The 55,713-nt window shown below is 65.0% G+C and carries 51 protein-coding genes and 1 pseudogene (1 of these 52 only partly in view); 40 read left to right on the top strand and 12 right to left on the bottom strand.

Annotation, left to right across the window (positions count from 1 at the left end):
* Both gshA and B7Y64_RS09985 read right to left on the bottom strand, forming a co-directional pair.
* Positions 1 to 638, bottom strand: partial view of a glutamate--cysteine ligase gene (gene gshA, locus B7Y64_RS09990; protein WP_291328776.1) — the 5' portion only. The gene continues 886 nt to the left of window position 1, outside the view; only the first 638 of its 1,524 coding nucleotides appear in the window; its start codon is at positions 636 to 638; its stop codon lies off the left edge, out of view.
* A gap of 70 nt (positions 639 to 708) precedes the next feature.
* Positions 709 to 1,617 (bottom strand): SDR family NAD(P)-dependent oxidoreductase, encoded by a 909-nt coding sequence (locus B7Y64_RS09985; protein WP_291328774.1) that lies wholly within the window; start codon positions 1,615 to 1,617, stop codon positions 709 to 711.
* Positions 1,618 to 1,761: 144 nt separating this feature from the next.
* Here B7Y64_RS09985 and B7Y64_RS09980 point away from each other — a divergent pair, with 144 nt between their 5' ends.
* The 13 genes from B7Y64_RS09980 (at position 1,762) to yegQ (ending at position 12,097) form a co-directional block, all read left to right on the top strand.
* On the top strand, positions 1,762 to 2,646 hold the full coding sequence (locus tag B7Y64_RS09980; RefSeq protein WP_291328772.1) for an NUDIX hydrolase: 885 nt from the start codon (positions 1,762 to 1,764) through the stop codon (positions 2,644 to 2,646).
* 143 nt (positions 2,647 to 2,789) lie between these two features.
* The gene (locus B7Y64_RS09975; protein ID WP_024815787.1) at positions 2,790 to 3,071 is read left to right on the top strand and encodes a DUF427 domain-containing protein; all 282 of its coding nucleotides are present in this window, start codon (positions 2,790 to 2,792) and stop codon (positions 3,069 to 3,071) included.
* 384 nt (positions 3,072 to 3,455) lie between these two features.
* Positions 3,456 to 4,109, top strand: a complete 654-nt coding sequence (locus tag B7Y64_RS09970) for a DUF938 domain-containing protein (RefSeq protein WP_291328769.1) — start codon at positions 3,456 to 3,458, stop codon at positions 4,107 to 4,109.
* Complete coding sequence (locus tag B7Y64_RS09965) at positions 4,106 to 4,405, top strand: 2Fe-2S iron-sulfur cluster-binding protein (RefSeq protein ID WP_024815789.1); 300 nt, start codon at positions 4,106 to 4,108, stop codon at positions 4,403 to 4,405. The genes B7Y64_RS09970 and B7Y64_RS09965 overlap by 4 nt, the downstream gene beginning before the upstream one ends.
* Before the next feature lie 261 nt (positions 4,406 to 4,666).
* Positions 4,667 to 5,788: a bifunctional 3,4-dihydroxy-2-butanone-4-phosphate synthase/GTP cyclohydrolase II gene (gene ribBA, locus B7Y64_RS09960; protein ID WP_024815790.1), complete on the top strand. Its 1,122-nt coding sequence runs from the start codon at positions 4,667 to 4,669 to the stop codon at positions 5,786 to 5,788.
* 3 nt (positions 5,789 to 5,791) lie between these two features.
* Complete coding sequence (gene ribH / locus B7Y64_RS09955; RefSeq protein ID WP_291327133.1) at positions 5,792 to 6,256, top strand: 6,7-dimethyl-8-ribityllumazine synthase; 465 nt, start codon at positions 5,792 to 5,794, stop codon at positions 6,254 to 6,256.
* Positions 6,253 to 6,834, top strand: coding sequence for a transcription antitermination factor NusB (nusB, locus tag B7Y64_RS09950; RefSeq protein WP_291327135.1), 582 nt, complete (start codon positions 6,253 to 6,255; stop codon positions 6,832 to 6,834). Before ribH ends, nusB begins: the two co-directional genes overlap by 4 nt.
* A gap of 71 nt (positions 6,835 to 6,905) precedes the next feature.
* Positions 6,906 to 8,090 carry a pyridoxal phosphate-dependent aminotransferase gene (locus B7Y64_RS09945; RefSeq protein ID WP_291327136.1) on the top strand — a complete coding sequence of 395 codons (1,185 nt, stop codon included), beginning with the start codon at positions 6,906 to 6,908 and terminating at the stop codon, positions 8,088 to 8,090.
* A 7-nt stretch (positions 8,091 to 8,097) separates the two neighbouring features.
* Complete coding sequence (gene ybgC / locus B7Y64_RS09940; RefSeq protein ID WP_291327137.1) at positions 8,098 to 8,514, top strand: tol-pal system-associated acyl-CoA thioesterase; 417 nt, start codon at positions 8,098 to 8,100, stop codon at positions 8,512 to 8,514.
* Complete coding sequence (gene tolQ / locus B7Y64_RS09935) at positions 8,511 to 9,212, top strand: protein TolQ (RefSeq protein ID WP_291327139.1); 702 nt, start codon at positions 8,511 to 8,513, stop codon at positions 9,210 to 9,212. The genes ybgC and tolQ overlap by 4 nt, the downstream gene beginning before the upstream one ends.
* Before the next feature lie 14 nt (positions 9,213 to 9,226).
* On the top strand, positions 9,227 to 9,652 hold the full coding sequence (locus tag B7Y64_RS09930; RefSeq protein WP_024815796.1) for a biopolymer transporter ExbD: 426 nt from the start codon (positions 9,227 to 9,229) through the stop codon (positions 9,650 to 9,652).
* 26 nt (positions 9,653 to 9,678) lie between these two features.
* Entirely contained in the window at positions 9,679 to 10,656 is a 978-nt protein-coding gene (gene tolA / locus B7Y64_RS09925; protein ID WP_291328766.1) for a cell envelope integrity protein TolA, read from the top strand.
* A gap of 70 nt (positions 10,657 to 10,726) precedes the next feature.
* Positions 10,727 to 12,097 carry a tRNA 5-hydroxyuridine modification protein YegQ gene (gene yegQ / locus B7Y64_RS09920; protein WP_291327141.1) on the top strand — a complete coding sequence of 457 codons (1,371 nt, stop codon included), beginning with the start codon at positions 10,727 to 10,729 and terminating at the stop codon, positions 12,095 to 12,097.
* 522 nt (positions 12,098 to 12,619) lie between these two features.
* Here yegQ and acnB read toward each other — a convergent pair.
* From acnB to B7Y64_RS09900, 4 genes are all read right to left on the bottom strand, one after another.
* On the bottom strand, positions 12,620 to 15,217 hold the full coding sequence (acnB, locus tag B7Y64_RS09915) for a bifunctional aconitate hydratase 2/2-methylisocitrate dehydratase (RefSeq protein ID WP_111866725.1): 2,598 nt from the start codon (positions 15,215 to 15,217) through the stop codon (positions 12,620 to 12,622).
* Positions 15,218 to 15,283: 66 nt separating this feature from the next.
* Positions 15,284 to 15,871, bottom strand: a complete 588-nt coding sequence (locus tag B7Y64_RS09910) for a hypothetical protein (RefSeq protein ID WP_024815800.1) — start codon at positions 15,869 to 15,871, stop codon at positions 15,284 to 15,286.
* 22 nt (positions 15,872 to 15,893) lie between these two features.
* Positions 15,894 to 16,982, bottom strand: coding sequence for an aldolase/citrate lyase family protein (locus B7Y64_RS09905; RefSeq protein ID WP_291327145.1), 1,089 nt, complete (start codon positions 16,980 to 16,982; stop codon positions 15,894 to 15,896).
* Positions 16,983 to 16,986: 4 nt separating this feature from the next.
* Positions 16,987 to 17,973, bottom strand: coding sequence for a malate dehydrogenase (locus B7Y64_RS09900; protein ID WP_024815802.1), 987 nt, complete (start codon positions 17,971 to 17,973; stop codon positions 16,987 to 16,989).
* Positions 17,974 to 18,182: 209 nt separating this feature from the next.
* On the opposite strand from B7Y64_RS09900, the gene B7Y64_RS09895 reads away from it, so the two are divergent.
* The 10 genes from B7Y64_RS09895 to B7Y64_RS09850 all read left to right on the top strand — a co-directional run bounded on the left by B7Y64_RS09895 (position 18,183) and on the right by B7Y64_RS09850 (position 28,123).
* Positions 18,183 to 18,971, top strand: coding sequence for a GntR family transcriptional regulator (locus B7Y64_RS09895; RefSeq protein WP_024815803.1), 789 nt, complete (start codon positions 18,183 to 18,185; stop codon positions 18,969 to 18,971).
* 133 nt (positions 18,972 to 19,104) lie between these two features.
* Positions 19,105 to 19,539 (top strand): succinate dehydrogenase, cytochrome b556 subunit, encoded by a 435-nt coding sequence (gene sdhC, locus B7Y64_RS09890; protein ID WP_024815804.1) that lies wholly within the window; start codon positions 19,105 to 19,107, stop codon positions 19,537 to 19,539.
* A gap of 59 nt (positions 19,540 to 19,598) precedes the next feature.
* Complete coding sequence (sdhD, locus tag B7Y64_RS09885; RefSeq protein ID WP_024815805.1) at positions 19,599 to 19,964, top strand: succinate dehydrogenase, hydrophobic membrane anchor protein; 366 nt, start codon at positions 19,599 to 19,601, stop codon at positions 19,962 to 19,964.
* Between the two features lie 22 nt (positions 19,965 to 19,986).
* Positions 19,987 to 21,795: a succinate dehydrogenase flavoprotein subunit gene (sdhA, locus tag B7Y64_RS09880; protein ID WP_024815806.1), complete on the top strand. Its 1,809-nt coding sequence runs from the start codon at positions 19,987 to 19,989 to the stop codon at positions 21,793 to 21,795.
* A gap of 20 nt (positions 21,796 to 21,815) precedes the next feature.
* A complete protein-coding gene (locus tag B7Y64_RS09875; RefSeq protein WP_086911871.1) occupies positions 21,816 to 22,520 on the top strand; it encodes a succinate dehydrogenase iron-sulfur subunit in 705 nt (234 codons plus the stop codon).
* A gap of 15 nt (positions 22,521 to 22,535) precedes the next feature.
* Entirely contained in the window at positions 22,536 to 22,850 is a 315-nt protein-coding gene (locus tag B7Y64_RS09870) for a succinate dehydrogenase assembly factor 2 (RefSeq protein ID WP_291326591.1), read from the top strand.
* 61 nt (positions 22,851 to 22,911) lie between these two features.
* The gene (gltA, locus tag B7Y64_RS09865; protein ID WP_291326589.1) at positions 22,912 to 24,222 is read left to right on the top strand and encodes a citrate synthase; all 1,311 of its coding nucleotides are present in this window, start codon (positions 22,912 to 22,914) and stop codon (positions 24,220 to 24,222) included.
* A gap of 127 nt (positions 24,223 to 24,349) precedes the next feature.
* Positions 24,350 to 25,456, top strand: coding sequence for an S-(hydroxymethyl)glutathione dehydrogenase/class III alcohol dehydrogenase (locus B7Y64_RS09860; RefSeq protein WP_291326587.1), 1,107 nt, complete (start codon positions 24,350 to 24,352; stop codon positions 25,454 to 25,456).
* A 58-nt stretch (positions 25,457 to 25,514) separates the two neighbouring features.
* The gene (fghA, locus tag B7Y64_RS09855; RefSeq protein WP_291326585.1) at positions 25,515 to 26,375 is read left to right on the top strand and encodes an S-formylglutathione hydrolase; all 861 of its coding nucleotides are present in this window, start codon (positions 25,515 to 25,517) and stop codon (positions 26,373 to 26,375) included.
* A 41-nt stretch (positions 26,376 to 26,416) separates the two neighbouring features.
* Positions 26,417 to 28,123 (top strand): phosphoethanolamine--lipid A transferase, encoded by a 1,707-nt coding sequence (locus tag B7Y64_RS09850; RefSeq protein WP_291328758.1) that lies wholly within the window; start codon positions 26,417 to 26,419, stop codon positions 28,121 to 28,123.
* 16 nt (positions 28,124 to 28,139) lie between these two features.
* On the opposite strand, the gene B7Y64_RS09845 is transcribed toward B7Y64_RS09850, so the two are convergent.
* Positions 28,140 to 29,039 (bottom strand): LysR family transcriptional regulator, encoded by a 900-nt coding sequence (locus tag B7Y64_RS09845; RefSeq protein ID WP_291328756.1) that lies wholly within the window; start codon positions 29,037 to 29,039, stop codon positions 28,140 to 28,142.
* An 86-nt stretch (positions 29,040 to 29,125) separates the two neighbouring features.
* On the opposite strand from B7Y64_RS09845, the gene B7Y64_RS09840 reads away from it, so the two are divergent.
* The 4 genes and pseudogenes from B7Y64_RS09840 to B7Y64_RS09825 all read left to right on the top strand — a co-directional run bounded on the left by B7Y64_RS09840 (position 29,126) and on the right by B7Y64_RS09825 (position 33,133).
* The gene (locus B7Y64_RS09840; protein ID WP_291328754.1) at positions 29,126 to 30,160 is read left to right on the top strand and encodes a sodium-dependent bicarbonate transport family permease; all 1,035 of its coding nucleotides are present in this window, start codon (positions 29,126 to 29,128) and stop codon (positions 30,158 to 30,160) included.
* Between the two features lie 25 nt (positions 30,161 to 30,185).
* Positions 30,186 to 31,396 (top strand): annotated as a pseudogene (locus B7Y64_RS09835) (ISL3 family transposase).
* Between the two features lie 127 nt (positions 31,397 to 31,523).
* The gene (locus B7Y64_RS09830) at positions 31,524 to 32,408 is read left to right on the top strand and encodes a CaiB/BaiF CoA-transferase family protein (RefSeq protein WP_291326696.1); all 885 of its coding nucleotides are present in this window, start codon (positions 31,524 to 31,526) and stop codon (positions 32,406 to 32,408) included.
* A 17-nt stretch (positions 32,409 to 32,425) separates the two neighbouring features.
* Positions 32,426 to 33,133, top strand: coding sequence for a DUF1294 domain-containing protein (locus tag B7Y64_RS09825; RefSeq protein WP_291326694.1), 708 nt, complete (start codon positions 32,426 to 32,428; stop codon positions 33,131 to 33,133).
* Positions 33,134 to 33,182: 49 nt separating this feature from the next.
* Here B7Y64_RS09825 and B7Y64_RS09820 read toward each other — a convergent pair whose 3' ends face one another.
* On the bottom strand, positions 33,183 to 35,570 hold the full coding sequence (locus B7Y64_RS09820) for a YgiQ family radical SAM protein (RefSeq protein ID WP_291326692.1): 2,388 nt from the start codon (positions 35,568 to 35,570) through the stop codon (positions 33,183 to 33,185).
* Positions 35,571 to 35,729: 159 nt separating this feature from the next.
* Between B7Y64_RS09820 and B7Y64_RS09815 the strand changes: the two genes are divergently transcribed.
* The 8 genes from B7Y64_RS09815 (at position 35,730) to B7Y64_RS09780 (ending at position 48,308) form a co-directional block, all read left to right on the top strand.
* Entirely contained in the window at positions 35,730 to 36,332 is a 603-nt protein-coding gene (locus B7Y64_RS09815) for a YigZ family protein (protein WP_291328752.1), read from the top strand.
* Positions 36,333 to 36,432: 100 nt separating this feature from the next.
* The gene (locus B7Y64_RS09810) at positions 36,433 to 39,360 is read left to right on the top strand and encodes an EAL domain-containing protein (RefSeq protein WP_291328750.1); all 2,928 of its coding nucleotides are present in this window, start codon (positions 36,433 to 36,435) and stop codon (positions 39,358 to 39,360) included.
* 234 nt (positions 39,361 to 39,594) lie between these two features.
* Entirely contained in the window at positions 39,595 to 41,061 is a 1,467-nt protein-coding gene (locus B7Y64_RS09805; protein ID WP_291326890.1) for a dihydrolipoyl dehydrogenase, read from the top strand.
* A 346-nt stretch (positions 41,062 to 41,407) separates the two neighbouring features.
* Complete coding sequence (locus B7Y64_RS09800) at positions 41,408 to 41,611, top strand: YjfB family protein (protein ID WP_024815024.1); 204 nt, start codon at positions 41,408 to 41,410, stop codon at positions 41,609 to 41,611.
* Between the two features lie 131 nt (positions 41,612 to 41,742).
* Positions 41,743 to 42,051: a helix-turn-helix transcriptional regulator gene (locus B7Y64_RS09795; RefSeq protein ID WP_291326888.1), complete on the top strand. Its 309-nt coding sequence runs from the start codon at positions 41,743 to 41,745 to the stop codon at positions 42,049 to 42,051.
* Positions 42,052 to 42,081: 30 nt separating this feature from the next.
* The gene (locus B7Y64_RS09790) at positions 42,082 to 43,401 is read left to right on the top strand and encodes a HipA domain-containing protein (protein WP_291326886.1); all 1,320 of its coding nucleotides are present in this window, start codon (positions 42,082 to 42,084) and stop codon (positions 43,399 to 43,401) included.
* 22 nt (positions 43,402 to 43,423) lie between these two features.
* On the top strand, positions 43,424 to 46,969 hold the full coding sequence (locus B7Y64_RS09785) for a DNA methyltransferase (protein WP_291328748.1): 3,546 nt from the start codon (positions 43,424 to 43,426) through the stop codon (positions 46,967 to 46,969).
* Between the two features lie 250 nt (positions 46,970 to 47,219).
* Entirely contained in the window at positions 47,220 to 48,308 is a 1,089-nt protein-coding gene (locus B7Y64_RS09780; protein WP_291326882.1) for a sensor domain-containing diguanylate cyclase, read from the top strand.
* Positions 48,309 to 48,345: 37 nt separating this feature from the next.
* Here the strand turns inward: B7Y64_RS09780 and B7Y64_RS09775 are convergent, their stop codons facing one another.
* Positions 48,346 to 49,053, bottom strand: coding sequence for a VIT family protein (locus B7Y64_RS09775; RefSeq protein WP_291328746.1), 708 nt, complete (start codon positions 49,051 to 49,053; stop codon positions 48,346 to 48,348).
* 1,000 nt (positions 49,054 to 50,053) lie between these two features.
* On the opposite strand from B7Y64_RS09775, the gene B7Y64_RS09770 reads away from it, so the two are divergent.
* Positions 50,054 to 50,338: a DUF6150 family protein gene (locus tag B7Y64_RS09770; protein ID WP_024815017.1), complete on the top strand. Its 285-nt coding sequence runs from the start codon at positions 50,054 to 50,056 to the stop codon at positions 50,336 to 50,338.
* 108 nt (positions 50,339 to 50,446) lie between these two features.
* Here the strand turns inward: B7Y64_RS09770 and B7Y64_RS09765 are convergent, their stop codons facing one another.
* Positions 50,447 to 51,292 carry a fumarylacetoacetate hydrolase family protein gene (locus B7Y64_RS09765; RefSeq protein WP_291324831.1) on the bottom strand — a complete coding sequence of 282 codons (846 nt, stop codon included), beginning with the start codon at positions 51,290 to 51,292 and terminating at the stop codon, positions 50,447 to 50,449.
* Positions 51,293 to 51,626: 334 nt separating this feature from the next.
* Here B7Y64_RS09765 and B7Y64_RS09760 point away from each other — a divergent pair, with 334 nt between their 5' ends.
* Positions 51,627 to 52,217: a chromate transporter gene (locus B7Y64_RS09760; RefSeq protein ID WP_291324832.1), complete on the top strand. Its 591-nt coding sequence runs from the start codon at positions 51,627 to 51,629 to the stop codon at positions 52,215 to 52,217.
* The gene (locus B7Y64_RS09755; protein WP_291324833.1) at positions 52,214 to 52,807 is read left to right on the top strand and encodes a chromate transporter; all 594 of its coding nucleotides are present in this window, start codon (positions 52,214 to 52,216) and stop codon (positions 52,805 to 52,807) included. The genes B7Y64_RS09760 and B7Y64_RS09755 overlap by 4 nt, the downstream gene beginning before the upstream one ends.
* A 24-nt stretch (positions 52,808 to 52,831) precedes the next feature.
* On the opposite strand, the gene B7Y64_RS09750 is transcribed toward B7Y64_RS09755, so the two are convergent.
* Both B7Y64_RS09750 and B7Y64_RS09745 read right to left on the bottom strand, forming a co-directional pair.
* Complete coding sequence (locus B7Y64_RS09750; protein ID WP_291324834.1) at positions 52,832 to 53,581, bottom strand: NAD-dependent deacylase; 750 nt, start codon at positions 53,579 to 53,581, stop codon at positions 52,832 to 52,834.
* A 70-nt stretch (positions 53,582 to 53,651) separates the two neighbouring features.
* The gene (locus B7Y64_RS09745; RefSeq protein WP_291324835.1) at positions 53,652 to 54,314 is read right to left on the bottom strand and encodes a TetR/AcrR family transcriptional regulator; all 663 of its coding nucleotides are present in this window, start codon (positions 54,312 to 54,314) and stop codon (positions 53,652 to 53,654) included.
* Between the two features lie 251 nt (positions 54,315 to 54,565).
* Here B7Y64_RS09745 and B7Y64_RS09740 point away from each other — a divergent pair, with 251 nt between their 5' ends.
* Entirely contained in the window at positions 54,566 to 55,051 is a 486-nt protein-coding gene (locus tag B7Y64_RS09740) for a VOC family protein (protein WP_291324836.1), read from the top strand.
* A gap of 37 nt (positions 55,052 to 55,088) precedes the next feature.
* A complete protein-coding gene (locus tag B7Y64_RS09735) occupies positions 55,089 to 55,526 on the top strand; it encodes a VOC family protein (protein WP_291324837.1) in 438 nt (145 codons plus the stop codon).
* Positions 55,527 to 55,713 lie beyond the last annotated feature (187 nt).

Here is a 55,713-nt window from a genome sequence, read left to right as displayed (position 1 = left end):
GTGGCGTGCGGCAGGTAAAGCGCCTGGTCGCTCAGCCGCTGCAGGGCGTGCGGGCGCCCCTGCGCAAAGCAAGGGCACAACGCGGGCGAGGCGCCAAACAGGTACAGCAGCACGAAGGCATGGCGGCGAAAGTTGCGGATGAGGGCGAAATACTGTTCGCTCGTCACCCCCGGCATCGACCAGTTGTAGTGGATGCCGCAAATGGTCTGCATGCGCCGGCCGTAGCGGTGGCCCAGGCCCATGCGGTACACGCTTTTGGCGCGGCCGACGTTGGAGCTGCCGTAGCGCGCCAGTGGAATGGTTTCGTCGGTGGGCAGGCGGCACGGCATGCTCGACACCCACAGCATCTCGTCGCCCTGCTCGTGCAGCGTGCGCAACGCAAACTGGTGGATCTCGGTGAGCTCATCCAGGCACTGCTGCACGCCCCGGTGCGCACCGGTGACGAGCTCGATCTGCGACTCGCTGTAGTCGGTGGTGATGTGCGGGTGAGTGAGCGCCGAGCCCAGCGCCGCCGGGTGCGGCGTGAGGGCCAGATCGCCCGTGGGCAGCACGCGCAGGCCCTCTTTTTCGATGCCACGGCGGATGCCAGCCAGGGCATCGGGGGGGCAGGCGGTTATTTTTTGCTGCAAGGTGCTCATATCTTTGTTACCGATCTTCGGGGCCGGGCCGGAACTTAGCACGCCGCAGCAACGTCCGCCCGTCGTTGCATCAAACCCTTGCCGCCAGCGCCTTGCCCACTTCGTTGGTGCCCTGGGCTGCGCCGCTTTGTGGTATCTGCTCGCCGGCGCGGTCGGTCACCTCGGCCAGGCGCGCGGCCAGCTGCTCGGGCACATCAGCGCCCAGGCCTAGGTGAATGCCCTGCGTGAGCGTAATGTGCGCCGCCTCGAAGGTGCCCGCGCCCGCGCACAAAATGGTGCGCGTGGGCGCGCTCTCGTGCGCCAGCACCAGCATGGCGGGCACCACGGCCTCGGGTTTCAGGGCGTCCAACACCTCTTGGGGCATCAGGCCCTCGGTCATGCGCGTGGCGGCCGTGGGTGCCAGGGCGTTCACATGGATGTGGTGCTTGGCGCCCTCAATGCCCAGCGTCTGCATCAAGCCCACCTGGGCCAGCTTGGCCGCGCCGTAGTTGGACTGGCCAAAGTTGCCATACAGGCCCGTGGACGATGTGGTCATGACGATGCGGCCATAGTCCTGCGCCACCATGTGCGGCCACACGGCCTTGCAGCAGTTGGCGGCGCCCATCAGGTGCACGTCCACCACCAAGCGGAAATCGGCCATGTCCATCTTGGCAAAGCTCTTGTCACGCAGAATGCCGGCGTTGTTCACCAGAATGTCCACCCTGCCCCAGGCGTCGATGGCCTGTTGCACCATGGCTTCGACCGCCGCAAAGTCGGTGACCGAGGCGCCATTGGCCAGCGCCTCGCCACCGGCAGCGCGAATTTCATCCACCACCGCCTGCGCCGGGCTGACCGAGCCGCCCTCGCCGTGCACGCCGCTGCCCAGGTCATTGACCAGCACCTTGGCGCCGCGCGCCGCCAGTGCCAGCGCGTGCTGGCGGCCCAGGCCGCCACCGGCGCCCGTCACGATGGCCACGCGGCCGTTGAAATTGATCGCCATGCTGTTGCTCTCCTGTCGTCTGGGGGATAAAGAATGCGCGCAGGCTCTGCTACCGTGCACGCTGCGCCATTGCCCTGCACTTTAAGGCACGCCACGCCCGATTGCAGTAGCGGGTGCGACTGCCCAACGCTTTGAAGGATTTCCATGCAACCCGCAGCCCCAGGCCTTCCCGAAACTCCCCGCGCGGCCGCCACCGTGGTGCTGCTGCGCGACAGCACCGCTGGCCCCGAGGTGCTGCTGCTGCGCCGCAACGCCCAGGCATCCAACATGGCGGGGGTGTATGTGTTTCCCGGCGGCAAGCTCGATGCCGACGACGCCACCCTGGATGCTGACACCCACCTCGACCAGCCCCACGCCACCCTGCATGCAAACTTGAACGAACCCGACACCCACAGCGCCACCGCTGCCGGCCTGTATGTGGCCGCGCTGCGCGAAGCGCTGGAGGAATGCGGCCTGCTGCTGGCCGAGCCCCTGGGCGGCACCTCGGCGGTGAATGCCACCCGCGCACGCGCCATGCTGCGCGAAGGCCAGCCGTTTGCGCAGGTGCTGGGCGCACTACAGCTGCGCCTGCAAACCCGCCAGCTCGCGCCCTGGTCGCGCTGGGTGACGCCGCTGGCACCCACCATGGGCACCCGCCGCTTTGACACGCGCTTTTTTGTCGCCCAGGCGCCCGCCGACCAGACCGCGCTGCACGACAACGAAGAAACCACCGACAGCGTGTGGCTGGCGCCGCGCGCGGCACTAGAGCAATACCGCGATGGCCGCATCGACCTGGCGCCGCCGCAAATCATGAGCCTGGCCCATCTGGCGCGCCACGCCAGCGTGGCCAGCGTGCTGGATGCCGCGCGCCGCCAGCCTCCGCCCCTCATCCTGCCCGAGCCGTTTGACCACAACGGCGTGCGCGTGCTCTGCTACCCCGGCGACGCCATGCACCCGGTGCGCGAGCGCGCCCTGCCCGGCCCCACGCGGCTGCACTACCACGCGCGCCGCTTCACCCCCGAAGACGGGTTTGAGGCGCTGTTTCGCTGACCCGCGACAATTCATGGGCAGCGCCGCGGTGGCATGGCCGTGCTGCACACCGGTGGCGGCCCTTGGCCATTACTACTAAATTTATAGCTGCTCGCGCTTGTGCAGCAAGCGCTACAGCCCGTTTTTACTGTAAAAGGATTCCCATGAAAGCAACTTGGAACGGCGTGGTGGTTGCCGAGAGCGACGACACCGTGCTGATGGACGGCAACCACTACTTTCCCGAAAGTGCGCTCAAACGCGAGTTCGTTACCTTCAGCAACCACAAGACCATGTGCCCTCGCAAAGGCCAGGCCACCTATCTGTCGCTGCTGGTCCAGGGCGAGCTCAACCCCGATGCCGCCTGGACCTATGCCGACCCCAAGCCCGAGGCCGAAGAGATCCGTGGCCGCATTGCGTTCTGGAAAGGCGTCAAGGTAGCCGCCTGATGCACCCTGACGGCGCATGGAAGCCGCACCCAGCCCCCTCGGGTTATCCCTGCCCGCACTGGACAATCATGTGGATAACTTTTGACAAGCCCTGTATGGCAACGCCAAGTGCTTGATTTGTAAAGGAATCCCCTGCACCGCCTGTTTTTTAGGCAGCACAGGCCCCAGGGGCACCGGCTTATCCCAGCCCACACGGGACAATGCTGTGGATAACTTTTGACAAGCCCTGTATGGCCGCGCCAAGTCCTTGATTGGTAAAGGAATCCGTCGCATTGCCTACTTTTTAAGCATGCGCCCGGTGAAAAGCAGTTTGCGTAAAGCACTCATTTTTTAATAGCTATTAGCGCTTTACCCATAATCGCCAGAGCCACTTTTTATTCAAAAATGTCCTCCGAAGCCCGTGCACACAGCCCTGCCGCCGCGCGCAACAGTGGCCCCATCCTGGAAGTGCTGCAGACCTTGCTGCCCCAGCAGGGCGCCGCGCTGGAGATTGCCAGCGGCACGGGCCAGCATGCGGCCTGCTTTGCGGCGGCCTTGCCCGGCTGGACCTGGCAGCCCACGGATGCGCAGCCAGCGGGCTTCGCCTCGATCGCCGCGTGGAGCGCCGACGCAAGCGCCCGCAACGTGCACGCACCGCTGCTGCTGAACGTGCTGTCCGACCGCTGGCCCAGCACGGGCCCTGCGTTCGATGCACCCTTTGACCTCATTTATTGCGCCAACATGCTGCACATTGCGCCCTGGGCCTGCTGCGCCGGTCTGATGCAGGGCGCCGCCCGCCACCTGGCGCCCACGGGGCACCTGGTGACCTACGGCCCCTACCTCGAAATCAATGTGCCCACATCCCCCGGCAACCTGGCGTTTGATGCCAGCCTGCGCGCGCAGAACCCGGCCTGGGGCATTCGTGCACTCAGCGATGTGGCGCGGCAAGCGCAGCACGCCGGCCTGCGTCTGGCCGCGCGCCACGCGCTGCCCGCCAACAACCTGCTGCTGGTGTGGCAACACGCCGCCCCCAGCGCCCCACCCACCCTGAAACCATGAGCGACTCTTCCCTTTCCCCCATGACAGCGCCCTTTTTCATTGCCCGCGTTGCCCCCGACGGTGCGCAATGCGATGCCTGGCCCGACCAGCCCCTGCTGGTTTCGCTGGAGCAAGGCGGCATTGACTGGCCCAGCTCGTGCCGAAACGGCACCTGCCGCACCTGCCTGGGGCAGCTGCGCCAGGGCAGCGTGCGCTACGAGATCGAGTGGCCGGGCCTGTCCACCGAAGAAATGGCCGAGGGCTGCGTGCTGCCGTGCGTGGCCTATCCCGTGAGCGATGTCGAACTGCAAGCCTGAACCCCGTGGCACGTCGCATTGCGGCGGCAAGGCTGCACGGTATCGCCCTGAACTTGCCGGAGGCGGCGGCAGGGCACCCCGGTCTGAACTAAAATCATGGGCTTTGGAGCTCTGCGCACCGCGCTGATCTCTGCACCGTGCGGCCGCGCCGCATCGCATGTTCTTTGGGGCGGGCCTTTCGGGCCTGCACAGCCGTCTGGCCTCTCGGGAACCTGCGCTGCAGCCCGACCGCTCACTGCGGCCCCCAACGAAAGCCCTCCCATGAACACCCCCCTCACCCCCGCGCCCATCTCGCCGGTGCAAGAAATCGTGGCCGAGATGCGCGCCGGGCGCATGGTCATCCTGGTGGATGAAGAAGACCGCGAAAACGAAGGCGACCTGGTGCTGGCCGCCGACCATGTCACGCCCGAGGCCATCAACTTCATGGCACGCTTTGGCCGGGGCCTGATCTGCCTGACGCTCACGCGTGAACGCTGCGAGTTCCTGAAGCTCCCGCCCATGGCCACGCGCAACGGCACCGCCTACAGCACGGCGTTTACCGTGTCGATCGAAGCCGCCGAGGGCGTGACCACCGGCATCTCGGCCGGCGACCGTGCGCGCACCGTGCAGGTGGCCGTGTCCAGGAGCAGCCAGGCCAGCGACCTGGTGCAACCCGGCCACATCTTCCCGCTGCAGGCGGTGGACGGCGGCGTGCTCATGCGCGCAGGCCACACCGAGGCCGGTTGCGACCTGTCTGCCATGGCCGGCTGCAGCCCCGCCGCCGTGATCTGCGAGATCATGAAGGACGACGGCACCATGGCGCGCCTGCCCGACCTGCAGGTGTTTGCGGCCGAGCACGGCATCAAGATCGGCACCATCGCCGACCTGATCGAACACCGCAGCCGCACCGAGTCGCTGGTCGAAAAGGTGGGCACGCGCACGCTGCAAACGGCCTACGGCGAGTTCACCGCCCACGCGTACCGCGACAAACCCAGCGGCGCGGTGCACCTGGCACTGGTCAAGGGCCAGTGGGGCGCGGACGAAGTGGTGCCCGTGCGCGTGCACGAGCCACTGTCGGTGCTGGATGCGCTCGAAGTCAACCGCTCCATGCACTCGTGGGGGCTGGACACCAGCCTGCACTATCTGGATGCACAGGGCAAGGGCGTGGCCGTGCTGCTCAACTGCGGCGAAAGCGCCGCGCAGCTGCTGGCCCAGTTTGAAGGCACCGCCCGCGCGGCCCAGGCGCCCGAGCGCGGCCGCATGGACCTGCGCACCTACGGCGTGGGCGCGCAGATTTTGCGCGAATGCGGCGTGCAAAAGATGCAGCTCATGGGCCAGCCACGGCGCATGCCCAGCATGGCCGGTTATGGCCTCGAAATCACCGGCTACATCCCCAAGGAATAAACCATGTTGAACGCAGACAAGGGAGCCGCAAGCGGGCTCGACGGCAGCAAGCTGCACATCGGCATCGTGCAAGCGCGCTTCAACGAAGGCATCACCAACGCACTGGCCAAAGCCTGCCGCGAAGAACTGCAGGCCCTGGGCGTGCCAGACGATCACATCCAGTATGTGATGGTGCCGGGTGCCCTGGAGGTGCCCGTGGCGCTGCAGGCCATGGCCGAAAGCGACAATTTCGACGCGCTGATCGCGCTAGGCTGCATCATCCGCGGCGAAACCTACCACTTCGAACTGGTGGCCAACGAATCGGGCGCTGGCGTGACCCGGCTGGCGCTGGACTACCAGCTGCCCATTGCCAACGCCATCATCACCACCGAAAACCTGGAACAAGCCATTGCCCGCCAGACCGACAAGGGCCGCGACGCCGCCCGCGTGGCCGTGGAAATGGCGAACCTGCTGGAAGAACTGTCATGACCGATCCCACCACGCCCGCTGCGCCCCCTTCTGCATCCCCCGCTGCACGCCCACCCAAGCAGGCGCGCACAGGCGTCAAGAGCAACGGCGTGCGCAAGGCGGCGTCCAAGTCCAACCGCAGCCGCGCCCGCGAGTTTGTGCTGCAGGCGCTTTACCAGCACATCGTGGGGCGCAACGAAGCCACGGCCATTGACTCGTTCACGCGCGATCTGGCCGGTTTTCACAAGGCCGACGCCGCGCATTACAACGCCGTGCTGCACGGCTGCATCAACACGGCAGCCGAACTCGACGCCTTGATCACGCCGCTGCTCGACCGCAAGATGGCCGAGATCTCGCCCATCGAGCACGCCACCATGTGGATCGGCGTGTACGAGTTTCAGCATTGCCTGGATGTGCCCTGGCGCGTGGTGCTCAACGAGTGCATCGAGCTGGCCAAGGAATTTGGCGGCACCGACGGCCACAAATATGTGAATGCCGTGCTCAACGGCCTGGCGCCCCGCCTGCGCACGGCCGAAGTGGCCGCCGACAAGGGCGCAGCGCCTGCTGCCGCCCCCGCCAGCACCGACGCTGGCGCCTGAACCGGCCCCGGGCCGCACTGCGGCCCGCTTTTTCCCGCCACCCCCGCGCAGCGCGGGCAGGATCCCTCCCCATGAAGTTTTCCAGGCGCGCCGAGCGCATTGAACCGTTTTATGTGATGGAAGTGGCCAAGGCCGCCCAGGCCATGGCCCGCAAGGTGGCCGGCAGCAGCCAGCCCATGATTTTTCTGAACATTGGCGAGCCCGATTTCACGGCGCCCCCGCTGGTGCAGGAAGCCGCCGCACGCGCTGTGCACGACGGCGCCACGCAATACACCCAGTCGCTGGGCTACGAGCCCCTGCGCGAGCGCATCAGCGGCTGGTACCAGCAGCGCTTTGGCGTGAACGTGCCCGCGCGCCGCATCGTGGTGACGGCGGGCGCCTCGGCAGCGCTGCACCTGGCCTGCCTGGCATTGATCGAGGCCGGCGACGAAGTGCTGATGCCCGACCCAAGCTACCCCTGCAACCGGCATTTTGTGAGCGCCGCCGAAGGCAACGCCATACTGATCCCCACCACCTCCGCCGAGCGCTACCAGCTCAGCGCCGAGAAGGTGCAGGCCGCCTGGAACAGCAAGACACGGGGCGTGTTGCTGGCCTCGCCCTCCAACCCCACGGGCACCTCCATTGCGCAGGGCGAGCTGCGCCGCATCCACGGCGTGGTGCAGGACCGGGGCGGCGTGACGATGATCGACGAGATCTACCTCGGCCTTTCGTACGACGATGCCTTCGGCCAGACGGCCCTGGCCATTGACGATAACGTCATCAGCATCAACAGCTTCAGCAAATATTTCAACATGACGGGCTGGCGCCTGGGGTGGATGGTGGTGCCCGATGCCATGGTGCCCGTGGTCGAGCGCCTGGCGCAAAACCTGTTCATCTGCGCCAGCACCGTGTCGCAAATGGCAGCCATGGCCTGTTTTGAGACCGAGAGCATTGCCGAATACGAACGCCGGCGCGCCGAGTTCAAGGCCCGGCGCGACTACTTCATCCCTGAACTGCAGGCACTGGGCCTTGCCGTGCCCGTGATGCCCGACGGCGCTTTTTATGCCTGGGCCGACTGCACAGCCGCGTGCGAAAAACTCGGCGTGCAGGGAAGCTGGGACTTTGCCTACGAGGTGATGCGCCGCGCCCATTTGGCGGTGACGCCAGGGCGCGACTTCGGCACCTTTGATCCGCAGCGATTCGTGCGCTTCTCGACGGCCAACTCCATGGCACAGTTGCAGGAATCGGTGGCACGCCTGCGCGGGCTGCTGGGCTGAAAGAACCATGCCCTTCGAATTTCCCGTTCGCATTTATTGGGAAGACACCGATGCCGGCGGCATCGTGTTCTATGCCAACTACCTCAAGTTCTTTGAACGCGCCCGCACCGAGTGGCTGCGCTCGCTGGGCATTGGCCAGCAACAGCTGAGGGAACAAACGGGCGGGATCTTCGTCGTAACCGATGCCCGCTTGCGCTACCTGCGCCCGGCACGCCTGGACGATGAACTCATTGTTACCGCCCAATTGCAGGAAACCGGCCGCGCATCCTTGACAATCGTGCAGCAGGCGCTATTGAATAATGAGCAAGCACCCAATCATCCGCGCGTTTTGCTGAGCGAAGGCACCATCCGTATCGGCTGGGTGGATGCCGCCAGCATGCGCCCCGCAAGAATCCCGAGCACCCTTCTGGAACAACTTTCATGAATTCCCAAGACATGTCCATCCTCTCCCTGGTGCTGCAAGCCAGCTGGGTGGTGCAACTCGTCATGCTGCTGCTGCTGATCGTCTCCGTCTCCAGCTGGGCCGCCATCTTTCGCAAGCTGTTTGCCTTGAAACGCGTCAAGGCGCTCAATGAGGATTTCGAGCGCGATTTCTGGTCGGGCACCAGCCTCAACGACCTGTACGCCAGCGCCGCACAAAACGCCAAGAACGCCGGCCCCATGGAACGCATCTTTGCCAGCGGCATGCGCGAATACCAGAAACTGCGCGAGCGCCGCATCACCGACCCCGGCACGCTGCTCGACGGCGCCCGCCGCGCCATGCGTGCCAGCTTTCAGCGCGAGATGGATGTGGTCGAATCGAGTCTGTCGTTCCTGGGTTCGGTGGCCTCGGTGAGCCCCTATGTGGGCCTTTTTGGCACGGTGTGGGGCATCATGCACGCCTTTACGGGCTTTGCCGGCATGGAGCAAGTCACGCTGGCCACCGTGGCACCCGGCATTGCCGAGGCGCTGGTGGCCACCGCCCTGGGCCTGTTTGCCGCCATTCCGGCCGTGATTGCCTACAACCGTTTTGCGCGCGACATCGACCGCGTGGCCAACCACCAGGAGACCTTCATCGAAGAGTTCTCCAACATCCTGCAGCGCAACCTGGGTGCCCACCCCGGCTCGCCCTCAGGCCACTGAAGCGGGAGCCCACCATGCCCGCAATGGCCTCGCGCACCGGCAGCCGCCGCCGCTCCATGAACGAAATCAACATGGTGCCCTTCATCGATGTGATGCTGGTGCTGCTGATCATTTTCATGGTGACTGCGCCCATGCTGACGCCCAGCGCCATCAACGTTCCCTCGGTGGGCAAAGGCAGCAAGCCACCCAAGACGTTTGGCCAGGTGATTGTCAACAAGGACGGTAGCCTGAAACTCAAGACCGATGGCAACGAACGCCCCATGAGCTTGCAGGAGCTGGGCAGTGCCGCGAAAACCTGGCAGGCCAGCCAGCCCGCTGACACGCCCATCCTCATCAGCGCAGAAAAAACCGTAACCTACGAGACCGTGGTGAAAGCCATGGACGCACTGCAAAAGGCCGGCGTGCAGCGCGTGGCCCTCTCCGTCAAGCAGGGCGGCTGACCGCCAGCCCGCCCCATCATCACCGCATGCACGCCAACGACGACCGCGACCAGTTTGCCCCGCCCCGGCCACCGGCACGCCTGCGCGCCATTGCGCTGGCCGTGCTGGCGCATGCCATTCTGATTGCAGCCCTGACCTGGGGCGTGAACTGGAAAAGCAGCTCCGACATGCCCGCCGTACAGGCCGAACTGTGGTCGGCCGTGCCGCAGCAGGCGGCGCCCCGGGCCGTTGAACCCCCAGCGCCCCCGCCCCCGCCGCAGCCCGAGCCGCCCAAACCCACGCCGGACCCGCCCCCTCCGCCCCCACCACGGCAGGCAGAGCCAGACACCCGCGAAGCCGACATCGCCATCGAACGCGAGAAAAAGCGCCTGGAACAAGAAAAGAAAGAACGCCAGCAGCAACTCGAACGCGAAAAACACGAGCGTGAGCGCAAGGAAGACGAGCGCCGCGAACGGCTGGAGCAGGAGAAAAAAGAACGCCTGCAAAAGGAAAAGGCCGAGCAGCAAAAAGCCGAGCGCGAGAAAGAACGCCTGGAAAAACTGGACAAGCAAAAGCAGCTGGCTGACGACAAGAAGCGCCAGGCGCAGGAAGCCCAGCGCAAGCAGGAAGCCCTGGAAAAAGCCAGCGCCCAGGCCGCAGAGGCCCGCCGGCAGGAGAACATCCGCCGCATGCAAGGCCTGGCGGGTGCTACAGGCGGCGAAAACGCCACAGGCACCGCCCTGCGTAATTCCGGCCCCTCGGGCAACTACGGTGGCAAGGTGGCAGCCAAGGTTCGGCCCAATATCGTGTACCCGGATGCCATCGCAGGCAATCCGCGCGCGGTGGTGCAGGTGCGCGCTGCGCCCGATGGCACCATCGTGGGCAAAAAACTGATCCAGTCGAGCGGCAACAAGGCCTGGGACGATGCCGTGCTGCGCGCGCTGGACAAAACCGAGTCGCTGCCCCGCGATGTAGATGGACGTGTTCCGTCCACGCTGGAAATAGGCTTTCGCCCACAAGACTGAAGATCCTTGCGCCCGACTGCTTTGCTGAGCTAAGGCAGAGCGGTTTTCATGGCCTCGGCCACAATGCACCATGACCCTGAAAAGCCCTGAACTGCTGCTGCCCGCCGGCTCACTCGACAAGATGCGCGCCGCTTACGACTTTGGCGCCGACGCCATCTACGCCGGCCAGCCGCGCTACAGCCTGCGCGCACGCAACAACGAATTCCGCCAGGAGCAGATCGAGCAGGGCATCCTTGAAGCCCATGCACGCGGCAAAAAGTTCTTTCTGACCAGCAACCTGCTGCCGCACAACGACAAGGTGCGCACCTACCTGCGCGATATCGAACCCATCATCGCCATGCGGCCCGACGCCCTCATCATGGCCGACCCGGGCCTCATCATGATGGTGCGCGAAAAATGGCCCGAGGTGCCCATCCACCTCTCGGTGCAGGCCAACACCGTGAACTATGCGGCCGTGAAGTTCTGGCAAAAGGTGGGCGTGGCGCGCATCATCCTCTCGCGCGAGCTGAGCCTTCATGAAATCGCCCAGATCCGCCAGGAATGCCCCGACATGGAGCTCGAAGTGTTCGTGCACGGCGCACTGTGCATCGCCTACTCGGGCCGCTGCCTGCTCTCGGGCTACTTCAACCGGCGCGACCCCAACCAGGGCACCTGCACCAACGCCTGCCGCTGGAACTACGCCACCCAGCCCGCAGCGGTAGACCCCAACACCGGCGAAGCCATGGCCGTGCGCATGGAGGGCGACTTCAACTTCAACAAGGCGCAAGAGGACGACAACGCCGCCTTTGCCGCCTGCGGCGGGGGCGAGCGCCACCCGTTGGCCGACCAGGTCTACCTGCTCGAAGAGAAGGAGCGCCCCGGCCAGCTCATGCCCATCATGGAAGATGAGCACGGCACCTACATCATGAACAGCAAAGACCTGCGCGCCGTCGAGCATGTGCAGCGCCTGGTGGAAATCGGAGTCGATTCCCTCAAGATCGAGGGCCGCACCAAGAGCCAGTATTACGTCTCGCGCACGGCGCAGATCTACCGCCGCGCCATCGACGACGCCGTGGCGGGCCGCCCGTTCAACCCCGAGCTCATCACCGAACTCGAAGGCCTGTCCAACCGCGGCTACACCGCCGGCTTCCTGGAACGCCGCCCCGCCAACGACTACCAGAACTACGAAACCGGCAGCTCCGAGGCCCGGCGCAGCCAGTTTGTCGGCGAGGTCAAGGCCGTGCAGGATGGCTGGGCCGAGGTGGAAACAAAAAACCGCTTCGCGGTGGGCGACCTGCTGGAAATCATCCACCCCGGCGGCAACCGCACGGTGCGACTGGAACAGATGCGCGGTCTTGAAGGCGAAGAACTGCAAGTAGCCTCGGGCAGCCCGCTGCGCGTGCGCATCCCGCTGGCAGGTCCGGCCGAAGGCGCCTTGCTGGCGCGCGTGTTCGAAGCCTAGAAAATTTAAGTCAAATAAGCCTCTAGCGCTTATACAGCAAGCGCTACTAGCTATTAAGTTAATAGTAAAAAGCCCGGTGCTCTTACGAACTAGGCGTTACATAAAAGTGTTGATGCCTTTGGCATGATTTCTAAGAATCCCTCTGAGCGGTTTTGCTCAGAGGGATTTTTTTTCAAGGCAAAGCTCACGGCAGTGGGGTACAGGTCAACTTCTTCAAGAACGTCAGCTGCGAGGCATTCGGCGTTCCTGAAACGCTGCACCGCGTCAGTCGGTCCAAGGTCTCTCTCCCGGCCGCAGGGAGTTACATCCGAGTAGGTGGGCTTCGCGGGCCAAGCGCGAGATAGGTCGGCCAGGGCAGGCCCCCTGAACCACTGAAGAAATCTTCGGCAGAAAAACGCCCTCTGAAACATGATGTCTCAGAGGGCGAATCAAGTGCTCCCGACTAGAGCGTCAACACTTTTATGTAACGCCTAGCTCTTACGAACACCGGGCTTTTTTTCAGCCCCGAAGGGCGTGAATCGTTCAGGCGGATACGCCGTCTGCCACGTCCTTGTACTCGGCGATCTGATCGAAGTTCATGTACTTGTAGATCTTGTCGCCGTTGGCGCTGAGCACACCCATGTCAGCCAGGTACTCGGCCTTGGTCGGGATGCGGCCCAGCTTGGAAGCAATGGCCGACAGCTCGGCCGAACCCAGGTACACGTTGGTGTTCTTGCCCAGGCGGTTGGGGAAATTACGCGTGCTGGTGGACATCACGGTAGCGCCTTCCTTCACCTGGGCCTGGTTGCCCATGCAAAGCGAGCAACCCGGCATTTCCATGCGGGCACCAGCGGCGCCGAACACGCCGTAGTGGCCTTCTTCGGTGAGCTGGTGGGCGTCCATCTTGGTGGGCGGTGCCATCCACAGCTTGACGGGGATGTCCTTCTTGCCTTCGAGCAGCTTGGAAGCCGCACGGAAGTGGCCGATGTTGGTCATGCACGAGCCAATGAACACTTCGTCGATCTTGGCACCGGCCACGTCCGACAGCGTCTTGGCGTCATCGGGGTCGTTGGGGCAGCAGACGATGGGTTCGGTGATCTCGGCCAGGTCGATCTCGATCACGGCGGCGTATTCGGCGTCGGCATCGGGTGCCAGCAGCTCAGGCTTGGCCAGCCAGGCTTCCATGGCCTGGATGCGGCGGCCGATGGTGCGTGCATCAGCGTAGCCCTGGGCGATCATGTTCTTCAGCAGCACGATATTGCTGTTGATGTATTCGATGATCGGTTCTTTGTTCAGGCGCACGGTGCAACCGGCGGCAGAGCGCTCGGCCGAGGCATCGGACAGCTCGAACGCCTGCTCAACCTTCATGTCAGGCAAGCCTTCGATTTCGAGAATGCGGCCCGAGAAGATGTTCTTCTTGCCCTGCTTTTCCACCGTCAGCAGGCCCGCCTTGATGGCATACAGCGGAATCGCGTGCACCAGGTCGCGCAGCGTCACGCCGGGTTGCATCTGGCCCTTGAAGCGCACCAGAACCGATTCAGGCATATCAAGCGGCATCACGCCCGTGGCGGCAGCAAAGGCCACCAGGCCAGAGCCGGCGGGGAAGCTGATACCAATGGGGAAACGGGTGTGCGAATCGCCGCCGGTGCCCACGGTGTCGGGCAGCAGCATGCGGTTGAGCCAGCTGTGGATGATGCCGTCGCCAGGCTTGAGCGAGATGCCGCCACGGTTGCTGATGAACTCGGGCAGCTCGTGGTGCATCTTCACGTCCACGGGCTTGGGGTAAGCGGCCGTGTGACAGAACGACTGCATGACGAGGTCGGAGCTGAAGCCCAGGCAGGCCAGGTCCTTGAGTTCGTCGCGGGTCATGGGGCCGGTGGTGTCTTGCGAGCCCACCGAGGTCATGCGCGGCTCGCAATAGGTGCCGGGCAGCACGCCCATCTGGTTGCCATCCTTTGCAGGCAGGCCGCAGGCACGGCCAACCATCTTCTGCGCCAGCGTGAAACCCTTGCCGGTGGCGGCAGGCACTTGCGGCAGGCGGAACAGCGTGGAGGGCGCCAGGCCCAGGGCCTCGCGCGCCTTGGTGGTCAGGCCACGGCCGATGATCAGCGGAATGCGGCCACCGGCGCGCACTTCGTCAAACAGCACTTCGCTTTTCACTTCGAATTCAGCGATGACGTTGCCATCCTTCAAAGCCTTGCCAGCGTAGGGCAGCAGCTCGATCTCGTCGCCCATGTTCATCTGGCTTACGTCGAGCTCGATGGGCAGCGCGCCCGCGTCTTCCATGGTGTTGTAGAAGATGGGGGCAATCTTGCTGCCCAGGCACACGCCGCCAAAGCGCTTGTTGGGCACAAAGGGGATGTCTTCGCCGGTGAACCACAGCACGCTGTTGGTGGCCGACTTGCGGCTGGAACCGGTGCCCACCACGTCGCCCACATAGGCCACGAGGTTGCCCTTGGCGCGCAGGTCTTCGATGAACTTCACCGGGCCGCGTTTGCCGTCTTCTTCAGGGGTGATGCCGTCGCGCTTGTTCTTGAGCATGGCCAGCGCGTGCAGCGGGATGTCGGGGCGGCTCCAGGCATCGGGCGCGGGCGACAGGTCGTCGGTGTTGGTTTCGCCAGTGACCTTGAGCACGGTGAGCTTGATGCTCTGGGGCACTTCGGGGCGGCTGGTAAACCATTCGGCGTCGGCCCAGCTTTGCAGCACGGCCTTGGCGAAGGTGTTGCCCTTGTCGGCCTTTTCCTTGACGTCATGGAACTGGTCGAACATGAGCAGCGTCTTCTTGAGCGCTTCGGCAGCCACGGAAGCCACGGCAGCGTCGTCAAGCAGATCGATCAGCGGCGTGAGGTTGTAGCCGCCCAGCATGGTGCCCAGCAGTTGCGTGGCCTTCTCACGGCCGATGAGGCTGCACACTTCCGTGCCATGGGCCACGGCGGCCAGGTAGCTGGCCTTGACCTTGGCGGCATCGTCCACGCCCGCAGGCACACGGTGCGTGATCAGGTCGACCAGGGTTGCTTCCTCGCCAGCAGGCGGGTTTTTCAGCAGCTCGATCAGTTCGCTGGTCTGCTTGGCGCTCAAGGGCAGTGGCGGAATGCCCAATGCAGCACGTTCGGCCACATGGTCACGGTAGGCTTTCAACATCAATTTTCTCCGGTTGCGTTCTAAAGTGGGGTGGGTGCGGCCTGGGGGCCAGGCGCACGGGAATCGTTATTGTTTGGCGACGGGCAGAGGTTCCAGCACGCTGGGGATCGGGTTCTTCTTGATGGCCTCGGCAACCAGGTTCTGCTCGGGGCTCATGCATTCGTCTGCCAGGCGCTGGCCACGCTTTTGGTCCATGAGCATGGACTTGTTGGCGATCTGCAGCCACACAGCGCCGCCCCGCTGGTCTTCCAGACGCACAGCGCCGGTGGATGTGGCTACGGGGGTCATGCGGTACTTGAAGCCCTTGCCTTCCACATCGAAGCGGCCGGGCGAGGCTGGGTCGGCCTTGAGCGTGACGTGCGCGCCCAATTCGCAGGCGATGTGGCCCACATGCACGCGCTCGGCAATGGCCAGTTCGTCCGGCGAGAGGGCGGCCTCGGCAGCCATGATGCCTGCTGCCACCTGACCGGTGGCGGACTTGAGCTGGACGCGGCTGCTGGTGGGCTTGGCCTTGGCGGTTTTGGCGGCGGCGGCTTTGGCAGGGGCCTTGGCGGTTGCCTTGGTGGCAGGCTTGGCGGCAGACGGGGCGGGTGTCTGGGCCAGCACAAAGGCGGGCGCCAGCAGCATGAGGGCAGAAGCGATAAAGGTTTTCATCAGGGATCCTGCAGGTGAGGGTTCAGGGACAGAGAGAGACAGACGGAGTAAACCACGGGCACACGGCCGCGGGCAAGCTGCGCCCGGTGCTGTGCGCACGCTCCAGAACCTGCCAGTAATAGCGAAAACTGGCGCGGTCATGCAATGCGCCATCAAAACTGATGGGAGCCCAATCAGCGTCTGCGGCAGCAGCTATTATTTTTGAAGCAACTTCAATGTCATCCTGCGTGGGCCCAAAGGCCTCCAGGATGGGGCGAATCTGCGCGGGGTGGATGCTCCACATGCGCGTGTAGCCAAACTCGCGTGCAGCGCGGCTGGCTGCGGCCTGCATGGCCACCATATCGCTGAATTCGGTTACCACGCAGTGCGATGGCACCTTGCCATGGGCATGGCAGGCCGAGGCGATTTCGAGCTTGGCGCGCACCACCAGCGGGTGCGTGAACTGCCCGGCAGAGGCCATGGCCGATGCGGGAATGGCACCGCCGTGGGCCGACACAAAATCCATCAAGCCAAAGCTCAGGCTTTGCACGCGGGGATGCGCGGCAATCTCGAAAGCCCGGTGCACTGCGGCCGGGGATTCGATCAGCACCTGCAGGGGCAGATGGGCCGCCGATGTGCCCTGCAGGGCTTTTTCTGCCCGCAAAACATCGTCCACCGACTCCACCTTGGGCAGCATGATGTGGTTGAGCCGATGACCGGCCTCGCCGGCAATGGTGGCCATGTCGTTGGCAAATGCGGGGTGGTCCACGGGGTGAACGCGAACGCCCACGCGCGCTGCCGGGGCGGCATCGCGCGCCAGGGCGGCCACCACGACCGCATGCGCCGCTTCATCGCCCACCGGGGCTCCGTCTTCGCAGTCCAGCGTCACGTCAAAAACGCAAGCGCCGAATTCCTCGGTCATCTGTGCCTGCAATTGCAGGCTCTTGAGCATGCGCGCCGGCGCACCGCTGTAGTGATCGCAAACCGGCAAGGCGGCAGAAGCCGCCTGCGCACCCAGCAGCACATCGCGAGGATGGGCACGCACGACCCCGCCACTCACGGCGTGGGCTGCTTCGCCCCCCCCGGGAGGAACGGAGCCTGAGGATGGTTCTGCGCGGCGCACAACGCTCATGGGATCAGAGCAGGTGCTTGACGCCGTCTTGCTCGCCCTGCAGCTCGGCCAGCGTGATGTTGATGCGCTCTTGCGAGAACGCGTCAATTTCCAGGCCTTCGACGATCTTGTACTCGCCGTTTTCGCAGGTGACAGGAAAGCCGAACATGGTGTCCTTGGGAATGCCGTACTGGCCATCCGAAGGAATACCCATGGTGACCCACTTGCCGTTGGTGCCCAGGGCCCAGTCGCGCATGTGGTCGATGGCTGCGTTGGCAGCCGATGCCGCCGACGACAGGCCACGTGCCTCAATGATGGCTGCGCCGCGCTTGCCCACGGTGGGCAGGAAGGTGTTGGCGTTCCATTCCTGGTCGTTGATCATCTTGGCAACGCTCTCGCCGTTGATGGTGGCAAAGCGGTAGTCGGCGTACATCGTGGGCGAATGGTTGCCCCAGACGGTGAGTTTTTCGATGTCGGCCACGGCCTTGCCGGTCTTGGCAGCGATCTGGCTGGCAGCGCGGTTGTGGTCGAGGCGCAGCATGGCGGTGAAGTTCTTGCGTGGCAGGTCAGGCGCGCTCTTCATGGCGATGTAGGCGTTGGTGTTGGCGGGGTTGCCCACCACCAGCACCTTGACGTCGCGGCTGGCCACGGCATTCAGGGCCTTGCCTTGTGCGGTGAAGATGGCACCGTTGACGGCCAGCAGCTCGGCGCGCTCCATGCCGGGGCCGCGGGGGCGCGAACCCACCAGCAAGGCGTAATCGGCATCCTTGAAGGCGGTCATGGGGTCGCTGTGGGCGGTCATCTCCACGAGCAGCGGGAAAGCGCAGTCGTCGAGTTCCATCATCACGCCCTTGAGCGCTTTTTGTGGGCCTTCCACGGGAACTTCGAGCAATTGCAGGATGACCGGCTGGTCCTTGCCCAGCATTTCGCCCGAGGCGATACGGAACAGCAGGGCGTAACCGATTTGACCAGCAGCGCCGGTAACGGCAACACGGACGGGCTTCTTGCTCATGGTGAAAACTCCAGGAAGTGGAAAAAACAGATGTAGATGCAGCGCAAGCACCAGCCCTGTTACCAGCAACCCGTGCCCTGCAAAACAGCCTTGGAGTTTACCGCCGATTGCTGCGAAAGGTCAATTTGTCTTATGTCTTATATAAGATATGATCCAACCCGGTTACCAGCCAGAGAATACGCCTCGCATAACCACCCCAGCCATTTGCCATGTCCTCGCTTCCGTTCAATGTTGACGCGCCCTCGCCGCCTCCCGGCGGTGTTGGTGCATTGACGCCGGCATTCAGCCCGCTGTACCAGCAGATCAAGGCCTTGATCCTGCAAAGCCTGCAGCAGGGTGAATGGAAGCCCGGTGAAGCCATTCCCAGCGAGATGGATTTGGCGGCGCGGTTTCGGGTGAGTCAGGGCACGGTCCGCAAGGCCATTGACGAGCTGGCGGCCGACAATCTGGTGATGCGGCGACAGGGCAAGGGCACTTTTGTCGCCACCCATGCCGAGCAGCATGTGCAATACCGTTTTCTGAAGCTTTTGCCCGACACCGGCGATGCCAGTGTGGAGGGGCCGGCGCAACGCACCGTGCTGGATTGTCGGCGCGTGCGCGCCAGCGCCGACGTGGCGCGCGCCCTGGCCTTGCGCAGTGGCGACCCGGTGGTACAGGCGCGGCGCATTCTGTCGTTTGCCGGCGAACCCACCATTCTCGAAGACATCTGGCTCCCCGGCCAGGCCTTCAAGGGCCTGACAGCCGAGCAGATGGCGAACTACCAAGGTCCGACCTATGCCATGTTCGAGCTGGATTTCGGTGTGCGCATGGTGCGGGCCGAAGAAAAAATCCGAGCCGTGCTGGCCGACGGTGAGCAGGCGCAGCTTCTGCACACCCCCGCTGGCACGCCCTTGCTGAGCGTGGAGCGCACCGCCTACACCTACAACGATGTTCCCATGGAGTTACGGCGTGGTCTTTACCGCACCGACACACACCATTACCACAACGAATTGAGCTGAAACACGCCTGCACTTGAGAAGAATCGTCAAAATATTGCGCCAGTGGACAACCCTACTTGTTGCGTTGCAATAGAATTTTGCGTTGTTTGCATCTTCAAATTACAAAGCAGTTACATCCACGAAAGCACCCGCCATGACAGAGCTAGCCAAAAAACGGCCTGAATTCCGCAATATCAACGCCTTCAAGGACCTCACTACTTACCGCATGACGCCGGCTGCATGGGTTTCGATCCTGCACCGTGCCAGCGGTGCTGTGATGTTTCTGCTGCTGCCGTTCGTGCTGTGGATGTTCGACACCTCGGTGTCCTCCGAAATTTCCTTTGGCACCTTCAAAGCCGCCTTCAACTCTGGCCTGGGCTTCGCTCCCGGCTGGTTCATCAAGCTGGTGGCGCTGGGTCTTATCTGGGCCTATCTGCACCACCTGATCGCCGGTGTGCGCCACTTGTGCATGGACGTGAGCCATGACGCCGTCAGCAAGCAGTTCGGCAAGACCTCTGCCCTGGTGACACTGGTCATCAGCATTGGCCTGACGCTGGTGCTTGCAGCCAAGCTGTTCGGCCTGTATTGATTCACCCCGCGGCGGCGCCGGGTCCGGCGTGCCGCGCAATGACTAAGAGGAAACCCACCATGTCCGACAACTTCGGTTACAAACGCACCGTCGTAGGTGCCCACTATGGCCTGCGCGACTGGCTGAGCCAACGCGTGACTGCCGTTCTGATGGCACTGTTCACGCTGATCCTGCTCGTGCAACTGGTTCTGACCAAAGGCCCCATCGGCTATGACCGCTGGGCGTCCATTTTCTCCAGCCAATGGATGAAAGTGCTCACGTTCTGCGTGATCCTGGCACTCATCTGGCACGCCTGGGTAGGCATGCGCAACATCTGGATGGATTACATCAAGCCGGTGGGCCTGCGCCTTGTGCTGCAGATTTTCACCATCGTCTGGCTGGTCGGCTGTGCCGGCTGGGGTATCCAGGTTTTGTGGCGTCTCTGATTCCCGCGACTGAAGGCAAATAATGAGCTACACCAACGCTAACATCACCAAGCGCAAGTTCGACGTCGTCATCATTGGCGCCGGCGGCTCCGGCATGCGCGCCGCGCTTGAACTCTCCCGCGCAGGCCTTAATGTGGCCTCGCTGTCCAAGGTGTTTCCCACCCGCAGCCACACCGTGGCGGCACAAGGCGGCGTTTCGGCCTCGCTGGGCAACATGTCCGAGGACAACTGGCACTACCACTTCTACGACACCATCAAGGGCTCTGACTGGCTGGGCGACCAGGACGCCATCGAGTTCATGTGCCGTGAAGCACCCAAGGTGGTGTACGAGCTCGAACACTTCGGCATGCCGTTCGACCGCAACCCTGACGGCACGATCTACCAGCGCCCGTTTGGCGGCCACACCGCCAACTACGGCGAAAAACCCGTGCAGCGCGCCTGCGCCGCCGCCGACCGCACCGGCCACGCCATGCTGCACACGCTGTACCAGCAGAACGTCAAGGCCAAGACCAACTTCTTCGTGGAGTGGATGGCACTGGACCTGATCCGCGACGCCGATGGCGACGTGGTCGGCGTGACGGCCCTCGAAATGGAAACCGGCGACCTGTACATCCTGGAAGCCAAGACCGTGCTGCTGGCCACCGGCGGTGCCGGCCGCATCTTTGCCGCATCCACCAACGCCTTCATCAACACCGGTGACGGCCTGGGCATGGCGGCCCGCGCCGGCATTGCGCTGCAGGACATGGAGTTCTGGCAGTTCCACCCCACCGGCGTGGCCGGTGCTGGCGTGCTGCTGACCGAAGGCTGCCGTGGCGAAGGCGCCATCTTGCTCAACAGCAATGGTGAGCGCTTCATGGAGCGCTACGCGCCCACCCTGAAAGACTTGGCACCGCGCGATTTCGTCTCGCGTTCGATGGACCAGGAAATCAAGGAAGGCCGTGGCTGTGGTCCGAACAAGGACTACGTGATGCTCAAGCTCAGCCACCTGGGTGCAGACACCATCCACAAACGACTGCCTTCGGTGTATGAAATTGGCGTCAACTTCGCCAACGTGGACATCACCAAGGAAGACATTCCCGTGGTGCCCACCATCCACTACCAGATGGGCGGCGTGCCCACCAACATCAATGGCCAGGTGATCACCCAGGCCAATGGCATCAACAACGCCGTGGTGAACGGCCTGTATGCCGTGGGCGAATGCGCCTGCGTGAGCGTGCACGGCGCCAACCGCCTGGGCACCAACTCGCTGCTGGACCTGCTGGTGTTTGGCAAGGCCGCTGGCCGCCACATCGTCGAGTTCAACAACAAGAACAAGGAGCACAAGCCCCTGCCCAAGGATGCGGCCGACCGCACCCTCGAACGCCTGAACCAGCTCGACAAGTCCAGCGACGGCATCTACGCGCAGAACCTGGCCGGCGACATCCGCACCACCATGCAGCAGCATGCCGGCGTGTTCCGCACCCAGGCAAGCATGGACGAAGGCGTCAAGAAGATCGCCGAACTGCGCAACCGCGTGGCGGGCGTCACACTCAAGGACAAGTCCAAGGTGTTCAACACCGCGCGCATCGAGGCGCTGGAAGTGGACAACCTGATCGAAGTGGCCCAGGCCACCATGGTGTCTGCCGCAGCCCGCAAGGAATGCCGTGGCGCCCACACCGTGTACGACTACGAGCACCCCGCTGACCACGCCGAATTCCCGCTGGGTCGCAACGACAAGGAGTGGCTCAAGCACACGCTGTGGTACAGCGAAGGCAGCCGCCTTGATTACAAGCCCGTCAACCTCAAGCCTTTGACGGTGGACAGCGTTCCTCCGAAGGTCCGTACGTTCTAAATCGTCACGAGAGAAGAAACATGCAAAAACGCACATTCCAAATCTACCGCTACGATCCGGACAAGGATGCCAAGCCCTACATGCAGACCATCGAGATCGAACTCGACGGCCATGAGCGCATGCTGCTGGACGCGCTGATCAAGCTCAAGGAACAGGATCCCACGCTGTCGTTCCGCCGCTCCTGCCGCGAAGGGGTCTGCGGTTCGGACGCCATGAACATCAATGGCAAGAACGGCCTGGCCTGCCTGACCAACATGAACACGCTCAAGGGCACCATCGTGCTCAAGCCGCTGCCGGGCCTGCCCGTGATCCGCGACCTGATCGTGGACATGACGCAGTTCTTCAAGCAATACAACTCGATCAAGCCCTACCTGATCAACGAAGAACTGGCGCCTGACCGTGAGCGCCTGCAGTCGCCCGAAGAGCGCGAAGAGCTCAACGGCCTATACGAGTGCATCCTGTGCGCCAGCTGCTCCACAAGCTGCCCCAGCTTCTGGTGGAACCCCGACAAGTTCGTGGGCCCGGCAGGTCTGCTGCAGGCCTACCGCTTCATCGCCGACAGCCGCGATGACGCCACGGGTGCGCGCCTCGACAACCTCGAAGACCCCTACCGCCTGTTCCGCTGCCACACCATCATGAACTGCGTGGACGTGTGCCCCAAGGGCCTGAACCCCACGCGCGCCATCGGCAAGATCAAGGAACTGATGGTGCGTCGCGCCATCTGAAGCGCGTTCAAAGCCATGGGTGAAACGTCCACCATCGCCAGCGCAGCAGCCTCACCGCTGCTGGACGAGCGCGCACTGAGCAAGCTGCACTGGCGCTGCAGGAGGGGGCTGCTGGAGAACGACCTGTTCATCGAGCAGTTTTTCACCCGCTTTGAGCCCCAGTTGACCCAACGCCACGCCGACGGCCTGATGGCCCTGATGGACCTGGCGGACAACGACCTGCTGGACCTGTTGCTGCGCCGCCGCGAGCCACAGGCCCCGCTGGACACACCAGAAGTGCACGAAGTGCTGGGCATGCTGCGGCAAGGCGGCAGCACCGCGGTGCAATAGTGCCCCGACACTGAATCGATAGCCCCAGACCGGATCTCCGAAACCCCAAAGGAAATTAACAATGAAGCTAGCTGACAACAAAGCCACCCTGTCGTTCAGTAACGGCAGCCCCAGCGTGGACATGCCGGTCTACCAGGGCAGCATTGGCCCGGACGTCATCGACATCCGCAAGCTGTACGCTCAAACCGGCATGTTCACCTACGACCCCGGTTTCCTGTCCACGGCGTCGTGCCAGTCCGCCATCACCTACATCGACGGCGACAAGGGCGAGTTGCTGTACCGCGGCTACCCCATCGAACAACTGGCCACGCAGTGCGACTACCTGGACACCTGCTACCTGCTGCTCAAGGGCGAGCTGCCCAACGCCACCCAGCGGGGTGATTTTCACAAGCTGGTGCTCGACCACACCATGGTCAACGAGCAGATGCAGTTCTTCCTGCGCGGTTTCCGCCGTGATGCGCACCCCATGGCTGTGCTGACGGGCCTAGTGGGCGCCATGTCGGCCTTCTACCATGACAGCACCGACATCAACAATCCGCAGCACCGCGACATCGCCGCGATCCGCCTGATCGCCAAGATGCCCACGCTGGTCGCCATGGCCTACAAATACGGCGTCGGCCAGCCCTACATGTACCCGCGCAACGATCTGTCGTACTCCGGCAACTTCCTGCGCATGATGTTCGGCACGCCCTGCGAAGACTACAAGGTCAACCCGGTGCTTGAGCGCGCCCTGGACCGCATCTTCATCCTGCACGCCGACCACGAGCAAAACGCCTCGACCTCCACGGTGCGCCTGTGCGGCTCGTCGGGCACCAACCCGTTTGCGGCCATCTCGGCGGGCGTGGCCTGCCTGTGGGGCCCTGCCCACGGTGGCGCCAACGAAGCCTGCCTGAACATGCTGGAAGACATCCAGCGCCAGGGCGGCGTGGCCAAGGTGGGCGAATTCATGGAGAAGGTCAAGGACAAGAACTCCGGCGTCAAGCTGATGGGTTTTGGCCACCGCGTCTACAAGAACTACGACCCCCGCGCCAAGCTCATGCAGGAAACCTGCAACGAAGTGCTCAAGGAGCTGGGCCTGGAAAACGATCCGCTGTTCAAGCTGGCCAAGGAACTGGAAAAGATCGCCCTCGAAGACGACTACTTCGTCTCGCGCAAGCTCTACCCGAACGTGGACTTCTACTCCGGCATCGTGCAGCGCGCCATGGGCATTCCAGTGAACCTGTTCACCGGCATCTTCGCGCTGGCCCGCACCGTCGGCTGGATTGCCCAGCTGAACGAAATGATCAGCGACCCCGAGTACAAGATCGGCCGCCCGCGCCAACTGTTCACCGGCTCGGTGCGCCGCGATGTGCCGCCCCTGACGGCCCGTTGATCTGCGGCGCGCCCAGCGCGCCCAGCAGCCCCAAAGCCCGCCGCACCCCGGCGGGCTTTTTTCTGCCCGTTACCAACCCGCGCCGGTGCCCGTATAGTGCTGCGACACCGTTACCTGAGGATCCCCCATGAAAACCAAAGCCGCCGTCGCCTGGCAAGCAGGCCAGCCCCTGACCATTGAAACCGTGGACCTCGACGGCCCCAGATTCGGCGAAGTGCTGGTCGAGATCAAGGCCACCGGCATCTGCCACACCGACTACTACACGCTCTCGGGCGCCGACCCCGAAGGCATCTTCCCGGCCATCCTGGGCCACGAAGGCGCGGGCATCGTGGTGGACGTGGGGCCGGGCGTGACCACGCTCAAGAAGGGCGACCATGTCATTCCGCTGTACACCCCCGAATGCCGCCAGTGCAAGTTCTGCCTGTCGCGCAAGACCAACCTGTGCCAGCTGATTCGCGGCACGCAGGGCAAGGGCCTGATGCCCGACGCCACCAGCCGCTTCAGCCTGGATGGCAAGCCCATTTTTCACTACATGGGCACCAGCACCTTCAGCAACTACACCGTGGCACCCGAGATTTCGCTGGCCAAGATCCGCGAGGACGCGCCCTTTGACAAGGTCTGCTACATCGGCTGCGGCGTCACCACCGGCATCGGCGCGGTGATCTTCACCGCCAAGGTCGAGGCCGGCGCCAACGTGGTCGTGTTCGGCCTGGGCGGCATCGGCCTGAACGTGATCCAGGGCGCCAGGATGGTGGGTGCCGACAAGATCATCGGCGTGGACATCAACCCCGCACGCCAGGAGATGGCGCGCAAGTTCGGCATGACGCACTTCATCAACCCGAAAGAGGTGGAGAACGTGGTGGATGCCATCGTGCAGCTCACCGACGGCGGCGCCGACTACAGCTTCGAGTGCATCGGCAACACCACCGTGATGCGCCAGGCGCTCGAATGCACGCACAAGGGCTGGGGCCGCAGCATCATCATCGGCGTGGCCGAGGCCGGCGCCGAGATCAGCACCCGCCCCTTCCAGCTGGTCACCGGCCGCAAGTGGGAGGGCTCGGCCTTCGGTGGCGCACGCGGCCGCACCGACGTGCCCAAGATCGTGGACTGGTACATGGAGGGCAAGATCAACATCGACGACCTGATCACCCACACCATGCCGCTTGAAGACATCAACAAGGGGTTCGACCTGATGAAGCGCGGCGAGTCCATCCGCGGCGTGGTCATTTATTGATTAAATCGGCCTCTAGCGCTTTATCCATAAGCGCTAGCAGCTATCAAATTTGATATTCATGACATTCACCGCCCTGGAACTGACCAGCGAACACGCCTGCTTTGGCGGCGTGCAGCGCTTTTACAAACACAGCTCGTCCGAAATCGGGCTGCCGATGCGCTTTGGCCTGTATCTGCCACCCCAGGCCCTGGCCGGGCAGAAAGTGCCGTTGCTCACCTACCTGGCGGGCCTGACCTGCACCGAGGAAACCTTTGCCATCAAGGCCGGCGCGCAGCGCCTGGCCGCACAGCTGGGGCTGGCCGTCCTCACCCCCGACACCAGCCCGCGCGGCGCTGGCATTGTGGGCGAAAGCAACCACTGGGAATTCGGTGTGGGTGCCGGCTTCTATCTGGACGCCACCGAATCGCCCTGGGCCGGCCACTGGTGCATGGAGACCTACCTCATCAAGGAGTTGCTGCCCGACGTAGCGGCGCAGTTTGCACTCGACGACCAGCGCCTGGGCCTGTTCGGGCATTCGATGGGCGGCCACGGTGCGCTCACGCTCGCCTTGCGGCACCCCGGCGTTTTCCGCAGCTTATCGGCCTTTGCGCCCATTTGCGCGCCCACCCAGTGCCCGTGGGGGCACAACGCCTTCACGGGGTATCTCGGGCAGGATGAAAGCACCTGGGGCGCACATGATGCGAGTGTGCTGATGGGCCAGCAAACCAGCGCACCCTATCCCCAGGGCATCCTGATCGACCAAGGTCTGGCCGACAAGTTTCTCGCCACGCAGCTGCACCCGCACCTGTTCGAAAGCGCCTGCGCCCAGGTCGGGCAGCCGCTCACGCTGCGCCGCCATGCAGGCTACGACCATGGCTACTATTTCATCCAGACCTTCCTGGCCGACCACCTGCAGCACCATGCCACCTCGCTTGGCTGAACATTAATGCCCAGTTAAGCGGCACTACAGACAATCGTCCCATGCCTTTGTTTTTGCAGCGCCTGTGGCGCCTTGTGTCTGGCCGCCGTGCCGTTGCCCACCCAACCCACCCTTCCCGCGACATCCACCCGGCGTGGGTCGTGGTGCTGGCCAGCGCCTGGCTGGCCACAGCCTGCAACGTGCCGCTGTGGCGCGAAGTGGCGGCGCTGCCGGGCCAGGGCACGCTGCGCGGCTGGGGCTTTGCGCTGGCTTTTGCGGTGATCGTGGCGGCAGGCAATGCCGCCCTGCTTAGCGTGCTGGCCTGGCGCTGGACGCTCAAACCCGCCATCACCGTGCTGCTGCTCATGGCCGCTTTCGGTGCCTATTTCATGCTTGCCTATGGCATTGCCATCGACGCAAGCATGCTGGTCAACGTCATGCAGACCGATGTGAAAGAGGCCGGCGACCTGCTCAACTGGCGCATGCTGGCCACCGTGCTGGCGCTCACGGCGCCGCCGCTGCTGTGGCTGTACCGGCGCCCGGTGCGCCGCATGCATGCCTTTCGCCACATGGCGCACAACGGCATGCTGCTGGTGGGCGCGATCGTGGTCATCGTGGTCTGCCTGCTGCTGGTGTTCCAGGACTTCGCCTCCGTCATGCGCAACCACACCAAGCTGCGCTACCTGATCAATCCGCTCAACAGCGTGTACGCCCTGGGCAACATTGCCACCAAGCCACTGCGGCTGGACACCAGCACCCTCATGCCGCTGGGCCGCGACGCCCAGCTGGGCGCCAGCTATGCAGGCCAGCAAAAGCCGCCCCTCCTGGTGCTGGTGCTGGGCGAAACCGGGCGCAGCGTGAACTTCGGGCTCAACGGCTACAACCGGCCCACCACTCCCCTGCTGTCGGCCCGCACCGACCTGGCCACGGCGCGCAACGCCTGGTCGTGCGGCACCAGCACCGCCGCATCGGTGCCCTGCATGTTTTCGCACCTGGGGCGCGACGGCTTCGAGGCGCGCAAGGCCAACTACGAAAGCCTGATCGATGTGCTGCACCACGCGGGCCTGGCCGTGCTGTGGCTGGACAACCAGGCCGGCTGCAAGGGCGTGTGCGAGCGTGTCAGCGAAGTGCGCACCACGGCGCTGAAAGACCCGGTCTTGTGCCCCGGTGGCGAATGCCTGGACCCCATCATGCTCAAGGACCTGGACCAGCGCCTGGCCGAGCTGCCCGCCGAGCAGCGCAGCCGCGGCACCGTGGTGGTGATGCACCAGATGGGCAGCCACGGTCCGGCCTACTTCAAACGCTCGGCCCCGGCCCTGAAGCAGTTCCAGCCCGAATGCACCTCTACCAACCTGCAGGAATGCACGCAAGAACAGGTGGTGAACGCCTATGACAACAGCATCGTGCAGACCGACCAGTTTCTCGATTCCGTGCTCAATTGGCTCTCATACCAATCAGATAGAGCGCAAACAGCTATGATTTATGTAGCAGATCATGGAGAGTCGCTGGGCGAGAACAACATCTACCTGCATGGGCTGCCCTATTCCATCGCGCCCGATGTGCAAAAGCATGTGCCCTGGATCACCTGGCTCTCGCCCGCCATGCAGTCGCGCACCCGGCTGACCACCGGTTGCCTGCAAAAGGACCTGACCGAGCGACGCATCAGCCACGACCACTACTTCCATTCGGTGTTGGGCCTGATGGACGTGAAAACCAGCGCCTACAACCCTGCGCTGGACATGTTCACCGGCTGCCGCCCGGCGGGCTGATGCCGCGCGCGGGACCTTACCGCGCCACCAGCCACCCTTTCGCCTCGCTGAGCAAGTGCGCCTGAAACACCTGGGCAATCGGTGACAGTTGCTTGCCCCTGGGCCAGACCAGGTGCCACTGCGACTGGATGGGAAAGCCCTGCACACGAAGAACCGCCAGACCCTCGTGGTGCGCACCCAGCGCATGGCGCGACAGGATGGAAACGCCCAGCTGCCCCTCGACGGATTCCTTGATGGCCTCGTTGCTGCCCAGCTCCAGCACCGCGGTCGGGGTAAAACCCCGCTGGCGCAGGTGCGCGTCGGTGGCCATGCGGGTGCCCGAACCTTTTTCGCGCAGGATGAAGCGCTCATCCTGCAGCTGTGCCAGTGTCACGCGCTGTCTGAGCGCCAGCGGATGGGTGGAGGCCGCAATGACCACCAGCGGGTTGGGCATCAGGATCTGATCCTCCAGCGGCAGGTCGGCCGGCGGCACGGACATGACATAGAGATCGTCCAGGTTGCTGCGCAGGCGCGTGATGACGTGATCACGGTTGAGGATTTCAAGCGAAATGTCGATCTGCGGGTGCAGCTTGCAGAAACTGCCCAGCAGGCGGGGGATGAAGTATTTGGCGGTGCTCACCACGGCCACCCTCAGGCGTCCGCTGGTCAGCCCCTTGGCGCCCGCCACGCGCTGCTCGAACGCATCCCACTCGCCGGCGATGGCATGCGCCGTGCGGGCCAGGGCCTGCCCGGCCTCGGTCAGGTGAACCCGGCGCGAAATCACTTCGTACAGCGGCATGCCCACGGCCAGCGTCACTTCGCGCAGCTGCATCGACGCCGTGGGCTGCGTGACGTGCATGCGCCTTGCGGCGGCACTGACGCTGCCGGTTTCAGCCAGCGCCAGAAAAAGCCGGAGCTGGCGAAAAGTGATATTCATCGATTTTTATCTATAGATAACGTCATTCGAATCGATTTTACTTTGCACCCCACACTGCATAGCATTGCGCCCAAAGGAGTTGAACGATGCAAAGCTTGCTGGACCCCGCGGTCCTTTTTTTTGCCCTGGGGGTGTTTGCGGGCCTGGTCCGCTCGAACCTGGAGATGCCTGCGGCCATCTCGAAATTCTTGTCGATCTACCTGCTGATGGCGCTGGGTCTGAAGGGCGGCTTTGCGCTGGCGGCATCGGGCTTTACGCCCAGTGTGGCCAGCAGCCTGGGGCTGGCGGTGCTGCTGGCCGTGGTGGTGCCGCTGCTGGGCTACATGCTGCTGCGGCGCGTGCTGTCGGGCTTTAACGCAGCCGCGGTGGCAGCCACCTATGGTTCCGTGAGTGCCGTGACGTTCGTGACGGCCACGCAGTACCTGGAATCGCAGTCGGTGCCCTACGGCGGCTACATGGCGGCCGCCATGGCACTGATGGAGTCGCCCGCCATCATCCTGGCAGTGATGCTGGCCAATGCGCTGCGCCAGACGGCGCCGGCAACTGCCGCAACCCCTCTCCCCCGCGTGCAGCCGTTGGTGGCGATGGCATCGGTGGGTGCTGCCACCCTGGGCGCCGGGGCCATGGGCACGGCCCCACGGGGGCAGCACCTGTCGATGGGCAAGATCCTGCATGAGTCGTTTACCGATGGCACGCAGCTGTTGCTGCTGGGCGCAATGGTGATCGGACTGGTGACAGGCGATGCGGGCAAGGCGGCCATGCAGCCCTTCTCGGGCGACCTGTTCAAAGGCATGTTGTGCCTGTTCTTGCTGGACATGGGGCTCTGTACCGCGCGCAACCTGCCGGCCGTGCGCCAGCAGTCACCCTGGCTGCTGGCCTATGCGGTGCTGGGGCCGCTGGTGCACGCCAGCATCGCCGTGGCGCTGGCGTGGCTGGTGCAGGTGCCTGCGGGCGATGCGGTGCTGCTGATGGTGCTGGCGGCCAGCGCCTCGTACATCGCGGTGCCCGCGGTGGTGCGCTTTGCCATCCCCGAGGCAGACCCCTCGCTGTATGTGAGCCTGTCGCTGGGGTTGACGTTTCCGCTGAACATCGTGCTGGGCATCCTCAAAAAAATCTGTTGACACCCCCTGAACAGGAGCCGTTCCGATGCAAGAAGCATTGTTTTGCCAAGCGTTAGGCCTTGCAGCCCCCTGGGCGGTAGAGCGTGTTGCGCTGGACGTGGAGCGCAGTCGCATCGACCTGTACGTTGTCTGGCGCTCAGGCAGTGCAGCATGCCCGGCGTGCTCAGCCGCTGATCAAAAGCTCCATGACCACCGCCAGCGCAGCTGGCGGCATCTGGACTTCTTTCAGTTCGAGGCCTACGTGCACTGCTCGCTGCCCCGCGTGGCCTGCAGCGTCTGCGGTGCCACCACCCAACTGAGCGTGCCCTGGGCACGCGAGGGTAGCCGCTTCACGCTCATGTTCGAGGCGCTGGCACTGACGCTGGCCCGGGAGATGCCGGTGTCGGCGTGCGCACGCATCCTGCGCTGTGCGGACAACACCGTGTGGCGCCAGATCGACGCCCATGTCTGTTTGGCCCGGGCCCAGGAGAGCTACGCGAATGTCAAGGTCATCGGTATTGATGAGACCAGCTGCGCCAAAGGCCACAGCTACATCACGCTGGTGCACGATCTGGACAAAGCACGGCTGATCCATGCCACGCCTGGCAAGGATGCCAGCACCGTGCAGCGATTTACCGAAGACCTCAAGAGCCACCAAGGCCAGCCACAGGCCATCGAGGTGGTGTGCATGGACATGTCCAAAGCCTTCATCGCAGGGGCCGCCCAGCACCTGCCGACGGCGGCCATCGCCTTTGACGGATTCCATGTGGTGCAACTGGCCAACCGGGCGGTCGATGCCGTGCGCCGCGAGGAAGCCCGGGGCGAGCATTGGCTCAAGAAGACCCGCTGGTGCTGGCTCAAAGACAAGGCCAGGTGGACGCTCAAGGAGCAGGACAAGATGGATTGGCTGCCCCACACCCGATTGAAGACCGCCAGAGCGTGGCGACTGAAGGAGGCGCTGCGTGACATCTACAGAAGTGCACGCTCTGATGCAGCAGAGCAAAGTGCGCAGGCCCTCACAAAGTGGCTGCACTGGGCGCAGCGCAGCCGCTTGGCACCCTTCAAGGATCTGGCCAAGACCATCAAGCAGCACTGGGCCGGGATCCTCAAGGCGTTTGACGCAGCCCACTTGCACACCGGCTATGTGGAAGCAGTCAACTCGTTGCTGCAAGCGGCCAAGGCCAAGGCGCGGGGATACGGCACGACCGAAAACTTACCCACCTGCCGGGCAATCCTCTGCTAAAAGCAAGGGCCTGACCATGGACTCAGTGGGGAATGTTGTACGCCACCCGAAATAGAAGAGAACCCCAAAAATGCCCCTGAAGCCCGTCCACAAAGCGCCAAAAGCTATTAAATAAATAGCAATCAACGGAGACACCATCGCATGACACCCCTGCAACCCCTGCATGGCACCCGCATCCTGAGCCTGGCGCTCAACCTGCCCGGTCCTGCCGCCCTGCTGCGCTGCGCGCGCCTGGGGGCAGAGTGCACCAAGCTCGAACCCCTGCCCCAACGCGGCCAGCCCAGTGCCGACCCCATGGGCATCTACAGCCCGGCGGCCTATGGCGAGCTGCACCAGGGCGTTCGCGTGCTGCACGCCCACCTCAAAACAGACGAAGGCCAGGCCGCGCTGCACGCCGAGCTGGCACGCACCGACGTGCTGATCACCTCCTTTCGCCCCTCGGCGCTGACCAAGCTGGGGCTGGGCTGGGAGGCGCTGCAGGCGCGCTACCCGCGCCTTTCGCTGGTGCGCATCGTGGGCGCGCTGGGCGAGCGTGCCGAAGAACCTGGCCACGACCTCACCTACCAGGCCGAGGCCGGGCTGCTGACCGGCCCGCAGGTGCCGCCCACGCTGTTTGCCGACATGGCAGGCGCGCTGATGGCGAGCGAAGCCGTGCTGCAGGCCTTGCTGGCGCGCGGCCAGCAGGGCGCGGGTGTGTGCATCGAGGTGGGCCTGGCCGAAGCCGCGCAGTGGCTGGCCCTGCCCCTGCACTGGGGTCTGACCACCCCGCAGGGCGACGTGGGCGGCGCACACGCGGGCTACCGCATTTACCCCTGCCAGGATGGCCGCGTGGCCGTGGCTGCGCTGGAGCCCCACTTCGCCGCGCGCCTTTGCGAGGCGGCGGGCCTGCCTGCAGCGGGCGACATGGCTCACCTGCGCAACCCCGCCACCCACGACGCCATTGCCCGCTTCCTGCAAGGCCAGACCCGCGCGCAGCTCAGCGCGCTGGCGCACGCCAAAGACATTCCGCTGCACACCCTGGCTTGACGGGGCAGCACACACCCATGCCAAAGCAGGGAACCGTGGTGCGCTGGAACGCCGAGCGCGCCTTTGGCTTCATCCGCAGCCCGGGCTCGGCTGCCGATGTGTTCTTTCACGTCCGTGACTACCGTGGCGCCACACCGCCACGTGAAGGCCTGGCCGTGGTCTTTGAAGAAATCCGTGGGGGCGACAAAGGCCCGCGCGCCACGGCGGTGCAGGCCGCAGGCGCGCAAGGCGCCCCAGCGGGCAACCATGGCAGCCAAGCCCGGGGTGCACGCCGCCCCGAAACCACGCGCGCAGGCCGCAGCACAGCCCGCACCGAAACAAGCGCCGGCACGCGCCGCAAAGCCACCCCAGTCGCGCCTGCGGGCGCCGCCTTGGCCTATGGCCTGATGCTGGCGTGGGCGGCGCTGGTGGCCTGGGCTGTGTGGACGCGGCACCTGCCGCTGTGGACCGTGGCGGCACTGGCGGGCTTGAACCTGGCCACCTTGTGGCTCTACGCGGCCGACAAAAACGCCGCACGCCAGGGCCAGTGGCGCATCGCAGAAAAGCAGTTGCATCTGCTGTCGCTGCTCGGTGGCTGGCCCGCCGCCTGGCTGGCGCAGCAGAACATGCGCCACAAATCCCGCAAGACCGCGTTTCGCGCGATCTACTGGGCAACCATCGTGCTGCACTGCGCCGCGCTGGGAGGTTTTTTGTACGGGATGGGCGCGTTCCAGCCCTGGCTTTGAAAGCGCAGCGCCGCAGGGCCGCGCGCTTTCACTACCAATTTAATAGCTATCAGCGCTTGCTGGTATTGGGCTTTTGCGGTTTTTTACCCTGAATACCCGCCCGTGGCGGCAGGCCCGTGTGCTGGGTCTGGATCTGGCCCGGCTTGGGCCCTGCCTTGGATGGCACCTTCTCAGTCACCATGGACGGAATGGTGAGGAAATTGTCTTTCTTGCGCGACGCGCAGCCGCCACTCGTGTTCAAGGGCTGGAAGGTCGGAATCAGGTGGTGCTTGCCGTTGCCAATGAGGTCGGCGCGGCCCATGCTTTTGAGCGCCTCGCGCAGCAGCGGCCAGTTGGCGGGGTCGTGGTAGCGCAAAAAGGCCTTGTGCAGGCGGCGGCGCTTTTCACCGCGCACCACGTCCACCTTTTCGCCACGTTCGTCACGGTGGATGCCCTTGAGCGGGTTGAGCCGGGTGTGGAACATGGTCGTGGCCGTGGCCATGGGGCTGGGGTAGAAGGTCTGCACCTGATCGGCCCGAAAGCCGTTCTTCTTGAGCCAGATGGCGAGGTTCATCATGTCCTCGTCGCTGGTGCCGGGGTGCGCGGCAATAAAGTAGGGGATCAGATACTGCTTCTTGCCCGCCTCGGCCGTGTACTTTTCAAAAAGCGTCTTGAACTTGTCGTAGTTGCCGATGCCCGGCTTCATCATCTTGGTGAGCGGGCCGGCTTCGGTGTGCTCGGGCGCAATCTTGAGGTAGCCGCCCACATGGTGCTGCACCAGTTCCTTCACATATTCGGGCGATTGGATGGCCAGGTCGTAGCGCAGGCCCGAGCCGATGAGGATTTTCTTGACGCCTTTGATCGCCCGGCCGCGCTTGTAAATCTTGATCAGCGGGTCGTGGTTGGTGGTGAGGTTCTGGCAAATGCCGGGGTACACGCAGCTCGGTTTGCGGCAAGCGGCCTCGATCTCGGGCGTGCGGCAGCCCAGGCGGTACATGTTGGCCGTGGGGCCGCCCAGGTCGGAGATGGTGCCGGTGAAGCCCTGCACCTTGTCGCGCACGTCCTCGATCTCGCGAATGATGGAGTCTTCCGAGCGGCTCTGGATGATGCGGCCCTCGTGCTCGGTGATCGAGCAAAAGGTGCAGCCACCAAAGCAGCCGCGCATGATGTTGATCGAAAAACGGATCATCTCCCACGCCGGGATCTTGGTCGCGCCGTCGTGGCGGCCTTTTTCGTCGGCATAGCGCGGGTGCGGGCTGCGCGCGTAGGGCAGGTCAAAGATGTAGTCCATCTCGGCCGTGGTGAGCGGGATGGGCGGCGGGTTGAGCCACACATCGCGCGCGGTGGTGCCCTCGCCGTGCGCCTGCACCATGGCGCGGGCGTTGCCGGGGTTGGTTTCGAGGTGCATCACGCGGTTGGCGTGGGCATAAAGCACTTCGTCGCTCTTGACTTGTTCGTAGCTGGGCAGGCGGATGACCGTGCGCTCCAGCGGCGGCAGCTTGCGCTTGCCCATCAACGCCGGGTTGGGCACAAAAGTGAGCTTGTGCGTGCCATCGCTGGCAGGTTTTGCATCATTTTGGCCACTAGCCCTTGCTGGCTGTGCGCTATCAGCTATCGAAATAGTAGTGTCCGGGCCGCTGCAGCTCCCGCCCGCCGCTGCAGCTTGCTCGCTGGTCGTCTGGTAGGGGTTGATGTGTGCTTCCACCGGGCCGGGCTGGTCTACCTCGGACGAGTCGATTTCAAACCAGCCCTCGGGCGTGGTGCGGCGCACAAAGGCGGTGCCGCGCACATCGGTGATGTTTTCGACCGGCTCGCGCGCCGCCAGGCGGTGCGCCACCTCGACCAGCGCACGCTCGGCGTTGCCAAACAGCAGCAGGTCGCATTTGGCGTCCACCACGATGGAGCGGCGCACCTTGTCGCTCCAGTAGTCGTAATGCGCGATGCGGCGCAGGCTGCCTTCAATGCCCCCCAGCACGATGGGCACGTCTTTATAGGCCTCGCGGCAACGCTGGCTGTAGACGATGGCCGCGCGGTCGGGGCGGCGGTTGCCCTCGGCACCAGGGGTGTAGGCGTCGTCACTGCGGATCTTGCGGTCCGCCGTGTAGCGGTTGATCATCGAATCCATGTTCCCGGCCGTCACGCCCCAGAACAGGTTGGGCTTGCCCAGCGCCTTGAACGGCTCGGCACTTTGCCAGTCGGGCTGCGCAATGATGCCCACGCGAAAACCCTGGGCTTCGAGCGTGCGGCCAATCACGGCCATGCCAAAGCTCGGGTGGTCCACGTAGGCGTCCCCGGTCACCAGCACGATGTCGCAGCTGTCCCAGCCCAGCTGCTCCATCTCGGCGCGGCTCATGGGCAGGAACGGGGCGGTGCCGAACCGCTTAGCCCAGAACGGGCGGTAGCTGGTGATCGGCTTGGCCGCACGCGGAAACAGGGAGACGTCGACGAAGGCGTTCATGCGAGGGGGAAGTGCGGCCGCCCATGGCTGGTGGGGCCATGGTGGGGGCGCGGTCTTGGTGGGTAACCGCGCATTTTACGGCGGCAGGCCATTTTTGTCGCCGTTTCGGCGCTTGTCCCTGCCGCGCACCCAGCCATCGTGCCGGTAAGCTTGGGGCCCATGTCCCAGACCCTGGCCGCGCCCGTCCACAGCGAAATCATCATCAAGAAGAGCCGTTTCATCGGCTGCGTGCAGCCCATGCCCGACCGCGCCAGCGCCCAGGCGCATGTCGATGCGCTCTGGAAGCAGCACCCCGGCGCAGCCCATATCTGCTGGGCGCTGCTGGCGGGAGGGCAATCGGCCGCCGTGGACGACGGCGAGCCCGGCGGCACAGCCGGGCGCCCCATGCTCGATGTGCTGCGCCACCAGGACCTCGAAGGCGTTCTGGCCACCGTGGTGCGTTACTTTGGCGGCGTCAAACTGGGCGCAGGCGGGCTGGTGCGTGCCTACACCGACTGCGTGGCCCAGGCGCTGCTTCACGCGCCCAAGGTGCAACTGCAGCGCATGGCCACGCTGCAATGCCTGGTGCCCTATGCACTGGAAGGCCTGCTGCGCCGCGAAATCGAGGCCGCGGGCGCCGAGCTGCTGGGCGTTCAGCATGGTTCGCTCGTCACGCTGCAACTGCGCCTGCCCCAAACCCAGGCCAGCGCCTTTGTGCAGCGTATCAACGACCTCGGCCAAGGCCGTGTGGGCTGGCCCGATCAACTGACCGGCGGGTCATAAACAGCCCGGGGAACACCGCTTTACAACTACTACACTTGCACACAGACCTGCTTCGCCGCCCCCCGCGGTACCCCCGGTAACCGCGGCACCACCCCCGCCCATGCTGATCCACCCAAGCCACCAGCCTGCAGCCCGCCAAGCCATCCGTGCCGTGGTCGCGCTGTTTGTGCTGTTGCTGCTGGTCATGGCGCTGCCCATGCTTCCAGGCCTGCAGGGCGTTTCGCACTATCTGCCCCTGCACATGGCGCTGGAAACGCTGGCGATTGTGGTGGCGGCGCTCACCTTTGGCATGGCATGGAGCGTGCGGCGCGAGCAGTTGCCGCTCAATGCCCTGTTGCTGGGCTGCGCTTTCCTGGGCGTGGGCCTGCTCGACTTCAGCCACATGCTGTCTTACAGCGGCATGCCCGATTTCATTACCCCCAACACGCCCGAAAAAGCCATCCACTACTGGCTGTCGGCACGGCTGCTGAGCGCACTGGCCCTGCTGGCGGTGGCCTGGCTGCCCTGGGGCAGCACCGCCACCCGCTCCCAGGCCACCCTGATGACGGCGGCGGTGCTGGTGCTGGTGGCCGCGCTGCACGGGCTGTTCTTTCTGGCGCCGCACCTGCTGCCGCTCACCTTTGTGCCGGGCGGCGGGCTGACTGCCTTCAAGATCGCTTTCGAATACACGCTGATGGCGCTGTACCTTGCCGCCGCAGCCCGGCTGCTGTGGCACATGCGCCGCCAGCGCAGCTTCAACGCCAGTGGCCTGTTTGCGGCGGCGTGCGTCATGGCGCAAAGCGAGTTTTTCTTTACCCGTTACACCGGCGTCACCGACATCTACAACCTCACGGGCCACTTTTACAAAGTGCTGGCCTACGCCTTTTTGTACCGAGCGGTTTTTGTGGAAACCGTGCAACGGCCTTACACCTTGCTGCGCAACTCGCAACGGCAGCTGCAGGCCACGCTGGATGCCCTGCCCGACCCGCTGCTTGAACTCGACGACGATGGGCGCTACATCGACGCACGCGCCGGCCACGCAGGCGCCCTGGTCGCACCCACCGTCTCTCTGCTCGGTAAAACCCTGCAAGAAGCCCTGCCCGCCGAAGCCGCGCGCATCTCGCTGGCCGCCCTGGACGAAGCCCGCCAGACCGGCTTCTCGCGCGGCCGCGTGGTTGCCCTGCAGGTGCCCGACGGCCAACGCTGGTTTGAGCTGTCGGTGGCGCGCAAGGCCCCGCAGCCCGGTCAGGGCCCGCGTTACGTGGTCATCTCGCGCGACATCACCCAGCGCCTGCAAAGCGAAGAGGCCATGCGCAAGCTCTCGCAGGCGGTTGCGCAAAACCCCTTGCCCATCGTCATCACCGACCTGCAAGGCCGCATCGAATACGTCAACGACGCCTTCACCCGCTCCAGCGAATACACCGCCGCCGAAGTGCTGGGGCAAAACCCGCGCATCCTGCAGTCGGGCAAAACGCCCGATGCCACCTACCGCGGCATGTGGGCCCAGCTCACCCAAGGCAAACCGTGGCACGGCGAGCTGAGCAACCGCAGCAAAAGCGGCCGCGAATACACCGAATCGGTGCTCATTTACCCCTTGCGCAACGCCGAGGGCGAGGTCACCAGCTACCTTGCCCACAAAGAAGACGTGACCGAGCGCAAACAGGCTGCCGAGCGCATACAGCAGCTCTCGCACTACGACCAGCTCACCGGCCTGCCCAACCGCACCCTGCTGGGCACGCACTTCCAATACGCCTTCCGCCAGAGCCCCGCCCTGGCCTTGCTGTGGATCGACCTTGACCGCTTCAAGGACATCAACGACTCGCTGGGCCACAGCGAGGGCGACATGCTGCTGCTCGAAGTCTCCCACCGCCTGCGCTCCAGCCTGCAAGACCACGACACGCTCTCGCGCCATTCCGGTGATGACTTTGTCGCCCTGCTGCCCCACACCAGCCAGGACGAAGCCGCCAAGCTCTGCACCCGCCTGCTGGATGCACTGGCCCAGCCCCTGCAGGTGGCGGGCCAAGAGATTTTTGTGACCGCATCCATTGGCATCGCCATCGCCCCCAACGACGGCGAGCAACTCGACGCCCTGCTCAAAAACGCCGAAACCGCCATGTACCGGGTCAAGGAAGACGGGCGCAACACCTACCGCTTCTTCACGCCCGAGATGCAGGCGCACTCTGCGCGCGCGCTGGCCCTGGGTAACGCCCTCAAGCAGGCCCTGCCGCGGGGCGAGCTGCACCTGGTGTACCAGCCCCAGGTGTCGCTGCACGATGGCCGCATCGTAGGCGTCGAAGCCCTGCTGCGCTGGACCCACCCGCAATGGGGCGTCGTGTCGCCCGCCGAATTCATTCCGCTGGCCGAAGCCAACGGCCTCATTGTGCCCATTGGCGAATGGGTGCTGCACACCGCCCTGTGCCAGCTGCGCGCCTGGCTCGATGGCGGCCTGCCCATGATGACCATGGCGGTCAACCTCTCGGCGGTGCAGTTTGGCCAGCCCGGTTTGCCCGACATGGTGGGCCGCCTGCTGCAGGAAACCGGTGTGCCCGCCGAAGGCCTGGAGCTGGAGCTTACCGAGGCCGTGGCCATGAAAGACCCCGAAACCGCCGCCCTCAAAATGCAGGAGCTGAGCCAGCGCGGCATCCGCCTGTCCATCGACGACTTTGGCACCGGGTATTCGTCGCTCAGCTACCTCAAGCGCTTTCACATCAACCAGCTCAAGATCGACCAGTCGTTCGTGCGCGACATCGGCACCGACCCCGACGACCAGGCCATTGCCACCGCCATCGTGCAAATGGCCCACAGCCTGGGCATGAGCACCATCGCCGAAGGCGTGGAAACCGCCGAGCAACTGGACTATCTGCGCGCACAGGGTTGCGACCAGGTGCAGGGCTACCACTACAGCCGCCCGCTGCTGCCCGAGCACCTGGAAACCTTTGTGCGCGCCAACCTGCAGGCCCACCCGCGGGGCGCGGCCCACCCGGCGCACACCGCACACCCCGCCGTTGCAGCGCAGCGCCGGGTTCAGGCCGTCGAAAACGCTACATAAACAGTAGCTGCTAGCGCTTTACCAGCAAGCGCCAGGCCTCAAAAACCCTGTTATTTGGCCTGCATCTGCCAAGGCCCGGTTCGCCCCCACGGGCCGACCACGCCAGCGCACCCTGCAGGCCCCGCACCCGCACATTGCCGCCCCCCACCGCCACGCGCAATGCCTGTGCGCCTACACGCCAAACGGCCGCTGCGCCCACACACTGCGGGTTTTGTGGCCCCGGGGAGACACCGCATGAGCCAACCGCTCGACACCCTCATCATCGGCGCAGGCACGGCAGGCCTGGCCGCGCTGCGCGAGGTGCGCAAGCGCACCGACCGTTACCTCATCGTCAACGAAGGCCCCTGGGGCACCACCTGCGCACGCGTGGGCTGCATGCCGTCCAAAGCGCTCATTGAAGCGGCCAACGCTTTTCACCGCCGCCATGCTTTTGAAGCATTTGGCCTGCGCGGCGCCGAGGGCCTCACCGCCGACATCGCCGCCGTGCTGCAGCGCGTGCGCGCCCTGCGCGACCAGTTTGTGGCCGGCGCCCTGCAAGCCACCGACACCCTGGGCGCTGCCCGCATGGCAGGCCGCGCCACGGTGCTAGGCCCCAACGCGGTAGACATAGACGGCACCACCTACGCCACGCGCAGCATCATCATCGCCACCGGCTCGCGCCCCCGCGTGCCGGATGAATGGCTGGCCTTTGGCGACCGCATCCTCACCACCGACACCCTGTTCGAGCAGCCCACGCTGGGCCCGCGTGTGGCCGTGATCGGCATGGGGGTGATTGGCGTGGAGATTGCGCAGGCGCTGGCCCGCCTGGGCATCGAGGTGGCGGCCTTCACCACGGGCAACACCCTGGCCGGCCTGAAAGACCCCGCCCTCAACGCCGAGCTGGCCGCCCTGCTCAAGCAAGAAATGCTGCTGCACACCGGCGCCCCGGCCGAGCTGCGCGAAGTGGCCGGCGGCATCGAGGTGAGCAGCGGCCCCAACCGCGTGGTGGTGGACCAGGTCATCGCCGCCATGGGCCGCGTGCCCAACATCGAACACCTGGGCCTGGAAACCCTGGGCGTGCCCCTCAACCCGCGCGGCATGCCCGCCGTCAACCCGCAAACCCAGCAGATCGGTGACCTGCCCGTGTTTTTGGCGGGCGACGCCAACGCACAAGTGCCGCTGCTGCACGAAGCTGCCGACGAAGGCCACATTGCCGGCATCAACGCCATGGCCTGCGCCCTGACACCCGCCCTTACACCTGCTGCGGCGCCCGCTGCGGCACCCACGCGCTTTCAGCGCCGCACGCCGCTGGCCATTGTTTTTTGCGATCCGCAGGTGGCCATGGTGGGCAAGCGCCTGGCCGACCTCGACAGCGCCCACACCGTCACCGGCACCGTCCGCTTTACCAACCAGGGCCGCGCCCGCGCCGCCCAGCGCAACTACGGGCGCCTGCATGTGTATGCCGACCGCGCCACCGGCCGCCTGCAGGGCGCCGAAATGTGCGCCCCCGCAGCCGAGCACCTGGCCCACCTGCTGGCACTGGCCGTGCAGCAAAAGCTCACCGTGCACCAACTGCTGGGCATGCCGTTCTATCACCCGGTGCTGGAAGAAGGTCTGCGCACCGCGCTGCGCGACGCGGCCCGCCAGCTGGCCGATGCTGCCAACGCGCCCCCATCCGACCTCGCCTCCTGCCCCGCCATCGGTGTGCCCGCGCTGGAATAGCGTGCGCCCCAGATGTAACACCCCTCCAGCGCGGCGCGCACCTGCCGATAACTAGGGCGTGTCATCAATCAATCCCCCCGCGCGCTGGCCCCGCAATGTGGATGGATGCGCGAAGCGGGGCGCAGCCCATAGTCATCTATGGGCAAGGCACGCGACAAAGCAGACGCCGCATTGCGGGACCAGCCCGAAGGGAAAGCCAGTCAGGCCGCGCATTGCGTCGTTACCCTTCGCTTGTGTAGCGGGGCTACACGGTGCTCAGGGCGCCTAGCACTGCACGGCCTGACTGGCTTTCGCGTGGGGCGATTGATTGATGACACGCCCTAGACATCACTCCAAGGAACCCCGCATGGACGTCGGCCTCACCAACAGCATCGTCAGCACCTCCACCGCCCTGGCCAGCCGCCAGACGTCGGATGCCATCAACATCACCGTGCTGAAAAAAGCCCTGGACGTGCAGGCCAGCGCCGCAGCCACCCTGCTGCAGGCCCTGCCCCAGCCCGCCCTGGCCACCTCGGGAACGCTCGGCACCCAGGTCAACACATTTGCATAAACCCACAAGGTTTTTGCCAGCCCCAACCTCTCCAAGGTAAACCCTCGCGGGCCGCCCTCAACCGGCGGCCTTTTTTTGCCCGTATGAAACTCAAACTATACATTTCTAATTAAAAGCGTATATTTACGATCATGCACAACGACCTGATCACCACCCTCGCCGCCGCCCGCAAGGCCCACCAGATGACGCAGGCCCAGCTCGCCGAAAGCGCGGGCCTTTCGCGCATGACGGTGCAGCGCACCGAAGGCGGCGACCTCGACCCGCGCTACTCCACCCTGGCCGAAATGGCGCGCGTGCTGGGCATGGACATCATTGCCGTGCCCAGCAGCCTGCGGCCCAGCCTGCAAGCGTTCATCCAGTCGGGCGGCAAATTTTTGGGCCAGCCCGAGGGAGTAGACGCGCCCCCTTCAGTAATTGACAGCCTCAGCCGCTCCGCTTGATCCACCCCGCACCGGATGATCGGCACCACCATGTCCACCTCCATCCGCTACCTGCGCCTGTACCTGCACCGCCCTGCCCAGGCCAACGGCACAGCGGGCGGGCGCGAGGCCATTGGCTACCTCTCGCAATATGGCGACATCCTGCGCGTGTCGTTTGACGAGGCCTACATCCGCAACCCGCAGCGCCCCACGCTCTCGCTCAGCTACCAGGGCGCCGATGAGGCCGCCACGCAGCAAATTCTGGCCTCGGCGCGCGATGCGCGGCTGGTGCGCACCGATGGGCGCTGGCCCGTGTATTTTCAAAACCTGCTGCCCGAGGGCCACAACCGCGAGCGCCTCGCGCGCGAGCGCGGCTGCAGCCCCGACGACGAATTCGAGCTGCTCGCCGCCGCCGGCCACGACCTGATGGGCGCGCTGGAGGTAGAGCCCGTGCCCGCGCAAGACGGCATACCCGATGTGGTGCGCCACTGGCACACCACCCAGGGCCTCGATGTGCTGGAGCCGGGGTTTGTCGAATACCCCGTGGAAGACGCCGCATCGCTGCCCGGCGTGGTCACCAAGTTCAGCGCCGTGCAAGAAGGCCGCCGTTACACCGTGCACCGCCAGGGCGCGGCGGGCAGCGTGATATTGAAGCTGCCCACCACCACCCACCCCGACCTGGTGGCCAACGAGTTCACGGGCTACCAGCTGTGCAAGGCGCTGGGCCTCAACTGCGCCCAGGCCCGCGTCATCACCCGCGCCGAGGCCGACCTGCCCGCCACCGTGCCCTTCAACGACATATTGGCCGTGCAGCGCTTTGACCACCTGCCCGGCGGCGCCCGCGTGCACATGGAAGAGTTCAACCAGGTGCTGGGCTACACCCCGCGCCAGAAGTACGGCAAAGGCATCCAGCAAGACTGGGCCACCATGCTGCGCGTGCTCAACCGCCTGAGCAGCCAGCCCGTGCAGGACACGCGCGAGTTTTTAGCCCGCATGGTGGCCTTCATCCTCATGGGCAACACCGACGCGCATTTAAAAAACTGGGCCCTCATCTACCCCGATGGCCGCACGCCCCAGCTCGCCCCGGTGTACGACCCCGTCTGCGTGGCCGCCTTTTTTGACGGCGTGCCCGAGGCCCAATACGCCGTCAACCGCGCCATCGACCGCACCCTGCGCGCCTTCACCTGGGCCGACATGCAGGCCCTGCTCAAATCCGCAGGCCTGCTGCGCGTGCCACGGCACCTGGCTTTGTTACGGGATGTAGTTAGACTGGCGCAGGCCGACTGGCCGCAGCTGCTGCACACCGCCCCGCCTGCCATGCAGCGCACCGTGCTGCAGCGCCTGCAAGGCGCCACCGCCCTGGGCCTTTGACCCCTTTGCCGACCCCCATTGCATGACCTCTACCGCCACCGCAGCCACCGCCGCCATTGACGCCACCGCCACCCAGGCCTTCATCCAGCGCTGGCAACACAACACCGCCAGCGAGCTGGCCACCGCACAAAGCTTTGTGATGGACCTGTGCCAGCTGCTCGGCGTGGACAAGCCCCACCCCACGCCCGAGCAAACCTACATGTTCGAGCGCCCGGTCACGTTTGCCCATGGCGACGGCAGCACCAGCGCCGGGCGCATTGACTGCTACCGGCGCGGCCACTTTGTGCTGGAGGCCAAAAAACTCAAGGCTGGCAGCCACACCAAGGGTTTTGACGACGGCCTGCTGCGCGCCCGCAGCCAGGGCGAGGCCTATGCCCGCGCCCTGCCCGCAGCCGATGGCCGCCCGCCCTTTGTGCTGGTGGTCGATGTGGGCACCGTGATCGAGGTGTATGCCGAGTTCAGCAAAACCGGCGGCACCTACACCCCCTACCCCGACCCGCGCAGCCACCGCCTGCAGCTTGCCGACCTGGCCCGGCCCGAGGTGCAAGACCGCCTGCGCCGCATCTGGACCGACCCCGACAGCCTGAACCCCGCCCGCATCAGCGCCCAGGTCACCCGCGACGTGGCCGCGCTGCTGGCCCAGCTGGCCAAGTCGCTCGAAGGCCATGGCGCAAACTTCAAGCCAAATCAGCCTCCAGCGCTTATGCAGCAAGCGCCAATAGCTCCCGAAACAGTAGCAGCCTACCTCACCCGCTGCCTGTTCAGCATGTTTGCCGAAGACGTGGAGCTGCTGCCCAAAGGCGCCTTTCTGGGCCTGCTGCAAACCCACAGGGGCGACCCCGCCACGCTGCAGCACATGCTGCGCATTTTGTGGGCCGACATGGACCGGGGCGGCTTTTCTGCCGCGCTGGCCAAGCCCGTGCTGCACTTCAACGGCAAGCTCTTCAAAGGCGCGGGGCAAGACGGCTACAGCCTGCTGCTCACGCCCGAGCAGATTGACCTGCTCATCAAAGCCGCGCAATCCAACTGGCGCGAGGTGGAGCCCGCCATCTTTGGCACCCTGCTGGAGCGCGCCCTGGACCCCACCGAGCGCCACGCCCTGGGCGCGCACTACACGCCCCGCGCTTATGTAGAGCGGCTGGTGCTGCCCACCGTGATCGAACCCCTGCGCGCCGACTGGGCCAACGCCCAGGCCGCCGCCCTGGTGCTGGCCCACGAAGCCGCCGCGCTGGAGGGCAAAGCAGCGCAGGCCAAGCTGGCCGAGGCCCGTGCCGAGGTCAAAAAATTCCACCACCAGCTGTGCACCACCCGCGTGCTCGACCCGGCCTGCGGCAGCGCCAACTTTTTGTACGTGACGCTGGAGCACCTGAAACGCCTGGAGGGCGAAGTCGTCAACCAGCTCGAAGAGTTAGGCCACACGCAAGACCAGCTGGGCTTTGAAGGCGAAACCGTCACCCTGCAGCAACTGCGCGGCATCGAGCTGAACGAGCGCGCCGCCGCGCTGGCCGAACTGGTGCTGTGGATTGGCTACCTGCAATGGCACATTCGCACCCGCGGCAACGCCGCCGTGGCCGAGCCCGTGGTGCACAACTACGGCAACATCGAATGCCGCGACGCCGTGCTGGCCTGGGACGCGCAAGAGCTGGCGTATGACGAGGCCGGCCAGTTGCTCAGCCGCTGGGACGGCACCACGTTCAAGACCCACCCTGTGACGGGCGAACAAGTGCCCGACGAAGCCGCCCAGGTGCCGCAATGGCGCTACGTGGGCGCCCGGCAGGCGGAGTGGCCGCAGGCGGATTTCATTGTGGGGAACCCGCCGTTTATTGGAAACAAGCGGATGCGCGATGCGCTGGGCGACGGCTACGTGCAAGCCCTGCGCGGCGCCTGGCCCGAGATTCCGGAAAGCGCAGACTTCGTGATGTTCTGGTGGCACCACGCCGCCGCGCAGGTGGCAGCGGGCCACACGCGACGCATGGGGCTGATTACGACCAACAGCCTGACGATGATCTTCAACCGGCGCGTGGTGCAGGCGGCGCTGGATCAAAACACCCATCTGGAAATGGCGATTCCCGACCACCCATGGGTGGACAGTGCCAACGGCGCTGCAGTTCGCATTGCCATGACCGTGCTTACGGTGGGCGCGGGCGAAGGGCAGGTGTTTACCATCACAAACGAACGCCCAGGCGAACACGGTGAAATTTCCGTGGCATTGACCGAGGCCACCGGGCTTGTGCATGCAGATTTGACTGTGGGTGCGAACGTTGCGGCAGCAAAGAAGCTCAACGCAGGCGCTGGTCTCTCGGTCAACGGCATGATGCGCGCAGGTGAAGGCTTCCTTGTCACGTCAGAGCAAGCCGAGTCGCTCGGATTGAGCAAAACGCCAGGGCTCGATAAACACATCTTGGACTTTAGAAACGGACGCGATCTGACCGATGCGCCGCGTGGCATCAAAGTCATCGACGCATTTGGACTGACCGCCGAGCAACTGCGCGAGCAGTTCCCCGCTGTCTATCAATGGTTGTTGGAGCGCGTAAAACCTGATCGAGACCAAAACAACCGCGCCAGACTGCGCGAGCAATGGTGGGTGTTCGCCGAGCCTCGTAAGACCCTGCGCGCAGCGCTGAAAAATTTGCAACGCTATATCGCAACGGTCGAGACAACGAAGCACCGAGTTTTTCAATTCCTACCCACTTCAGTACTGCCTGAACACAAACTGGTCGCCATCGCGCTCGATGACGCTTTGTCCCTCGGCGTCCTCTCCAGCCAATTGCATATTGATTGGGCACTGGCAACCGGCGGCACCTTGGAAGATCGTCCGGTCTACAGCAAGTCCACCTGCTTCGACACCTTCCCCTTCCCCGACGAAGACACCGGCCTGACCCCGCAGCTCCGCGAGCGCATCGCCCACCTCGCCGAGCAGATCGACCAGCACCGCAAGCGCGTGCTGGCGCCCGAATCTGGCAACACCGGCCTCACCCTCACCGGCCTCTACAACGTGCTGGCCGCCCTGCGCGACGGCCGCGCGCTCACCGCCAAAGAGAAAACCCAGCACGCCCAGGGCCTGGTGGGCGTGCTGCGCGAGCTGCACGACGAGCTGGACGCCGCTGTGCTGGCCGCCTACGGCTTGCCCGCCACGGCCAGCACCGACGACATCCTGGCCCACCTGGTGCAGCTCAACACCCAGCGCGCAGCCGAAGAAGCCCAGGGCCGCGTGCGCTGGCTGCGGCCCGCGTTTCAAAATCCGCAAAATTCACTGCAAAAACAAGAGCTGATACCGCAAGATAGTCAAGCGCCAGAGGCCGATTTGGATAGCGAAAAATCGCTATCAAAACCAGAGCAAACCAAACCCACCCAACACCCCTGGCCCCCCACCCTGCCCGAGCAGGTGCGCGCCGTGGCCGCGGCGCTGGCCACCAGCCCCGCGCCGCTCAGCCTGCCCGCCATCGAAGCCCGCTTCAAGGGCCGCGGCCCCTGGAAGAAAAGCCTGCCCACCCTCTTGCAAACCCTCGAAGCCCTGGGCCGCGCGCAGGCGGTGGCCACCGATGGCGAAGTGGCGTGGCGGGGGTGATGCAAGCGCTCTTAATTCAATAGCTATCAGCGCTTACCCTTAAAGGGCTGGCGGCACTTTTTGCTGATAATTGGCCTGCCGGAGTGGAATCCCGGTCGCCCGGCGCGGGTCGAAGGTCTGCAACCCCCGGCGTGCACCGGATTCGACAAGTGCAGCCCAAGCAGTGCGCTGCACGAATCCAAGGCGCCATGGGCCTTTCACCCGGCGGGCAAATAGAAAAAAACCAAAGCCTTCGTTGCTACCATGCGCCATGGAATCCAACCCACCGATACCAGCCAGTGCAGCCCAGATTGAGGCGGCCCTGACCAACGCCCAGCGTTTGCAGGCAGTGCGCAGCACCGGTCTGCTCGACACCCTTCCCGAAGAAAGCTTTGACCGCCTGACCCGTCTGGCGGCCAAGCTCACGGGGGCGCCGGTGACCTTTGTGTCGCTGCTCGACTCGTGCCGCGACTATTACAAAAGCGCGTTTGGACTGGGCGAGCCCCTCAACACCACCCGGCAGCTGAGCGGGCGCACGTTTTGCCACTATCCCCTGGTGTCGGGCGAGCCGCTGGTGCTGGACGACGTTACCCAGTTGCCCGTTTACGGCGATGTTCCCACCGTGCAATCGTTGGGGGTGCGGGCGTATGCGGGCATTCCGCTGCGCACGGAAGATGGCGAGGTGCTGGGCAGTTTTTGCGCGGTGGATTTCGAGCCCAGGCAGTGGACCGAGCGCGACGTGGAAGTGCTTACCGAGCTGGCCCACTCGGCCATGCGCGAGCTACGGCTGCGCAAGGCGCTGCAAGACGCCGAAACCCTCAACCAGCAGTTGCAGGCCCAGGTGCAACAGGTGGATGCGTTGAACCGCGCGCTCAGCGAGCTGGCCACCACCGATGTTTTGACGGGCCTGAGCAATCGGCGCGCCTTTGATCACCACCTGAAGCTGGAGCTGGGCATCGTGGACCGCCGGGACACGCCGCTGAGTCTGCTCGTGCTGGACGTGGACCATTTCAAGCACATCAACGACACCCACGGCCACGAAACGGGCGACAAGGTGTTGCAAGCCATTGCCCAGGTGCTGGCCCGGTGCGCCAGGGCCATTGACATGATCGCCCGCGTGGGGGGCGAAGAGTTTGCCGTGATCCTGCCCAACACCGACGCCGGTGGCGCCCTGGAAGTGGCCCAGCGCATGCGCATCGCCGTGGCGCAGGCCCACTGCGCCGGGCACCAAATGACCATCAGCATTGGCAGCGCAACGCTGCAAAGCCACGAAGACGCCACCAGCCTGTTTTCGAGGGCAGACGCCGCGCTTTATGCGGCCAAGGCTGCCGGGCGCAACCGGGTGGTCAGCGCAGCATAAACGGGTGGTTTGGGGGTGCGACGCCCTTGCATCTGCCTCAGACCGGCGCCCCGAACAGCGCCCCCACGCCCGCCGTGATGGCCATGGCCAGCGCGCCCCAGAAGGTGACGCGCCATGCGCCCACCAGCACGCCCGCGCCACCCGTGCGCGCGGCCACGCCGCCCAGCAGGGCCAAAAACACCAGCGCGGTGCCGGCCACCCAATAGAGCAGGCTGCTTGCGGGTGCCACGGCGGCCACCACCAGGGGCAAGGCGGCACCGGCGGCAAAGGCGGCGGCCGAGGTAAGCGCGGCCTGCACCGGGCGGGCCGTCATGGTGCTGGAGATTTCGAGCTCGTCGCGCGCATGGGCGCCCAGCGCGTCATGCGCCGTGAGCTGCTGCGCCACCTGTTGCGCCAGTGCGGCATCCAGGCCCCGGCCCACATAAATGCTGGCCAGCTCGCGCACTTCGGCGGCGGGGTCGGCGGCCAGCTCGCGGCGCTCGCGTTCAAGGTCGGCTTTTTCGGTGTCGGCCTGCGAGTGCACCGACACATATTCGCCCGCCGCCATCGACATGGCCCCGGCCACCAGCCCGGCCACCGCCGTCATCAAAATGGTGGACTGGCTGGCCTGCGCCGCCGCCACGCCCACCACCAGGCTGGCGGTGGACACAATGCCGTCGTTGGCCCCCAGCACGGCGGCGCGCAGCCAGCCGATGCGGTCGGTGCGGTGGCGCTCAGGGTGCAGGCGGCGTGTGGCGGAGGACATGGGGGGTCTTTTGCGGATGGTGAAGGCTGGCAGGGTATGGGGCATTGGGGTGGGGAGTCAACCAAGCGGGGCGTTATGGACAGGAGACACCCGCGTTCTGAACATCCCGCTTTGCCCAACCAGATCGGCATGTTCTGCGGCAGAAATTACGCTTGGCTACGTGCGGATAAACTGAATCGCATTACCCACTACCCAGGACCCCCAATGAGAACCCTCATCGCAATGTTTATTTTTGCAGCCGCTACCACTGGCTGCGCTGTTTACACACCATCCGGCTCTGTAGTCGTGGACCCAAAGGGTTCGCACGATTCGGGCAAAGGCAAGTTTTGCCCTCCTGGCCAAGCGAAGAAGGGCAATTGTTAAGGATGTCCGGCACAACCCCAGCGAGTCGGTGGTAGTGCGAATCGGGATGGACCACAAGGCGTCTTTTGGAGACCAGTAGCTCGGCTATTGGCAACAAAAGCAACGCAGTGGACCGCCCGAGACCGCGCAATCACAGACCGCAGGGAGTTATGCAGGTCATCCTCAAGGGTTGCATACAGACATGCGCAGGCGCACCATCGCAATGCTCAAGGCCCCCAACCCCGCGCCGGGCTGGCTGGTGTGGCCGCTTGCCACGGCTCGGCATGGTGGAGGCTCTCATGATCCGCATGGTGTTGAGGCTGGGTCTTGCGTTGCTGGTGCCCTGCGCTGGGGCGCACGGTGCTGGGGCGCGGGCCCACCGCCGCACCGCGTTGCCCACGTCGTCGTTTACCAGCAAAACGCCGCGCGGGTGCACGAGCCGTGCTCACCCACATAGGCACCACTGGCCGGCGTGCGCACACCGGCATTTTTGCCTGCGGTGCAACCCGCTTTGAGAGTTTTCACCTTCGCACGCCACGGCGCGCGCAACCGCCGCTGTTCGGGTGATGGGGGGTGATGGGGTTGCCCACCATGCACTCAGGTGTGCAGTTCGATAACATGCACGCGTTGGTTTTTCCCCTTTCGCAGGAGGTTGCGCATGGCAAAGATTCTGGTGGCAGCGCTGGCGAGCAAAGCCGACGCAAGCGTGTTTGAGGTGCCTTTTGAGACCCAGGCCGACCTGTGCTGGTATGAACTGCCCTACCGCCAGCAGGCCGAGGGTGACGCGCAGTGGTGCTTTGTGGACTACGAGGCCGATGCCACGTTCAAGATCTTCCGCGTCAAATACGCCACCCAGGCCGACATCAAGACGTTCAAGGTCAAATACCCAGAACAGGCGGGCTGGCGCAACAAGGCGCACCGGTTCTGCGGGCAAATCGGCTGAGGGACTGGCCTGTGCATGGCGCTGAAGGCGATGGCCTCACCGGGTGAGGCCGCACCGCACCTACGCCAGCGCCATCTCCATATTTCTCCCCAATGCGGGCCCCTGCCCTCACCCGCCCACGCAGGTCTGCACCTGCTCGCCCAAGCCCGTGCCGCCCAGGCGCATCACGTCGCCGGGCTTGAGGAACCAGGGCGCGGGCTTTTGGCCCAGGCCCACACCGGCGGGCGTGCCTGTCAGCACGATGTCGCCCGGCTCCAGCGTCATGAACTGGCTGACATACGACACCACGGTGGGCACACCAAAGATGAAGTTGCGCGTGTTGCCGTTTTGCACGCGCTGGCCGTTCACCTCCAGCCACAGGTCGATGGCGTGCGGGTCGGGCATCTCGTCGGCGGTTAGCAGCCACGGGCCGATGGGGGCGAAGGTGTCGTAGCTCTTGCCCTTGTCCCACTGGCCGCCACGCTCGGTCTGCCAGGCGCGCTCGGACACATCGTTGGCCAGCACGTAGCCCGCCACATGCTGCAGCGCGGCGGCTTCGCTGACGTGGCTGGCCCGGGTGCCGATGACGATGCCCAGTTCGACCTCCCAGTCGGTCTTGCGCGCGCCCGGTGGAATGCGCACCGCGTCGTTCGGGCCGCTGAGGGCGGTGATGGCTTTCATGAACAGCACGGGCTCGGCGGGCGCCCGCATACCGGCTTCGAGCGCGTGGTCGGCATAGTTCAGCCCCACGCAAACGATCTTGCCCACACCCGCCACCGGGCAAGCCAGGCGCGGCGCACCCTGCACGGCGGGCAAACGGCTGGCATCCAGGGCCGCCAGGGCCGACAAGGTGCGCGGGGCCAACTGAGCGGGGCCCAGTTCGGGCAACAGCATCGACAGATCGCGCAGCACGCCTTGTGCATCCAGCACGCCGGGGCGCTCGGCGCCGGGTTGGCCATAACGAACCAGTTTCATGGGTTGTCCTTGTGTGTCTTGGGTACCTTCCGGTTGCATGCCGCATGCCGCATGCCGCATGTCGCAGGCGGGCGGGCGGCGGCGCGGCATCTATCCTAGTCCAGCGGCACGGTGCGGGTAGCTGCGACTTGCTGATGCGCACGCGCCTCACCCATCAGCATTCATGATGCCCCTGTCGCCGTTGGCGATGCCGGGGCCATGGGGCAGCAGGCCGGTGCGGCTTAACATGGTGGGCTTTTCCCGGCGCCTTGCCTGGCGTCCTGGAAACTCCTGTTTTGATAGCTGCTTGCGCTTATGGATATTGCGCTAGAGGCATATTTCTATCCAAAAACCCATGTCCGCGCCCTTGCACCCTGTTGACGATTCTCCATCGCGGCCCCAGCCGCGCAGCCCGGCCGATTTGTTCTGGTCGTTCACCTGGCTGGCGCTGCAGGGCTTTGGCGGCGTGCTGGCGGTGGTGCAGCGCGAGCTGGTGGAGAAAAAGCGCTGGATGACGGATGAGGAGTTCGTGGAAGACTGGGCGGTGGCCCAGATCATGCCGGGGCCCAATGTGGTGAATCTCTCGGTGATGATTGGAGACCGCTATTTCGGGCTGCGCGGTGCCATGGCGGCGCTGGCGGGCATGCTCACGTTTCCGCTGCTGCTGGTGCTGGCGGTGGCGTTGGTGTATGCGCAATTTGCCAGCCACCCGGCCGTGGCGGGCGCGCTGCGGGGCATGGGCGCCGTGGCTGCCGGGCTGATTGCGGGCACGGGCTTCAAGCTCGCTGTGGCGCTGCGCAAGCACCCGCTGGGCCCGTGGCTGTGCACTGCGCTGGGCGCCCTCACCTTTGCCGGCATGGCCCTGCTGCGCTGGCCGCTGGCCTGGGTGCTGCCCGCGCTGGGCGGCATGGCCTGCGTGCTGACATGGCGAAAGATAGCGCCATGAGCCATGCCATTGCGCTGCAGCCGCTGGACTGGCTGAATCTGTTTCTGTACTACATCTCGATCTCGCTGCTGGCCGTGGGCGGCGCCATTGCCACCGCGCCCGACATGCACCGCTTTCTGGTGGAGCGCCAGGGCTGGCTGACCGACCTGCAGTTCAACGCGTCCATTGCCATCGCCCAGGCGGCGCCGGGGCCCAATGTGCTGTTCATCGCGCTGCTGGGCTGGAATGTGGGCATCAACGCGGGCGGCGCCGGGCCGGCAGGCTGGGCCAGCGGCGCTTTGGGCATGGTGCTGAGCATGGTCGGCATCATGCTGCCCAGCACCACGCTCACCTGGCTGGCCACCCGCTGGGGCCACCGCAACCGCGAGCGGCGCGGCGTGCGCGCCTTCAAGCAAGGCATGGCGCCGGTGGTGATAGGGCTTCTGCTGGCCACCGCCTGGCTGCTGGGCAGCGCCCACGGCAACCCTGCCACCGACTGGCCGCTGTGGCTGCTGACGGCGGTGTGCGCGCTGCTGGTGTGGCGCACGCGCCTGCACCTGCTGTGGCTGCTGGGCGCGGGGGCGCTGCTGGGGGCGCTGGGGCTGGTGTGATCTCGCCTGGCGGGCGAATCTAAATCACACGCCCGCCAGCAAGGCTGGCAACACGCTGGCTGCGGTGCCACTCAACAGCGCATGGGCCACATCGTCCAGGTCGCTCGCGGCCGGGTTGATGATGGCCACGCGGGCGCCCGCCTGGCGCGCCACTTGCGCCAGTCCCGCCGCCGGATACACGGCGCCCGCCGTGCCCACCACCAGCATCAGCTCGCAGGTGCGGGCGGCCTGTTGGGCGGCTTCCAGCGTGGCATATGGCAGCGGTTCGCCAAACCACACCACGCCCGGCCGCACCAGGTTGCCGCAGCGGTCGCAATACGGCGGGTGGCCGGCCACGGCATGGTCGATGTGGCAGCAGTTGCGCGGGGTGTCGAGCCAGCGGTCGGCAAAGATGTCGCCATGCAGGCACAGCGTGCCGGTGCTGCCCGCGCGCTGGTGCAGGCCGTCCACGTTCTGGGTGATCAGCGTGAGGCGCCCGGGGTGCCGCTGCTGGAACTGCGCCAGCGCCACATGTCCGGCATTGGGATGCACGCCAGCCAGCAGATTGCGCCGGTGCTGGTACCAGTCCCACACGCGCCGGGGGTGGGCGCGAAAGCCCGCTTCGGTTGCCATGTCTTCCGGGCGAAACTGCGCCCAGTAGCCGGTTTGCGCCTCACGGAAGGTGGGCACGCCCGATTCGGCGCTGATGCCCGCTCCGGTCAGCACGGCAATATGGGCTGCGCCCTGCAGCCATTGCCGCACCTCGTCAGCACCCGCAGGAAGAGCGATGTTCATGCGCGCAGCTTAGCAAGCCAGGGGCGTGCGAATTCTTGTGATCCTTTTTGCCGCGGCTGCCTGGAGGCGCTCAGCCCGCCAGCCCCTGCTCCACCATCGCCACGGCGCGCTGGGCCATGGCCTCGATGTGCGCGGCGGGCAGCGCACGCAACGGGCCGTCGAGCGCCAGCATGGCCAGGCCGTGCACTGCCGACCACGCCAGAAACTCGGCGCCCGGGCGCTGTGCCGCGCCCAGTGCGCCGGCAGTCACCATGTCGTCGAGCGTGCCGCACAGGATCTCGAACGGGTCGCGCCCGCTGTCGCCACGAAAGTCGTCGCGGCTGCCGTTGGCCACGTCGAAGGGCTGGGACACGAACGCCGTGCGAAACAGCCCCGGCTCGGCCAGCGCAAAGCGCACGTAGCCCGTGCCAACGGCCTTGAAAGCGGCGCGTGCCCGTGCAACAGGCGCGCTCAGGTGGCGCGTGGCGTGGTCGATCTCCGCCTCCATGGCGCGTGCCATCAAGCCCAGTGCGGCGCCGCGCACGGCGTCGAGCAATGCCGCATGGCCGGCGAAATGGCGGTAGGCGGCGTTGGGCACCACGCCAGCGCGGCGCGTGGCCTCGCGCAGCACCAGCGCCGGCGGCCCGCCCTCGCGCACCAGCGCAATGCCGGCGTCCAGCAGCGCGCGGCGCAAGTCGCCATGGCGGTAGGTAGGGCGCCGCACGGTCTGGCCCGCGGGTGCGGCAGGGGTCACAGGAGTGAGAGGAACGGAATGTGAAGCGCTCAAGACGGCGTCCCTGTTGTGCGAAGGGTTAAATGTGGACACTGTTCATTTTACGACGGCACAATGAAGTGGACGTCGTACACATATTGTTCCATTTGCCGCTTTCTACAGGAGACCCGCATGGATACCAACCGCTTTCTCAACGGCTTCCTCTGCACCGTGCCGACTGCGCGGCGCGACACATACCGCCCGCGCTCCGCCCCCTTGCAAGGAGACCCACCATGACCCCATCCAAAAACACCGTCTGCCTCTGGTACGACAACGACGCTGAAGAAGCAGCGCGGTTTTACGCCAGCACCTTTGCTGACTCGGCCGTCGGCGCCATCCACCGCGCACCGGGTGACTACCCCGCAGGCAAGGCGGGCGACGTGCTGGTGGTCGAATTCACCGTGCTGGGCCTGCCCTGCATGGGACTGAACGGCGGGCCGGGCGTGGAGCACAGCCACGCGTTCTCGTTCCAGGTGTCCACCGCCGATCAGGCCGAGACCGACCGCTACTGGAACGCCATCGTCGGCCACGGCGGCCAGGAGGTGGAATGCGGCTGGTGCCGCGACAAGTGGGGCATCTCGTGGCAGATCACGCCCGTGGCACTGGCCCAGGCCTGGACCCACCCCGACCGCGCCGCCGCCAAGCGCGCCTTCGACGCCATGATGACCATGAAGAAGATCGACGTCGCTGCCATCGAGGCCGCGGTGGCGGGCCGCTGACCCGCCGCACCCCACACCTGTTCAACCCGGAGGCACCATGCAATTCACCCCCTACCTCAACTTCGACGGCAACTGCCGCGAGGCCTTTGCCTTCTACAAGGATCTGTTCAAGGGCACCGTGGTGCACCAGAGCACCTTCGGCGAGATTCCGCCAGACCCGCAGAACCCACCGATCCCGCCCGAGGCGAAAGACCGCCTGATGCATGTGCACCTGCAGGTCGGCGCGCAGGCGCTGATGGGATCCGACACCCTGCCCGGCGCCAGCGACGTGTGCGCGGGCGGCTATGCCAAACCGCAAGGCCTGTGGGTGTCGATCCAGGCGGACGATGTCGCCGAAGGCCGGCGCGTGTTTGACGCCCTGGCGCAAGGCGGCCAGGTGACCATGCCGTTCGACAAGACCTTCTGGTCGGCCGGCTTCGGCATGGTGACCGACCGCTTTGGCACGCCTTGGATGATCAACGTGAACGCCGGCTGAGAGCGCGGACCCGACCAAGGCTGCAGGGCCGGCACACATCAGGCGCCGAAACCGAGGAAAAAACCATGACAAGTGTTCGCGTGGAGAGCTTAAGGCTACGCTGAACAAGCCGTCGAAAATTTCCGCGCAAACCTGGATGACGCAGTTTTTTGGACTTTTATGCCTCTCGCGCGGCCCATTTGGGCAG

Source organism: Acidovorax sp. 35-64-16, from assembly GCF_002281195.1.
In the GTDB taxonomy this organism is placed as follows: Bacteria; Pseudomonadota; Gammaproteobacteria; order Burkholderiales; family Burkholderiaceae_C; genus Acidovorax; species Acidovorax defluvii.
The sequence above is the reverse complement of the archived record's forward strand: the minus strand, read 5'-3'. Positions and strand labels throughout refer to the sequence as shown.

What these genes read in the sequence shown, in the direction of transcription:
- B7Y64_RS09985 (WP_291328774.1), bottom strand. Translation starts at nt 1,617, where the DNA reads ATGGCGATCAATTTCAACGGCCGCGTGGCCATCGTGACGGGCGCCGGT.
- B7Y64_RS09980 (WP_291328772.1), top strand. Translation starts at nt 1,762, where the DNA reads ATGCAACCCGCAGCCCCAGGCCTTCCCGAAACTCCCCGCGCGGCCGCC.
- B7Y64_RS09975 (WP_024815787.1), top strand. Translation starts at nt 2,790, where the DNA reads ATGAAAGCAACTTGGAACGGCGTGGTGGTTGCCGAGAGCGACGACACC.
- B7Y64_RS09970 (WP_291328769.1), top strand. Translation starts at nt 3,456, where the DNA reads ATGTCCTCCGAAGCCCGTGCACACAGCCCTGCCGCCGCGCGCAACAGT.
- B7Y64_RS09965 (WP_024815789.1), top strand. Translation starts at nt 4,106, where the DNA reads ATGAGCGACTCTTCCCTTTCCCCCATGACAGCGCCCTTTTTCATTGCC.
- ribBA (WP_024815790.1), top strand. Translation starts at nt 4,667, where the DNA reads ATGAACACCCCCCTCACCCCCGCGCCCATCTCGCCGGTGCAAGAAATC.
- ribH (WP_291327133.1), top strand. Translation starts at nt 5,792, where the DNA reads ATGTTGAACGCAGACAAGGGAGCCGCAAGCGGGCTCGACGGCAGCAAG.
- nusB (WP_291327135.1), top strand. Translation starts at nt 6,253, where the DNA reads ATGACCGATCCCACCACGCCCGCTGCGCCCCCTTCTGCATCCCCCGCT.
- B7Y64_RS09945 (WP_291327136.1), top strand. Translation starts at nt 6,906, where the DNA reads ATGAAGTTTTCCAGGCGCGCCGAGCGCATTGAACCGTTTTATGTGATG.
- ybgC (WP_291327137.1), top strand. Translation starts at nt 8,098, where the DNA reads ATGCCCTTCGAATTTCCCGTTCGCATTTATTGGGAAGACACCGATGCC.
- tolQ (WP_291327139.1), top strand. Translation starts at nt 8,511, where the DNA reads ATGAATTCCCAAGACATGTCCATCCTCTCCCTGGTGCTGCAAGCCAGC.
- B7Y64_RS09930 (WP_024815796.1), top strand. Translation starts at nt 9,227, where the DNA reads ATGCCCGCAATGGCCTCGCGCACCGGCAGCCGCCGCCGCTCCATGAAC.
- tolA (WP_291328766.1), top strand. Translation starts at nt 9,679, where the DNA reads ATGCACGCCAACGACGACCGCGACCAGTTTGCCCCGCCCCGGCCACCG.
- yegQ (WP_291327141.1), top strand. Translation starts at nt 10,727, where the DNA reads ATGACCCTGAAAAGCCCTGAACTGCTGCTGCCCGCCGGCTCACTCGAC.
- acnB (WP_111866725.1), bottom strand. Translation starts at nt 15,217, where the DNA reads ATGTTGAAAGCCTACCGTGACCATGTGGCCGAACGTGCTGCATTGGGC.
- B7Y64_RS09910 (WP_024815800.1), bottom strand. Translation starts at nt 15,871, where the DNA reads ATGAAAACCTTTATCGCTTCTGCCCTCATGCTGCTGGCGCCCGCCTTT.
- B7Y64_RS09905 (WP_291327145.1), bottom strand. Translation starts at nt 16,982, where the DNA reads ATGAGCGTTGTGCGCCGCGCAGAACCATCCTCAGGCTCCGTTCCTCCC.
- B7Y64_RS09900 (WP_024815802.1), bottom strand. Translation starts at nt 17,973, where the DNA reads ATGAGCAAGAAGCCCGTCCGTGTTGCCGTTACCGGCGCTGCTGGTCAA.
- B7Y64_RS09895 (WP_024815803.1), top strand. Translation starts at nt 18,183, where the DNA reads ATGTCCTCGCTTCCGTTCAATGTTGACGCGCCCTCGCCGCCTCCCGGC.
- sdhC (WP_024815804.1), top strand. Translation starts at nt 19,105, where the DNA reads ATGACAGAGCTAGCCAAAAAACGGCCTGAATTCCGCAATATCAACGCC.
- sdhD (WP_024815805.1), top strand. Translation starts at nt 19,599, where the DNA reads ATGTCCGACAACTTCGGTTACAAACGCACCGTCGTAGGTGCCCACTAT.
- sdhA (WP_024815806.1), top strand. Translation starts at nt 19,987, where the DNA reads ATGAGCTACACCAACGCTAACATCACCAAGCGCAAGTTCGACGTCGTC.
- B7Y64_RS09875 (WP_086911871.1), top strand. Translation starts at nt 21,816, where the DNA reads ATGCAAAAACGCACATTCCAAATCTACCGCTACGATCCGGACAAGGAT.
- B7Y64_RS09870 (WP_291326591.1), top strand. Translation starts at nt 22,536, where the DNA reads ATGGGTGAAACGTCCACCATCGCCAGCGCAGCAGCCTCACCGCTGCTG.
- gltA (WP_291326589.1), top strand. Translation starts at nt 22,912, where the DNA reads ATGAAGCTAGCTGACAACAAAGCCACCCTGTCGTTCAGTAACGGCAGC.
- B7Y64_RS09860 (WP_291326587.1), top strand. Translation starts at nt 24,350, where the DNA reads ATGAAAACCAAAGCCGCCGTCGCCTGGCAAGCAGGCCAGCCCCTGACC.
- fghA (WP_291326585.1), top strand. Translation starts at nt 25,515, where the DNA reads ATGACATTCACCGCCCTGGAACTGACCAGCGAACACGCCTGCTTTGGC.
- B7Y64_RS09850 (WP_291328758.1), top strand. Translation starts at nt 26,417, where the DNA reads ATGCCTTTGTTTTTGCAGCGCCTGTGGCGCCTTGTGTCTGGCCGCCGT.
- B7Y64_RS09845 (WP_291328756.1), bottom strand. Translation starts at nt 29,039, where the DNA reads ATGAATATCACTTTTCGCCAGCTCCGGCTTTTTCTGGCGCTGGCTGAA.
- B7Y64_RS09840 (WP_291328754.1), top strand. Translation starts at nt 29,126, where the DNA reads ATGCAAAGCTTGCTGGACCCCGCGGTCCTTTTTTTTGCCCTGGGGGTG.
- B7Y64_RS09830 (WP_291326696.1), top strand. Translation starts at nt 31,524, where the DNA reads ATGACACCCCTGCAACCCCTGCATGGCACCCGCATCCTGAGCCTGGCG.
- B7Y64_RS09825 (WP_291326694.1), top strand. Translation starts at nt 32,426, where the DNA reads ATGCCAAAGCAGGGAACCGTGGTGCGCTGGAACGCCGAGCGCGCCTTT.
- B7Y64_RS09820 (WP_291326692.1), bottom strand. Translation starts at nt 35,570, where the DNA reads ATGAACGCCTTCGTCGACGTCTCCCTGTTTCCGCGTGCGGCCAAGCCG.
- B7Y64_RS09815 (WP_291328752.1), top strand. Translation starts at nt 35,730, where the DNA reads ATGTCCCAGACCCTGGCCGCGCCCGTCCACAGCGAAATCATCATCAAG.
- B7Y64_RS09810 (WP_291328750.1), top strand. Translation starts at nt 36,433, where the DNA reads ATGCTGATCCACCCAAGCCACCAGCCTGCAGCCCGCCAAGCCATCCGT.
- B7Y64_RS09805 (WP_291326890.1), top strand. Translation starts at nt 39,595, where the DNA reads ATGAGCCAACCGCTCGACACCCTCATCATCGGCGCAGGCACGGCAGGC.
- B7Y64_RS09800 (WP_024815024.1), top strand. Translation starts at nt 41,408, where the DNA reads ATGGACGTCGGCCTCACCAACAGCATCGTCAGCACCTCCACCGCCCTG.
- B7Y64_RS09795 (WP_291326888.1), top strand. Translation starts at nt 41,743, where the DNA reads ATGCACAACGACCTGATCACCACCCTCGCCGCCGCCCGCAAGGCCCAC.
- B7Y64_RS09790 (WP_291326886.1), top strand. Translation starts at nt 42,082, where the DNA reads ATGTCCACCTCCATCCGCTACCTGCGCCTGTACCTGCACCGCCCTGCC.
- B7Y64_RS09785 (WP_291328748.1), top strand. Translation starts at nt 43,424, where the DNA reads ATGACCTCTACCGCCACCGCAGCCACCGCCGCCATTGACGCCACCGCC.
- B7Y64_RS09780 (WP_291326882.1), top strand. Translation starts at nt 47,220, where the DNA reads ATGGAATCCAACCCACCGATACCAGCCAGTGCAGCCCAGATTGAGGCG.
- B7Y64_RS09775 (WP_291328746.1), bottom strand. Translation starts at nt 49,053, where the DNA reads ATGTCCTCCGCCACACGCCGCCTGCACCCTGAGCGCCACCGCACCGAC.
- B7Y64_RS09770 (WP_024815017.1), top strand. Translation starts at nt 50,054, where the DNA reads ATGGCAAAGATTCTGGTGGCAGCGCTGGCGAGCAAAGCCGACGCAAGC.
- B7Y64_RS09765 (WP_291324831.1), bottom strand. Translation starts at nt 51,292, where the DNA reads ATGAAACTGGTTCGTTATGGCCAACCCGGCGCCGAGCGCCCCGGCGTG.
- B7Y64_RS09760 (WP_291324832.1), top strand. Translation starts at nt 51,627, where the DNA reads ATGTCCGCGCCCTTGCACCCTGTTGACGATTCTCCATCGCGGCCCCAG.
- B7Y64_RS09755 (WP_291324833.1), top strand. Translation starts at nt 52,214, where the DNA reads ATGAGCCATGCCATTGCGCTGCAGCCGCTGGACTGGCTGAATCTGTTT.
- B7Y64_RS09750 (WP_291324834.1), bottom strand. Translation starts at nt 53,581, where the DNA reads ATGAACATCGCTCTTCCTGCGGGTGCTGACGAGGTGCGGCAATGGCTG.
- B7Y64_RS09740 (WP_291324836.1), top strand. Translation starts at nt 54,566, where the DNA reads ATGACCCCATCCAAAAACACCGTCTGCCTCTGGTACGACAACGACGCT.
- B7Y64_RS09735 (WP_291324837.1), top strand. Translation starts at nt 55,089, where the DNA reads ATGCAATTCACCCCCTACCTCAACTTCGACGGCAACTGCCGCGAGGCC.